A 50,879-nucleotide genomic window follows, 5' to 3' on the forward strand; every position below is an offset into this window, starting at 1 on the left:
AGCCCCGACGCCATCGCCGTCCTCACCCCTGGCACCGAGACCACGTACCGCCGGCTCACCGACGACGCCCACCGCCTCGCCCACCGCCTGCTCACCGGCCCCGCCACCGCACCCGGCGAGATCGTCGCCGTCTCCATGCGACCGGGCGCCGCCCAGTACTCCGCGCTGCTCGGCGTGCTGCACGCCGGCGCCGCCTACGTGGCCATCGACCCGGAGCTGCCCGAGGAACGGCGGCTGCGGCTGCTGGCCCGATGTTCGGTGCGCGCCGTGATCACCGAGCCGGACCTGCGCGAGTCGCTGCGCTGGCCGGCGGGCGTGACGGTGCTGACCCCGCAGGACGCGGCCACCCTGGAGTGCCCCACGGAGCGGCCCGCGCGGCGCCGGAGCCCGGACGACCTGGCGTACGTGATCTTCACCTCGGGCTCCACCGGCGAACCCAAGGGCGTGATGATCAGCCACCGCGGCGCCGCCAACACCGTGCAGGACATCAACCGCCGCTTCGGCGTCGGCCCCGACGACCGGGTACTGGCCCTCGCCCCCACCGGCTTCGACCTGTCGGTGTACGACCTCTTCGGCGTCCTCGGCGCCGGCGGCACCGTCGTCGTCCCCGACCCGGCCCGCGCGAACGACATCGCGCACTGGACCCAGTTGCTCGGCCGCTACGGCGTGACCATCTGGAACAGCGTGCCCGCCCCGATGCGCATGTGGATCGACTCGCTCGGCGACGGCGGCGCCCCGCGCGGCTGCCGCCTGCGCCTCGCCCTGCTCAGCGGCGACTGGATACCCGTCGACCTGCCCGGCCGCATCCGGGAGAAGATCCCCGCGATGCGCGTGATCAGCCTGGGCGGCGCGACCGAGGGCTCGATCTGGTCGATCCACCACCCCATCGAGACCGTGCGGGCCGAGTGGTCGAGCATCCCCTACGGCAAGCCCATCGCCAACCAGACCATGCATGTCCTCAACCAGTGGCTGGAGCCGTCGCCCGTCGGCGTCACCGGCGAGATCTACATCGGGGGCACCGGTGTGGCCCAGGGGTACCTGGGCGACCCCGAGCGCACCGCCGAACGCTTCGGCGTCCACCCTGTCACCGGGGAACGCGTCTACCGCACCGGCGACCTCGGCCGCTACCTGCCCGGCGGCGACATCGAGATCCTGGGCCGCGAGGACTTCCAGGTGAAGATCAACGGCTACCGGGTCGAGCTGGGCGAGATCGAGGCCGCCCTCCTGCGCCAGCCGGGCGTGCGCACCGCGCTGGTCACCGCGCCCGCCCACGCCCGCACCGGCCAGCGGCAGATCGCCGCGTACGTGGTGCCCGAGACCGGCGCCGACCCGGACCCGGCCGCGCTGCGCGAGGCGCTGACCGCCCTGCTGCCCGGCTACATGGTGCCCAGCCGCTTCCTCACCCTGGACACCCTGCCCCTGACCGCCAACGGCAAGATCGACCACAAGGCGCTGCCCATGCCGTGGAACGACGACGCCGAGACCGGGACCGGCCGCACCGCACCCCGCGGCCGGCGGGAGGAGCGGCTGTTCGCCCTGTGGTCGCGGCAACTCGGCCATGGCGACTTCGGCGTGGAAGAGGGCTTCTTCGACATCGGCGGCGACTCCCTGCACGCCGTCGGTCTGCTCGCGCTGCTGCGCGCCGAGTTCGGCATGGGCGCCGAGGCGGAGCAGGAGATGGTCGAAGCCCTGTTCATGAACGCCTCCATCGCCTCGTTCGCCGAACTGATCGCTTCCTACGAGGAGGTGACCGCGTGAGCGGCACCCGTGCGCATGCCGCGGAGCCTCGCGTGTGGGAGTACGTGATCGTCGGCGCGGGCTCGGCCGGCGCCGTCACCGCCGCCCGGCTCGCCGCCCGCGGCTCCGGGAGCGTGCTGCTGCTGGAGGCGGGCCCCGATCAGCCGCGCCCCCGCGACCGCGCCCATCCGCTGGCCGACGCCGGCCGGCTCGTGCTCGCCGGCTACAACTGGGACTACCGGGCCAACCTGCGCACCAGCAGCCGCCTGGAGGACCTGGTCCGCGCGCCCGGCCCGGCCGCCGGCCCCGGCACCGGCCGGGCCGGGGCCCGCGCCCTGTGGGAACGCTTCCCGTACCAGCTCGGCAAGGTCGTCGGCGGCGGCTCCGCCGTCAACGGCGCCATCGCCCTGCGCGGTCTGCCCCGCGACTTCGCCGCCTGGGCCGCGCACGGCAACCCCGACTGGTCCTGGGAGCAGGTGCTGCCGTTCTACAAGGACATCGAGGACGACGCCGACTTCCCCGGCCCGCTGCACGGCGACAGCGGCCCGCTGCCCGTCCGCCGCACCCCCCGCGAGCAGGTGCACGAACTGGACGCGGAGTTCTGGGCGGAGTGCAACCGGCGGGGCGTCGCCACCCTGCCGGACCTCAACGCGGGCGCCGAGGCCGGGGTCGGCGCGATCCCCGGCAACACCGTCGACGGCGAACGCGTGGACGCCGCCACCGCGTTCCTCTCCGGCGCCCGCAACCTGCCCGACCTGCGCCTGCGCACCGGCATCCGGGTCATCCGGGTGCTGTTCGAGAAGAACCGGGCCGTCGGCGTCGAGACGGAGAGCGACGGCCGGCGCGACATCGTCCGCGCCCGGCACGTCGTGCTCAGCGCCGGCGCCATCGGCACCCCCGTCATCCTCCAGCGCTCCGGCGTCGGCGCCGCGGCCCTGCTGCGCGCGCTCGGCATCACCCCCGTCGCCGACCTGCCCGGCGTGGGCCGCGGCCTCGTGGACCACCCCTCGGTCGTCATCTGGTCCCGGCCGGCCGACGGGGTGTGCACGCCCGGCCTGCCCTGGCGGCAGGTCGCGGCCCGGATGAGCAGCGGCTTCGACGAGGACACCGACATCCAGGTGGGGCTGCTCAACAACGTGGAGAGCCACACCATCCCCGGCTTCGTGGACCGCCTCGGCTGGCCGCTGGTCGTGGGCACCTCGGTGATGCTGCTGCGCCCGCGCTCCCGCGGCCGGGTCTTCCTCGACAGTGCCGACCCCGCGGCCGCGCCCGTCATCGAACTGGGCCTCGGCAGCGACCCGGAGGACGTGGACCGGCTCTGCCACGGCGTACGCCGGGCCTGGGACATCCTGCGCTCGCCCGGACTGTCCGGCCGGCTGGTGCAGACCCAGTTCTGGAGCGACCGGATGATCGCATCCGACGGCGTGGTGCGCAGCGGCGTGCGCCACATCATGAACCCCGGCTGGCACGCGGCCGGTTCCTGCCGGATGGGGCCCGCCACCGACCCCTGGGCCGTCGCCGATCAGGACGGCCGGGTGCACGGCACCGAACAGCTGCGCATCGCCGACGCCTCCCTCTTCCCGGCCATTCCCAGCGCGCCCACCAACCTGACCACCCTGATGCTGGCCGAGAAACTGGCCCGGAGCACGAAGGAGTGAGCGTGCTACTGCTCTACTGCTTTCCGCACGCCGGTGCGACCTCGCTCGTCTACCGCGGCTGGCAGCAGCACGCCGGCTCGCACCTGTGCGTCCGGGGCGTGGACGCTCCGGGCCGTGGCACGCGCCGCCGCGAGCGCCGCGCCGGGGGCTTCGACGCCCTGGTCCGGGCCATGGCCGAGCAGGTGGTCGCCGACCTGCTGGCCGAGCGGGCCCGCACCCCCGGCATGCGCTGGGCGACCTTCGGGCACAGCTTCGGCGCCACGACCAGCCTGGCGGTCGCCGCCGCCGTGACCCGCCAGGTGGGCACCGCACCGGAACGCGCCGTACTGTCGGGAGCGGTACCGCCCCCGCTCCAGCGGCCCGGAGAACTCCTCGCCGGGGTCCGTGACGAGGAACTGCTCGCCCGGACCGCCGCCGACGGAGGCACCCCGCCCGCGGTGCTGGCCGACCCCACGATGAGCCGCATCCTGCTGCGGATGCTGCGCGAGGACGACGTCGTACGGGCCGAGTTCGCGCGGGAGGCGGCCGGCCTGCGGGTGGACTTCCCGCTCACCCTGATCGCCGCCCGCGAGGACGTGTACGCCCCGCCGGAGAAGGTCTGGGCGTGGTCCGCGCACAGCACGGCCCCGGTCCGCCGGGAGGAGATCGACGGCGGCCACTTCGCGGCCGTACAGAACCCTAAACAGACCCTGACGACCATCGCCGAGCACACCGGCGCGGGGGAGAGGTGACCGCATGGCACGCAGGCGGTACGAGACGGAGCACGAGCAGTTCCGGGACGCGTGCCGGGAGTTCCTGACGCGGGAGGTCCTGCCCCACCACGCGCGCTGGGAGCGGGACGGCATCGTCGACCGGGAGGTGTGGCTCAAGGCGGGGAAGGCCGGTCTGCTCGGCATGGGCGTGGCGCCCGAGTACGGCGGGGGCGGCGAGCGCGACTTCCGCTACCCGGCCGTCTTCGCCCAGGAGATCATGTGGGCCCGCGCCACGGCACCGGGGTTCGTCGCACACAACGACGTCATCGCCGGATACCTGTCCGAGCGCACCACCGAGGAGCAGCGCGCCCGCTGGCTGCCCGGACTGTGCTCCGGCGAGCTGATCGCGGCGATCGCGATGAGCGAACCCGGCGCCGGCTCCAATGTCGCCGACATCCGCACCACCGCCGTACGCGACGGGGACGGCTACGTCCTGAACGGCCAGAAGACCTTCATCACCAACGGCGAGAACTCCGACCTCGTCCTGGTCGCCGCCAAGACCGCGCCCGAGCGCGGCGCGCAGGGCATCAGCCTGCTGGTCGTGGAGCGCGGCGCCCCCGGCTTCACCCGTGGCCGGCGCATGGAGAAGCTCGGCTGGCACGCCAGCGACACCTGCGAGCTGTTCTTCGACGACTGCCGGGTGCCGGCCGAGAACCTGATCGGCAAGGAGAACGCCGGGCTCGCCTATGTGATGGCCGGGCTGCCGCGGGAGCGGCTGAGCATCGCGACCGTCGCGGTGGGCGCTGCCGAGCGGATGCTCGCCGACACCCTGGAGTACGCGCGCACCAGGGAGGCGTTCGGCCAGGCCATCGGCACCTTCCAGCACAACCGGTTCCAGCTCGCCACCATCGACACCGAACTCACCGTGGCCCAGGTCTACTTGGACCACTGCATCGGCGAGCTCAACGCGGGGCGGCTGTCGGTGACGGACGCCGCGAAGGCGAAGTGGTGGACGACCGAGCTGCAGATGGACATCGCCAACCGGTGTCTGCAACTGCACGGCGGATTCGGCTATCTGAAGGAGAGTCCGATCTCCAGGGAGTGGGCCAACGCGCGGGTGCAGACGATATACGGCGGCACCACGGAGGTGATGAAGGAGCTGATCGGCCGGTCCCTCGGGCTGTGAGCCGGACTGGACCGAACGCGTGACCGGAGTCCGAAAACGGCAGCGTGCGTTGCGAGTTCGGGGACGCGCTCGGTCTAATGACACCGTGGACCAGTCCCCGACCATCGCCCAGGCCTTGGCCGAGGTCGGCCCCCGGCTCAAGCGGCTGCGCACCGTCCGCGGTGTGACGCTCGCCGCGCTGGCCGAGGCCACCGGCATCTCCAAGAGCACGCTGTCACGGCTGGAGGCGGGCCAGCGCCGCCCCAGCCTGGAAATACTGCTGCCCATCGCGCAGGCGCACCAGGTGCCGCTCGACGAACTGGTCGGCGCCCCGGAGGTGGGCGATCCGCGGGTACGGCTCAAGCCGCACCGGGTGAACGGCAACACGGTGCTGCCGCTGACCCGCCAGCCCGGCTCGATCCAGAGCTACAAGATGATCCTGCCGGCGACCCGGCGCGAACCCGAGCTGTGCACCCACGAGGGATACGAGTGGCTGTACGTCCTCGCCGGCCGGCTGCGGCTGGTCCTCGCCGAACACGACCTGGTGCTGGGCCCCGGCGAGGTGGCCGAGTTCGAGACCCGGCTGCCGCACTGGTTCGGCAGCACCGGCGAGGGCCCTGTGGAGGTGCTGAGCCTCTTCGGCCGCCAGGGCGAGCGGATGCACGTACGGGCCCGCCCGAACCACGGCTCGGGAACCTGAGACACCGCGCGGCCCGAGACCCCGCGCCGCGCCCTTCCGGCCGCCGGCCGGGCGACGCCGGGGGAACGCGTGTTCCCCCGGCGCTGAGGGGACGCCGGGCGCTCGCCGATCAGCGGACCGTGGCCGTGGCCGTGGTCGCGGTCGCGGCACGATGCGCGGCGACGGCCTGCTCGATCTCCTCGTCCACCAGGTCGTGGTTGAGCGCGAAGGCGGCGGCGGCCCCCATGCCGGCCGCGGTGACGGCCTGGGCGCGGCTGTCCACGACATTGCCGACCGCCCACAGGCCCGGCCGGCTGGTCCGCCCGGCCCGGTCGGTGACCAGCCAGCCGGCTTCGTCCCGCGCACAGCCGAGTCCGTCGAAGGCCGCGTCGTTCGGGGTCATCTTCGGGAAGACGAACACCGCGGCGCACTCCAGGGTCCGCCCGTCGGCGAGCTCCACCGCGCGCAGCCGCCCGTCCTCGGTGAGCACACAGGACACCGGCCCCTCGGCGACCCGCACCCCGCGGGCGTCCATCCGCTCCCGGTCCTCCCCGGTGAGCGGCTGGCTGTGCGGGACGTAGACGACGTCGTGCGACCACTGGCGCAGCAGCAGCGCCTGCCCGGCGGACGCCGGGTGCACGCCCAGCACCACCAGCGGCTGGTCGCGCACCTCGTAGCCGTGGCAGTAAGGGCAGAAGATCACGTCCTTGCCCCACAGCGCGCGCAGCCCCGGAACGGCGGGCAGTTCGTCGCGCAGCCCCGAGGCCAGGACGACATGCCGGGCGTCCAGCGTCGCCCCGCCGGCCAGCCGGACCACGTATCCGCCCGGCTCGCCGGCCTCCACCTGGTCGACCTGACCCTTCAGCAGGACCGCGCCGTAGCGCGCGATCTCGGCGCGGCCGGTCTCCAGCACGCTGAGCGGGGGGACCCCGTCACGGGAGAGGAAGCTGTGCATATGGGCCGAGGGAGCGTTGCGGGGCTCCCCGGAGTCGATGACGGCGACGGAGCGACGGGCCCGCGCGAGCACGAGCGCGGCGTTCAGCCCACCCGCCCCGCCGCCTATCACGATGACGTCGTACGAGGTTCGGTTGGTCGTGTCGTTGAATGCGCCGGTCATGGCGATCACCTCCGCCGCAAGAGTGCGGCGGAGGCTCGGCACGGGCAATTTTTGTTGCCGTTTCCGGAACACACCACAACCGACCCCCACCCGACTCCCGACCCCCGCCCGGCCCCCGGCTGCCCGCCGGTCTCAGATGTCCCGGAAGATCTCGATCTGCGCCCCGATCGAGTTCAGCCGTTCCGCGAGGTCCTCGTAACCCCGGTTGATGACATACACGTTGCGCAGCACCGACGTCCCCTCCGCCGCCATCATCGCCAGCAGGACGACGACCGCGGGGCGCAGGGCAGGGGGGCACATCATCTCGGCGGCGCGCCAGCGGGTGGGGCCCTCGACGAGGACGCGGTGCGGGTCGAGGAGCTGGAGCCGGCCACCGAGGCGGTTGAGGTCGGTGAGGTAGATCGCGCGGTTGTCGTAGACCCAGTCGTGGATCAGGGTCTGCCCCGAGGCGACCGCCGCGATCGCGGCGAAGAAGGGCACGTTGTCGATGTTCAGGCCCGGGAACGGCATGGGGTGGATCTTGTCGATCGGCGCCTCCAGCTTGGAGGGCCGGACCGTGAGGTCGACCAGCCGGGTACGGCCGTTGTCCGCGAAGTACTCCGGCGAGCGGTCGTGGTCCAGGCCCATCTCCTCCAGGACCGCCAGCTCGATCTCCAGGAACTCGATCGGCACCCGGCGCACGGTGAGTTCGGACTCGGTGACCACCGCGGCGGCCACCAGGCTCATCGCCTCGACCGGGTCCTCGGAGGGCGAGTAGTCCACGTCGACGTCGATGTTGGGCACACCGTGCACGGTCAGCGTGGTGGTGCCGATGCCCTCCACCTTTACGCCCAGCGCCTCCAGGAAGAAGCACAGGTCCTGGACCATGTAGTTGGAGGACGCGTTGCGGATGACGGTCACGCCGTCGTGCCGCGCCGCCGCCAGCAGCGCGTTCTCGGTCACCGTGTCGCCCCGCTCGGTCAGCACGATCGGGCGGTCGGGCCTGACCGTGCGGTCCACCTGCGCGTGGTACTGGTTCTCGGTCGCCGCGATCTGGAGCCCGAACCGGCGCAGCGCGATCATGTGCGGCTCGATGGTCCGGGTGCCGAGGTCGCAGCCGCCGGCGTACGGCAGCTTGAACTGGTCCATGCGGTGCAGCAGCGGGCCGAGGAACATGATGATGGACCGGGTGCGTACGGCCGCCTCGGCGTCGATCGCCGTCATCTCCAGCTCCGCCGGCGGGACCAGCTCCAGGTCGACCCCGTCGTTGATCCAGCGGGTGCGTACGCCGATGGAGTTGAGCACCTCCAGCAGGCGGTACACCTCCTCGATGCGCGCGACCCGGCGCAGCACGGTACGGCCCTTGTTCAGCAGGGACGCGCACAGGAGGGCCACGCAGGCGTTCTTGCTCGTCTTGACGTCGATGGCGCCGGACAGCCGACGGCCGCCGACGACCCGCAGATGCATCGGGCCCGCGTAGCCCAGCGACACGATCTCGCTGTCCAGCGCCTCACCGATACGGGCGATCATCTCAAGGCTGATGTTCTGGTTGCCGCGCTCGATGCGGTTGACCGCGCTCTGGCTGGTGCCGAGCGCCTCCGCGAGCTGCGTCTGCGTCCAGCCCCGGTGTTGTCGGGCGTCACGGATGAGCTTGCCGATGCGTACGAGGTAGTCGTCTGCCATGAGGTTGAGGTTATCTCAGATATGAGATGGTGCTCGCCAGGGGGTCCATTCGGGTGATGGCGCGTCAGTGACCTGCGGTTTCCTGGGGGATGTCCGACCGGTGGGCGATTCATTCCGTATGCCCATCCCTTACTGATTTACTCGCTTACGGGCCACCTGTGGGGCGCTTGTGAGCCACCCACCGGGCGCTTGCGAGCCGTCTGCCAGGCGTTTGCCGGGCCCTCGCGCACGGCGCGCCGGGGGAAGGGGGACGAGTAGACGACGCTGGTCGTCACGGACCCCAAACCGCCGATCCGGCCCGAAATCTCCTCCAGATGGCGCATGGAGCGTGCCGCCACCTTGATGACGAAGCAGTCGTCGCCCGTCACATGGTGCGCCTCCAGGATCTCCGGCATCGCCTCGACCAGGTCGTGGAATGGCTTGTAATTGCCGTTCGGATACCGCAGCCGTACGAACGCCATGACCGCCAGACCGACCCGCTCCGGGTCGACGACCGCCGCGTAGCCGCTGATGACCCCCGCCTCCTCCAGCCTGCGTACGCGCTCGGTGACCGCGCTGGCCGACATGGAGACGGCCCGTGCGAGGTCGGTGAAGCTGGTCCGGCCGTCCCGCTGGAGGACGTCGAGAATGCGCCAGTCGATGGCGTCCAGGGATATCGCGGTCATCGTCGAGAAATAGCACGGATTCCCCGGCCGATCGGGTGACAACGCCGTGGATCGAGCCTTCAGGGCGCCGATTCCGGTCCGTAGATTTCAAGCCCGAAGCCCGAAGCCCGAAGCCCAAAGCCCGAAGCCCGGACGGCAGTAGCCGGGCCACCCGCGCCGCCCGCCCCACCCCCGCATCAGGAAGGCCCCCCATGCGTACGACCGCCCCCGCCACCCCCGCCGAAGCCGCCGCCCACTTCCGCGCCTCCCTCCGCTTCCACACCGACGTCGCCGACGTGGCCGCCGCGCTCACCGCCCCCCGCGAACCCGGCACCCCTGGCGGCCCCGGCTTCGTCCTCCTCGACACCCGCTCCTTTGAGTCCTGGGACCAGGGCCACATCCCCGGCGCCGTCCACCTCCCCACCGCCCTCATCCCCGAACGGGCCGCCGCCCTGCTCGACAAGTCCATCCCCGTCGTCACCTACTGCTGGGGCCCCGGCTGCAACGGCGCCACCCGCGCCGCCCTCGCCCTCGCCGAACTCGGTTACCAGGTGAGGGAGATGCACGGCGGATTCGAGTACTGGGTGCGCGAAGGCTTCACCTACCAGACCCCGCAGGGGCCCGCGCGCCGCGCCGCCGACCCCCTCACCGCCCCGGTCGCGGCCGTCTGCGGCTGCTGACACCACGCCGGAAGCCGGAACGGACGTGGCTTGGCTCTACGACGCCTCGCGCGCCCACGCCCGGACGCCCAACTTGCCGGTCGTGCCGAGGTCGAGCTGGGGCGTGACCGTCACCGGAGCCGCGCCCTGCTTCGCCCGCACCCTGACGTACGGGACGCTGACGGGGGTGCCGTACCCGGTGGTGTTGCGCCACATGAGGCCCGAGACGGCGCTCTCGCCGGGCTTCAGGAGCAGCGGGCGGGCCGGGTCGTCGAATCCGCTGCCGGTGCTGATGCCGCCGCTGCCGTGGAGGATCCGGACGCCGTGGACGGGTGCCAGGTCGTCGTCGAGCAGTTCCAGTCGCGGATAGCCGTCGAGCGCGTAGCCGCGCTTGCCGCAGTTCTCCAGGTGCAGGCCGACCACGCGCAGCCCCATCGCGGCGTCGCCGGCGTCGGCGGTGAGGCGGAGCCCGGAGGGCGGGCACACGCCGGGCGCGGGCGGCGCCTCGGCGGCGGGCACCTTGGTCACCTGGGCCACCTTGATCCGGGTCACCCGCGACGAGCCGGGGGCCGGCACCCCCAGCCGTACCGTGCCGCGCCTCGTCGCGCCGGGGCCGACCGAGCGCACGGTCTCGGAACGGTTGCCCATCACCGCCCCGCTGTCCGTGGTGAAGTCGAACAGGATCGTGTACGTCAGCGCCCGGTCACCCTTGTTGGCGACTTCGTAGGCGGCCGATATCCCGGAGTCGGTCCCGGCGAGCGGGTCGGCGTGCACCAGGTGGCCGGAGGAGGCGGGGCTCGGCACGGAGGGAATCGTCACCGAGGTGATCCGCACACCGTCCACGGCCGGACCGGCAGCGAAACCCGCAACCCCACCCCCGCCCGCGGACCCAGTCGCCCCGCCCCCGCCCGCGCGCTCGGCACCGCACGCCGTGAGCAACAGGAACACGGCGAGGACCGGAAGAACCGACATGGCGTGGCGCATGACCCCATCCCATCAGCCCCGCACGCCCAGAACCATGGTGGAAGCCACACTTCCGCCCCCCGGCAAACCCCCGGACCCGCCCCCACGGCCCCCTCGACCCGCGCCGGGGCAGAACTCGGCCCAACCCGGCATGACCATCCGGCACCCATGTACTAGAGTTATCTCGACATCGAGATATCTGCCGAGGCGCACCGCAGCCGCTCACTCGGTAAGGCGAGCCTAACTTAGCCTGACCTTACCGGACCGGTCGAACCGGCGTGGCGGCAGGATTGACGGTGGTACGCGCACATCAATGAAGGAGACTGTCGTGTCGGCGAACAGCTTCGACGCCCGCAGCGAGCTGCAGGTGGGCGACGAGTCGTACGAGATCTTCCGGCTGGACAAGGTGGAGGGCTCGGCCCGCCTGCCGTACAGCCTCAAGGTCCTGCTGGAGAACCTGCTCCGCACGGAGGACGGCGCGAACATCACCGCCGACCACATCCGCGCCCTCGGCGGCTGGGACTCGCAGGCCCAGCCCAGCCAGGAGATCCAGTTCACGCCGGCCCGCGTGATCATGCAGGACTTCACCGGCGTCCCCTGCGTCGTGGACCTCGCCACCATGCGTGAGGCCGTCAAGGAGCTGGGCGGCGACCCGGCGAAGATCAACCCGCTGGCGCCGGCCGAGCTGGTCATCGACCACTCCGTCATCGCCGACAAGTTCGGCACCAACGACGCGTTCAAGCAGAACGTGGAGCTGGAGTACGGCCGCAACAAGGAGCGCTACCAGTTCCTGCGCTGGGGCCAGACCGCCTTCGACGAGTTCAAGGTCGTCCCGCCGGGCACCGGCATCGTGCACCAGGTGAACATCGAGCACCTGGCCCGCGTCGTCATGGTCCGCGACGGCAAGGCCTACCCGGACACCCTGGTCGGCACCGACTCGCACACCACCATGGTCAACGGCCTCGGCGTCCTCGGCTGGGGCGTCGGCGGCATCGAGGCCGAGGCCGCCATGCTCGGCCAGCCGGTCTCCATGCTGATCCCGCGCGTCGTCGGCTTCAAGCTCACCGGTGAGCTCCAGCCGGGCACCACCGCCACCGACCTCGTGCTGACGATCACCGAGATGCTGCGCAAGCACGGCGTCGTCGGCAAGTTCGTGGAGTTCTACGGCGAGGGCGTGGCCGCCACCTCCCTGGCCAACCGCGCCACCATCGGCAACATGTCGCCGGAGTTCGGCTCCACCGCCGCGATCTTCCCGATCGACGACGAGACCCTCAACTACCTGCGCCTGACCGGCCGTTCGGAGCAGCAGGTCGCGCTGGTCGAGGCGTACGCCAAGACCCAGGGCCTGTGGCTGGACCCGAAGGCCGAGCCGGACTTCTCCGAGAAGCTGGAGCTCGACCTCTCCACGGTCGTGCCCTCCATCGCCGGCCCGAAGCGCCCGCAGGACCGCATCGTCCTCGCCAACGCGGCCGAGCAGTTCAAGCAGGACGTCCTCAACTACGTGGACGTCGTGGACGAGGCGGGCCAGGAGTCCTTCCCGGCCTCCGACTCCCCGGCCGTCCACCCGAACGGCGGCCCGTCCAACCCGGTCCAGGTCACCGCCCCCGACGGCACGACCTACACGATCGACCACGGCGCGGTCACCGTCGCCGCGATCACCTCCTGCACCAACACGTCCAACCCGTACGTCATGATCGGCGCCGCCCTGGTCGCCAAGAAGGCGGTCGAGAAGGGCCTGTCCCGCAAGCCGTGGGTCAAGTCCACCCTCGCTCCGGGCTCGAAGGTCGTCACCGACTACTTCGAGAAGGCCGGCCTCACCCCGTACCTGGACAAGCTGGGCTTCAACCTGGTCGGTTACGGCTGCACCACCTGCATCGGCAACTCCGGCCCGCTGCCGGAGGAGGTCTCCAAGGCGGTCAACGAGCACGACCTCGCCGTCGTCTCGGTCCTGTCCGGCAACCGCAACTTCGAGGGCCGGATCAACCCCGACGTCAAGATGAACTACCTGGCGTCCCCGCCGCTGGTCGTCGCGTACTCCATCGCGGGCTCCATGAAGGTGGACATCACCCGTGACGCCCTGGGCACCGACCAGGACGGCAACCCGGTCTACCTGAAGGACATCTGGCCCTCCGAGGCCGAGGTGAACGAGGTCGTCGCCAGCGCCATCGGCGAGGACATGTTCAACAAGTCCTACCAGGACGTGTTCGCGGGCGACGCCCAGTGGCAGTCGCTCCCGGTCCCGACCGGCGACACCTTCGAGTGGGACGCCGAGTCCACCTACGTGCGCAAGCCCCCGTACTTCGAGGGCATGGGCATGGAGCCGGCCCCGGTCGAGGACATCACCGGTGCCCGCGTGCTGGCCAAGCTGGGCGACTCGGTCACCACCGACCACATCTCCCCGGCCGGTGCGATCAAGGCCGACACCCCGGCCGGCAAGTACCTCACCGAGCACGGTGTGGAGCGCCGCGACTTCAACAGCTACGGCTCGCGCCGCGGCAACCACGAGGTCATGATCCGCGGTACGTTCGCCAACATCCGCCTGCGCAACCAGATCGCGCCGGGCACCGAGGGCGGCTACACCCGCGACTTCACGCAGGACGGCGGCCCGGTCTCCTTCATCTACGACGCCTCGCAGAACTACCAGGCCGCCGGCATCCCGCTGGTCGTCCTGGCCGGCAAGGAGTACGGCTCCGGTTCGTCCCGTGACTGGGCGGCCAAGGGCACCGCGCTCCTCGGCGTCAAGGCCGTCATCGCCGAGTCGTACGAGCGCATCCACCGCTCGAACCTCATCGGCATGGGCGTCCTGCCGCTCCAGTTCCCCGAGGGCGCCTCGGCCCAGTCCCTCGGCCTGACCGGCGAGGAGACCTTCTCCTTCACCGGCGTCACCGAGCTGAACAACGGCACCACCCCGCGCACGGTCAAGGTCACCACCGACACGGGCGTCGAGTTCGACGCGGTCGTCCGCATCGACACCCCCGGCGAGGCCGACTACTACCGCAACGGCGGCATCATGCAGTACGTGCTGCGCAGCCTGATCCGCAAGTAGGCGGCAGGGCAACGTAGTCGAGGGCCGCATCCCCGGCAGCGGGGGTGCGGCCCTCGAACACGTCCAGCCCCGGCTCCCCAAGGGGCGCGGGGAACCGCGCGACAAGCCACGACGCACCACCACCCCCCGCCCCCGCAGCGGCGCAACCAACCTCACAACTCATCGAAGGAGTCCAGCGACAACTCCGGCAGCCCCGGCGGCGCCCCCCGCAGCGCCATCTCCGCCCAGATCACCTTCCCCTGCGGCGAATACCTCGTCCCCCACCGCTCCGTCATCTGCTGGACCAGGAACAGCCCCCGCCCGCCCTCGTCCGTCGTCGCCGCGTACCGCAGATGCGGCGACGTGTTGCTGCCGTCCGCCACCTCGCAGACCAGCGCCCGGTCCCGGATCAGCCGCAGCCGGATCGGCTCGGAGCCGTACCGGATCGCGTTCGTCACCAGCTCGCTGAGCACCAGCTCCATGCCGAACGCCTGCTCCTGAAGCCCCCATTCCTCCAGCCGCTCCGTCACGGCCCGCCGCAGCTCCCCGACGGCCGCCGGGTCCGCGGGCACGTCCCAGTCCGCCACCTGCTCGGACGTGAGCGCCCGTGTGCGCGCCACCAGCAGCGCGACATCGTCCGTCGGCCCCTCGGGCAGCAACTCCTCCAGCACCGCCCCGCAGCTCGCGTCCGGGGACCGGTCCGGATGCCCGGCCAGCGCCCGCCGCAGCAGCTCCATGCCCTCGTCCAGATCGCGTGTACGGTCCTCGATCAGCCCGTCGGTGTACAGCACCAGCTGCGTCCCCTCGGCCAGCTCCAGCTCCGCCGTCTGGAACGGCATGCCCCCGAGGCCGAGCGGCGGCCCGGCGGGCAGCTCCGGATAGCCGACGCTGCCGTCCGGATACACCAGCGCGGGCGCCAGATGCCCGGCACGGGCCATGGCGCACCGCCGCGTCACGGGGTCGTAGATCGCGTACAGACATGTCGCGCCGACGATCTCGCCGGCGTCCTCCGCGCCCCCCTCGTCCTGGTCGATGCGCCCGACCAGGTCGTCCAGATGGCTCAGCAGCTCGTCCGGCGGCAGGTCCAGGGTCGAGAAGTTGTGTACGGCGGTCCGCAGCCGGCCCATCGTGGCCGCGGCGTGCAGCCCGTGCCCGACGACGTCGCCGACGACCAGCGCCACCCGGCTGCCCGGCAGCGGGATCACGTCGAACCAGTCCCCGCTCACCCCCGACTGGGCGGGCAGATAGCGGTACGCGACGTCGAGGGCGCTCTGCTCGGGCAGCGCGCGCGGCAGCAGGCTGCGCTGGAGGGTGACCGCCAGGGTGTGCTCACGGGCGTAGCGGCGGGCGTTGTCGACGCTGACCGCGGCGCGCGCCACCAGCTCCTCCGCGAGTGACAGGTCCTCCTCGTCGAAGGGTTCCCGCTTGGCCCGGTAGAAGTTGGCGATGCCCAGCACCACCCCGCGGGCCCGGATCGGGGCCGAGATCAGGGACTGGATGCCGTACTCCAGGATGTTCTCGGTGCGCTGCGGGTCCTGGGCCCGCCAGTCCGTCGCGGCGGCCAGATCGGGCACCAGCTCGGCGTGGCCGGAGCCGTAGCCGCGGGCCTGCGGCGTGAACGGCTTGAAGTCGATCAGCCGGTCCCGCTCGTACAGCGGGTGGTCGCCCCGGATGCCGTGCACGGCGATGCGGCGCAGGGTGGCCGCGGTGGGGGCGGGCTCCTCACCGTGCAGGATGCCGTCGTCCAGGTCCACGGTCACGTAGTCCGCGAAGCGCGGTACGGCGATCCGCGCCAGCTCCTCCGCCGTGCGCCGCACGTCCAGGCTGGTGCCGACGCAGAGCCCGGCGTCGTAGAGGAGCTTCAGCCGCTCCCTGGCGACCTCGGCGCGCCCGGACAGTGCCTGCAGCTCGGTGGTGTCCCGCAGGGTCACCACGGTGCCGCCAGGGGCCCCGCCGTGGTCCGTGGGCCGCTGGTTGACCGCGAGCAGCCGCTCCCCGGCGAACAGCACCTCGTCGGTGGCCTCCCGCCCGGAGGCCAGCAGCTCCACCGTCTCCGGGTCGAGACCGGGCAGCTCGGACAGGTGGCGGCCCTCGGCGTCGGCCGGCAGCCGCAGCAGGCGCCGGCCCTCGTCGTTGGCGAGCAGCAGCCGGCCGTCCGCGCCGATGATGAGGACGCCCTCGCGCACCGAGTGCAGCACCGTGTCGTGGTGCTCGTACATCCGGGTCATCTCGTCGGGCGCGAGGCTGTGCGTCTGCCGCCGCAGCCGCCGCCCGACCAGCGCGGTGCCGCCGGTGGACACGGCCAGCGCGCCCGCCCCGGCGGTCAGGATGATCGGGATCTGCCGGTCCACCTCGCTGGTGACGTTCTTGACCTTGAGCCCGGCGGAGACGAGCGCGGTCACCTTGCCGTGCGTGTCCTCGATCGGCACGGTGGCCTGCATCTCGCGCCCCAGCGGGCCGTGCACGCTCTCCGTGTACGTCTGCCCGGCGAGCGAGGGTCCTATGGTGCCCACGAACCGCTTGCCGATCTTGCTCGGCATCGGGTGCGTGTAGCGGATGCCATGGGTGTCCATGACGACGATGAAGTCGACCCCCGCCGCCTTGCGCCCCGCCTCGGTGAGCGGCTGGAGCACCTTGGAGGGCTGGGGCGCCGCCAGTGCCTGGAGGACGCCGGGGGAGTGGGCGAAGGTCTCCGCCACGGCGATGGAACGACGCCTGGCCTCTGCCTGGGTGTCCCGCTCGGACTGGAGGTAGAGGGCGATCACGCCGCTGAGCACCAGCAGCACGACGAGGGCCACCTGGAGCAGGAAGACCTGCTTGGCGACGCTCCACTGCCTCCGGCCGGCCACAGAACGCCACAGCAGGCGTCTGAAGCGAGCGACGGTGTCCGACATGCCGCATTTGTAGCACCGGGGTCCGCTGTGTGGCCACGGCCCGTCCACACCGTGGACAGGTGTTCTAGGGGGTGGAATCGGCCGTCGGTGCCGACCGGCAAGTGGGGCGTCGGGGAGTGGACCCCCGGCAAGGCGGTGCGGCGCGAGTCCGCCCTGCCCCAGGGCGCGTCACAGGAAGGGCAGGGGGGTGGCCAGCAGCCAGTTGGCCGAGGCCGCTCCGCTGCCGCATGCGGTCGCCCAGCCCGCCCACGCCTTCCCGGAGAGCCGCCGCGCGGCCTGCGCGGCTTCGGAACCGAGGATCACGCCGAAAGCGAGCGCCAGCGTCAGATCGGCCCACAGGACCTCGGGCCGACCGATGACCAGCCACCCCACCACCCCCGCCCCCAGTGCGGCGGCCACATGGGACCAGGGCGCACTCACCGCGACGTCGGAGGGCGCGCGCCGGCGCTGGACGACGATCAGCGCGATCTGTATGAGGGCTGCTGCTACTGCGATCAAGAGGGAACTTCCTGCGGGGAGGTGAAAGCGAAGCCGGCAAAATGATCATAAACAATCGGCTTTGCTCACTCTTGGGGCGAGGTGCGGGCGACGCCGGGTCGGGTACGGTGGAGACGGGCGATCATGATCATTTCTGGCCGCCGGGAGGGAAACGGGGATGGGGTCCGCATGGCACGGCGGACCGACAACGACGATGAGCCACGGGGCCGCGGCCTCCTGATCGTCAGCGCCGTCATCGTCTTCGTGGTGGTTCTGCTCGGCGTCTTCGTCGTGGTCACCAGAGGCGGTGACGACGGCAAGCCGGACAGCGCGGCTCCGCACGCGTCGGGCGCCGGCGCGTCATCGGGCACCGCCGGACGGAGCAACGGCGGTGACACAACGCGGAGTTCGCCCCCCGCCGATGGGTGCAAGCCCACGGACACGGACCAGAAGGTGCCGACGACGGCGCCGGACGACGTCACGTGGAGCCTGGTCAAGTCCGCGGCGGTGCCCCGTTCCAAGAGCGCGGGGCCGATGCTGGTCAACGGGGTGATCGCCACCTGTTACGCGCACACGCCGCGCGGGGCGGTGCTGGCCACCATCAACACCTTGCTTCGGGTGGCCGTAGGCGCGCCGGACAAGGCGCCGGTGGAGAAGCTGGTGCTGCCGGGAGCGGGACGTGACGCGCTGGAAGCGCAGCTGCACACGGTGGACATCCAGCCCGGCGAGCTGGCCCAGGTGGCGGGCTTCCGCGTGGTGTCCTACACGCCGGACACGGCGGTGGTCACGCTGGTCAACGGCTCGTCGAATGCCCACACGCTCAAGGCGATCGACCTCACGATGCGATGGGCCGACGGCGACTGGAAAATGGTCGCCTCCGACGACGGCCAGCTGGGCACCCCCGCCACCCCCATCTCCAGCCTCGTTGGATACATACCGTTCCAGGGCCTGTAGCGGCTCGCGGAGCACTCGGCAGGACAGGCGGGGCGCAGGAGTGCTGAAAAGCTCCTGCTCCCCGCCCGTCCTCGTCTCACCCCAGCAGCTCCACCTCCGCCAGTGTCGCCGAACTGTCCAGCACCAGCCGGTACTTGGCGTACACTCCCGGCGCCGCGATGGTGAACGCCCGCGTCTGGCGGTTCCACGGGAAGGTCTGGCCGGAGCGGTGGTCCAGTGTCCGCCAGGTCGTGCCGTCGGTGGAGCCCTGGAGGGTCCAGCCCGTCGGCGCCTTGGTGTGGTCCGCCGGGGAGGTGAGCGTGTACTGCACCGGCTTCACGGCACGGCTCACCGGCAGGTCGACGGAGCCGACCGTCGCCTCCGTCGCCGAGGTGTCGTCGAACAGGGCGCCGGCACCGCGCAGCATGTCCGTCCGGGGCGCGGGCACCTTGTCGTCCCGCGTGATCGACACCGGCCCGGCGTCCTTCCCGGAGCCCCACGCCGAGGGCCGGGGACCCATCGAGAACGTCAGCTCCCCGCCCTTGGCGAGCAGCGACTGGGGCAGTGAAGTCGACGTCCAGGGACGGCCGTTGAAGGTGACGCTCTGCACGTACACGTTCTTCGCGCTGTTCCCCGGCGCGTTCACCACCAGATCGTGGCCGTTCTCCAGGTGCACCGTGACCTTCTTGAACAGCGGGGAGCCGATGGAGTAGTCGCCGCTGCCCATGACCAGCGGGTAGAAGCCGAGCGCGGAGAACAGGAACCACCCCGACTGCTCGCCGTTGTCCTCGTCACCGTGATAGCCCTGTCCGATCTCGCTGCCGAGGTACAGCCGGGACAGGATCTCGCGCACCGCCGCCTGCGTCTTCCACGGCTGCCCTGCCGCGTCGTACATGTACGACACATGGTGCGCGACCTGGTTGGACTGCCCGAGCATGCCCATCCGCACGTCCCGCGCCTCGGTCATCTCGTGGATGACCCCGCCGTAGGAGCCGACGAACTCGGGGGACGCCGTCTCCGGGGTCGAGAAGAACTGGTCGAGTTTGTCGGCGAGTTGCCGCCTGCCGCCGTACAGGTTGGCCAGACCCCGCGTGTCCTGCGGGGCGGTGAAGGCGTAACCCCAGCCGTTGGTCTCCGTGTAGTCGTAACCCCACACCCTCGGGTCGTAACTCGCCGGGTCCAGCCGCCAGTTGCCCTTGGCGTCCCTGCCCTGGAAGAACCCGACCCGCGGGTCGAAGAGGTTCACATAGTCGCGGGCGCGGTTGAGGAAGTACTCCGACTCCTCCTTGTAGTGCTTCTCGCCCGTCTTCTTGTAGAGCGCCGCCCCCATCCGCGCGATGCCGTAGTCGTTGACGTACCCCTCCATCGCCCAGGACAGCCCCTCGGCGGTGTCGGTGCTGGTGTGGCCGAGGAACGGCGAGGTGCTCATGCCCTTGCGGCCGACCCCCGAAGACGGCGGCACGACCGTCGCGTTCTTCAGCGCCGCCTCGTACGCCGCCTTCGCGTCGAACTTCACGCCCTTCACATAGGCGTCGGCGAACGCCACGTCCGAGGAGGTGCCGGTCATCAGGTCCGCGTAACCGGGCGAGGACCAGCGCGAGGTCCAGCCGCCATCCTTGTACTGCTGCACGAACCCGTCGATCATCGCGCCCGCCTGAGAGGGCGTCAGGAACGAGTACGCCGGCCATGTCGTCCGATACGTGTCCCAGAAACCGTTGTTGACGTACACCGTGCCCGCCACGATCTTCGCGCCGGTGTGCGTCGGCGTGTCCTGGCTCTGCATCGGCGAGAACGGAGAGGCGTACTCGTCCTTGCCGCCCACCCGCTCGAAGCCCGAGTTCGGGTACAGGTACAGCCGGTACATGCTGGAGTACAGCGTGGTCAGCTGGTCCGGGGTCGCGCCCCGCACCTCCACCTTGCCGAGCAGCTTGTCCCACGTACGCTGCGCCCGCGCCTTCACCGCGTCGAAGGAGGTGCCGTCCGGGATCTCCTGCCGCAGGTTGTCCTTCGCCTGATCGACGCTGATCAGCGAGGTCGCCAGGCGCAGGGTGACCGTGTGGCCGGCGCCCGCCGCGAACCGCAGATAGCCCTTCACCCCGCTCGCCGCCCCGTCCGTCACCGGCCTGTCGAACACGCCGTACACGAACAGCCGCGTCGCCCCCGTGGACAGGCCCGACTTGACGTCCGAGTAGCCGGTGACGATCCCGTGCTCCTCGTCCAGCGTCAGCCCCGCCTGCTCGGTGACGTTGTCGAAGACCACGCTCGCGTCGGAGCCGGGGTAGGTGAAGCGCATCACCGCCGCGTGGTCGGTCGGCGCCATCTCCGCCTTCAGCCCGTTCTCGAACCGCACGCCGTAGTAATACGGCCGCGCCGTCTCGTTCTCGTGCCGGAACGCCAGCGCCCGCGCCTGACGCCCGGTGTCCGGGGTCCCGGCAGCGGCCGACGGCATCACCTGGAAGGTCTGCCGGTCACCCATCCACGGGCTCGGCTCATGGCTCGCGCTGAACGCCTGGATCGTCGGCAGATTGGCGTCGTTGTTCGCGTGTGCGTACTCGTAGAGCCAGCTCAGCGACGACGCGTTGGTCACCGGCGTCCAGAAGTTGAAACCGTGCGGCAGCGCCGTCGCCGGGAAGTCGTTGCCGCGCGAGAAGCTGCCGCTGGAGTTGGTGCCGCGCGTGGTCAGCGCGTAGTCCGACAGGTGCGCCTTCGGCTTCTCGGGCGCGACCGGCTTCAGCGACACGTCGTCGATCCAGCCGCGGAACTTCGCCGGCCCACTGGGGGAGTCGTACCCGACCAGGATCCGGTCGACCGTCTTCCCCGCCGCCACCGAGCCGATCCGCGCGACGACGTTGTTCCACTGGTTGACGTACAGCGACTTCGCGTCGCCCTGCCCGCGCGGCGACAGCGGGAACCCGTGCTGGTCCAGCGCGCCCAGGTCGCTGAGATGGGTGCCGTCGGTGAAGGCGAGGTCCAGGGAGACGTTCGTGGCGTCGTAATCCCGGTCGCCGTCGGCCATCGAGGGGAAGATCCGGTACGACAACTGCGTGTCGCTTCCGACCTTCACGTTCACGTCGAACACCTTGTTGTACGAGTACGCGCGCCCCTTCGCCGTGTGCCGCCCGGCGTACCGCAGCGCCCGCGTCCCGGTGAACCCGGCCCGCGCCTTCGCCGTCGGCGAGGCGGTCGGGCCCCTGTCCACCAGCGTCAGCATGTCCTGCGGCACCGGGCCGCCGCCGCCACCCGTGGAGAACTGCACGTCGGCGAGCTGGAGTATGTCCGGGGCGCCGTTGTTCCGCGTCACCTCCAGCCGGAAGTGCTGGTACTCGGCCGGCTGCTGAAGGTCGTACGATTTCGTCTGGAACCGCTCGGAAAAGGTCTCGCCCGCGCGGGTGTCGAGGGTCTTCCAGTCCTTGCCGTCGGTGGAGCCGAGCAGCGTCCAGTCCCGCGGGTCCCGTTCGGCGTAGTCGTTGGCCGAGGTCAGCGCGTACGTCTTCACCGTGACCGGCCTGTCCAGGTCGAACTCCGCCCAGCCGGTGGGCTGGAAGGTCAGCCACTTGGTGCCGGACTCGCCGTCGGTCAGGTTCTCCTTCACCTCGCCCGCGCCGGCGTTCTCACCGCTCGCCCGGACCTCGGTGACATGGTCGTTCACATTGCCCGGTATGCCGGTGCTGTAGCCGCCGTCCACCCCCGAGGCGCGCGGGGAGCCGTCCGGGCCGGTGTCGACCGTGTTCAGCCAGTCGGGGGCGGGATCCCCCGCCTCGAACGAGGATGCGAACTCCCGGTCGGCCGCCGGGGCCTTGGCGGGCAGTGCGACCGCGGCGCCCTGCGCGCCCGCGGCCATGACGAAGGCGGCCGTCAGGACGGCCGCCGGACCCCATCTGTGCCGAGTTCTCCGCTGCATGTACGGAATTCCCTCCCCGCGCCGTTGGACAACGTTGTCAGAAGCGGAACACAGGAACCAAGTAGGTGGTGAAGTGACAGGCGATGTCAAGGGTGTTGAGCGTGTCATTCGGGGGTTCACGCCAGGGCCGGAGACGGATTCACGCCACGGCCGAAGCAGGGCTTGACGCCAGGTTCGTAGCCGGGGCTGATGTCGTGTCGATTTCCCAGGGGCTTCGCACAGCCGACTCCCATGTCCGGGAGGTCTCAACTCGGAAAAGACCCGTCGCGAACCCTGTATTCGATCTTGCTCCGCTGGCGGGAAGTGGACTATACCTGTCGGCGCCCGGTACAAGAGCAATCCCGGCAGTACGCGCACTACACGCAGTACGTGCACCAGATGCGCGACACGCACGACATGCACGAAGAACTTCCTGTACCACCCAGCTTGACCCGACCGCGGTGCCGGGCAGGATCCGGTTCACCGCCTGAGTCCTGGAGAAGGCGAGGACTTGAGCATGGGATCCACTGCGCACCACGACCGTGAGGGTGTCGGCCGCCGCGAACTGATCAGGCGGTCCGCCGCACTCGGCCTGGTCGCCGTTCCGGGGATGGGCCTGCTGTCCGCCTGCGCGAGCGGCGGCGGCGGCGGACAGAGCAAGGCGAAAGCCGGGAAGAAGACCGCCAAGAACCCGCTCGGCGTCAACGACACCGCCACGATGGAGTTCGTCATCTTCGACGGCGGCTTCGGCAAGGAGTACGCGCAGGACGCGGTCAAGATCTACCAGAAGGACTTCCCCAAGGCCCATGTGAAGTTCTCCGCCACCCAGAAGATCCAGTCCACGCTCCAGCCCCGCTTCAACCAGGGCAACCCGCCGGACCTCATCGACAACTCCGGCGCCGAGCAGATGGACATGGGCGTCCTGGTCGGCAAGAACCAGCTGGCCGACCTCACCCCGCTGCTCGACGCGCCGTCGTACGACGACCCGAACAAGAAGGTCCGCGACACGCTGCGCCCCGGCATCGTGGAGATGGGCCAGTTCGACGGCGACCCGGTGTGGATCATGTACTACGCCTACACGGTCTACGGCGTCTGGTACTCGCAGAAGGCCCTCGACTCGCTGGACGTCGAGTACCCGAAGACCTGGGACGAGATGCTCCAGGTGTGCGCGAAGGCCAAGAAGAAGGGCATGGCGGGCTGGACGTACGCGGGCAAGTACCCGTACTACATCCCCTTCTCGCTCTACCCGATGATCGGCAAGGTCGGCGGTGTCGAGGTCCTGAACGCCATCGACAACCTGGAGCCGAACGCCTGGAAGCACCCGGCCGTCAAGGCCTGTTTCGAGGCGTACTACGAGCTGTTCCAGAAGGGCTACACCCTCAAGGGCACGCCCGGCCTGGACCACATCCAGTCGCAGACCGCGTGGGCCAAGGGCGAGGCCCTGTTCATCCCGAACGGCTCCTGGGTGGAGAACGAGTCGGCGAACGTCATCCCCAAGGACTTCGACCTCGCGGTCTCGGCGCCCTCCGGCATCGACAGCCACGACAAGATGCCCTTCGGCACCATCTGGGCCTCCGGCGGCGAGCCGTTCATCGTGCCCTCCAAGGCGGCGAACCCCGAGGGCGGCATGGAGCAGCTGCGCATCATGCTCTCCGAGGGCTCCTCGAAGAACTTCACCGCCAAGGTCAAGTCGCTGACCGCGTACAACGGCGGCACCGAGGGCATCGAGCTGACGCCGGGCCTGAAGTCGGGCGTGGCGGCGCTGAAGCTGGCCGGCTCGAACGTGGTGAACCCGCGCCTGCAGGACTGGTACGTCCAGTTGCAGAAGGAGCAGATCGGCGTGGGCGCCCTCGGCGAGATGATGGCGGGCAGGCTCACCCCCGCCGAGGCGATAAAGAAGATCCAGGGCTTCGCCGACGCGGCGGCCAAGGACACCACCATCAAGCACTACAAGCACCAGTAACCAGCACCCCCGAGCGCACCGGAGTAACGATGCAGCACGGCAAGTACCGGTTCATCGTGGGGTTCCTGGTACTACCCCTGGGACTGTACGCGCTGTTCGTGGTGTGGCCGTTCATCCAGTCCATCTACTACTCGTTCACGGACTGGACCGGCCTGAGCCCCGAATTCAAAATGGTCGGCTTCGACAATTACAAGAGGATGTTGCACGACGACGTCTTCTGGAAGTCGTTGCAGCACAGCCTGATCTTCGCTCTGGTGCTGCCGGTCGTCACGATCAGTCTGGCGCTTTTCTTCGCCTTCATGATCAATGTGGGCGGAAGACGCAGAAGGGGCGGCCCCGCGATCACCGGCGTGCGGGGCTCCTCCTTCTACAAGATCGTTTATTTCTTTCCGCAGGTCTTGTCCATCGCGATCGTCGCGCTCCTCTTCCAGTTCGCGTACAACCCGGACAGCGGAGCGATCAATTCGTTCCTGCGCGGGATCGGACTCGGTCATGTGCAGCCGCTGTGGCTGGGTGATCCGAGCCTCGCCCTGTGGTGCGTGATGGCCGTCCTCGTATGGTCCACGACCGGCTTCTTCGTGGTCCTGTTCTCCGCGGGCATGGCCTCGATCCCGGCCGAACTGTACGAGGCCGCGCTGATCGACGGTGCGAGCCGCGCCACCACCTTCTTCCGCATCACCCTGCCCCTGCTGTGGGACACCGTGCAGTCCGGCTGGGTCTACATGGGCATCCTCGCCCTCGGCGCCGAGTCGTTCGCGGTCGTACAGATCATGACGACCGGTCCGGGCGGCCCCGACTACTCGACCACCGTGCTGGTCCTGTACGTGTACCAGAAGGCGTTCCGGGACGGTCAGGCCGCCTACGCCACCACCATCGGCGTCGCCCTGCTGGTCGTCACGCTCGCGTTCGCGGCGATCGTGATGCGGCTGGGCCGTCGCGAGCGGCTGGAGTTCTGAACCGATGAAGACGACCGAGACCCCCGCCCCGCTGCCGGCCGAGCCCGGTGCGAGCGTCTCCAAGGTGGACGCGCCGGCGCCGAAGCCGGGCCGCCGCGCGAGGGAGGGCGGCGTCCTCAACGTCTTCTCGCACGGCGTGCTGATCATCTGGGCGATCATGGTGGTCATGCCGCTGCTGTGGGCGGTGATGACGTCCTTCAAGAACGACAGCTCCATCTTCGGCTCGCCCTGGGCGCTGCCCGACCGGCTGCACTTCGAGAACTGGGCGCGGGCCTGGACCGACGCCAACATGAGCGACTACTTCCTCAACACCGTTCTGGTGGTGGGCGGTTCGCTCATCGGCACCCTGGTGCTCGGCTCGATGGCCGCCTACGTGCTGGCCCGGTTCGACTTCCCGGGCAACCGCTTCATCTACTACCTGTTCATCGGCGGCATGAGCTTCCCGATCATGCTGGCGCTGGTCCCGCTGTTCTACGTCGTGAACAACATGGGCCTGCTGAACACCATCCACGGGCTGATCCTGGTCTACATCGCGTACTCGCTGCCGTTCACCGTCTTCTTCCTCACGGCGTTCTTCCGCACCCTGCCGACCTCGGTGGCGGAGGCGGCGTTCGTGGACGGCGCTTCGCACACGCGTACGTTCTTCCAGATCATGCTGCCCATGGCCAAGCCCGGCCTGATCAGCGTGGGCATCTTCAACTTCCTCGGCCAGTGGAACCAGTACATGCTGCCCACGGTCCTCAACACCGACCCCGACAAGAAGGTGCTCACCCAGGGCCTGGTCCAGCTCGCGGTCAGCCAGGGCTACAAGGGCGACTGGTCGGGCCTCTTCGCGGGCCTGGTGATGGCCATGCTGCCGGTGCTCGGGGCGTACATCGTCTTCCAGCGGCAGGTGGTGCAGGGGCTCACCGCGGGGGCGCTGAAGTAGGCCGTTCACTCCGCTGGGGGTGACGCCCCGTGATCGTCCGCGCGCACGCCGTTCCGGTCGTCCGGGCGGCGTGCGCCGCCGTGTCGTACCCCTTATCCGGCTCAACCTCTTGACGTGAGTCACCCCGAACGGCTCAGCTTAGAGTTCACTAGTTGGACATACACGGGGCCTCGCCGAAGCGGCCCCGCGCTCAGGAGGTCGTCGTGGAGACTCCAGGGTCGCAGTCGTCACTGCACCGAGCCAACCTGGAGCGGGTGGTACGGGCCGTCCGGCTGGCCGGTTCGCTGACGCAGGCCGAGATCGCGCGGACGACCGGCCTGTCCGCCGCCACGGTCTCCAACATCGTGCGCGAACTGAAGGACGGCGGGACGGTCGAGGTCACGCCCACCTCGGCGGGCGGGCGCCGGGCCCGCAGCGTCAGCCTCAGCGGGGACGCGGGCATCGTGATCGGCGTCGACTTCGGGCACCAGCACCTGCGGGTCGCGGTCGGCAACCTCGCCCACCAGGTGCTGGCCGAGGAGGCCGAACCGCTGGACGTGGACGCCTCCGCCGCCCAGGGCTTCGACCGGGCCGAGGAACTGGTCAGCAGGCTGATCGTGGCCACCGGCGTCGACCGGTCCAAGGTCGCGGGCGTCGGCCTCGGCGTGCCCGGCCCCATCGACCTGGAGTCCGGCACCCTCGGACACAGCGCCATCCTGCCCGGCTGGGGCGGCACCAAGCCCGCCGAGGAACTGCGCGAACGCCTCGGCGTGCCGGTGCACGTGGACAACGACGCCAACCTCGGCGCCCTCGGCGAACTGGTCTGGGGCAGCGGCAAGGGCGTACGCGACCTCGCCTACATCAAGGTCGCCAGCGGCGTCGGCGCCGGCCTCGTCATCGACGGCACCATCTACCGCGGTCCGGGCGGCACCGCGGGCGAGATCGGCCACATCACCCTGGACGAGTCGGGCCCGGTCTGCCGCTGCGGCAACCGCGGCTGCCTGGAGACCTTCGCGGCCGCCCGCTACGTCCTGCCGCTGCTCCAGCCCAGCCACGGCCCCGACCTCACCATGGAGGGCGTCGTACGGCTCGCCAGGGAGGGTGACCCCGGATGCCGCCGGGTGGTCGCCGACGTCGGCCGCCACATCGGCAGCGGCGTGGCCAACCTGTGCAACCTCCTCAACCCCAGCCGGGTGGTCCTCGGCGGCGATCTCGCGGAGGCCGGCGAGCTGGTCCTCGGGCCCATCCGGGAGTCCGTCAGCCGCTACGCGATCCCCAGCGCCGCCCGCCAACTCACCGTGCTGCCAGGGGCACTTGGCGGCCGCGCCGAGGTGCTGGGCGCGCTCGCCCTCGCGCTGAGCGAGATGGGCGATTCGGCCCTTCTGGACGGATCCGCCACCACCGCTCCGGCCGTGTCCGCCCCTGCCTTCACTTAGAGAAGGAATGGCACCGTTGCCATCTCGTTAAGGATTTACTTCTTGACGTCGCACGTGTGGCCGAGTTGACTTCCAGCCACCTCGGCCGCAACGACGCGGCCTCGTCAGGGAGGTTTGAGAAGTGAACACGCGTATGCGTCGTGCGGCCTTCGCCGTTGCCGCTGGTGCCATGGCCGTCTCGCTCGCCGCCTGTGGCAGCGCCAAGGAGTCCGGCAACGGAAGCAAGCCCTCCGGCAGCGCCAAGAAGGGCGATGCCATCAAGATCGGTCTGCTCCTGCCGGAGAACCAGACGGCCCGTTACGAGAAGTTCGACCGACCCTTGATCGAGAAGAAGATCAAGGAGCTGACGAACGGCAAGGGCCAGGTCGTCTACGCCAATGCCAAGCAGGACGCCAGCACCCAGAACCAGCAGGTCGACGCGATGATCACCAACAAGGTGGACGTCCTCATCGTGGACGCCGTGGACACCGCGGCGATCAAGGGCTCGGTGCAGAAGGCCAAGGACCAGGGCATCCCCGTCGTGGCGTACGACCGGCTGGCCGAGGGCCCGATCAGCGCCTACACCTCGTTCGACAACGAGACCGTCGGCAAGACCCAGGGCGAGGCCCTGCTGAAGGCCCTGGGCTCCAAGGCCAAGTCCGGCAAGATCGTGATGATGAACGGCTCCATCACCGACCCGAACGCCGCGCAGTTCAAGAAGGGCGCCCACGAGGTGCTCGACGGCAAGGTGAACATCGGCAAGGAGTACGACACCAAGGACTGGAAGCCGGAGAACGCCAACTCCAACATGGAGGCCGCGATCTCGGCGCTCGGCAAGAAGAACATCATCGGCGTGTACTCCGCCAACGACGGCATGGCCGGCGGCATCGTCACCGCCCTCAAGGCGGCCGGCATCTCCGTCCCGGTCACCGGCCAGGACGCCGAGCTCGCGGGTGTGCAGCGCATCGTCTCCGGCGACCAGTACATGAGCGTCTACAAGCCGTACGCCCCGGAGGCCGACGCGGCTGCCGAGATGGCCGTCGCGCTCGCCCAGGGCAAGTCGCTCGACTCCATCGCCAAGGACAAGGTCGACAGCCCGACCACCAAGCAGATCCCCACCGTCATCCTCCCGGTCACCGCGCTGACCAAGGACAACATCAAGGACACCGTCGTCAAGGACGGCGTCTACACGGTCGCCGACATCTGCACCGCGCAGTACAAGGCCGCCTGCGCCAAGCTCGGCCTGAAGTAAGCCGCCGCAACACGCCTCGATTCCCGGAGAGTTCACCCCCGTGACTCTCCGGGCCGGCCCCTCCGCGGGTGAAGGCGTCCCCTGCTCCTCCGGCGTCCCGCGACCCATACAGCCCCGCAAGCTCGGCGCGGGGCGCCGGACGGAACCCCCCAACTTTCTGCACAACCTCCCGCCGGGTCAGGCGGCGAAGGAGATGGTTCACGTGTCCGCTACGCCCGTGCTGGCGTTGCGCGGGGTCTCCAAGCGGTTCGGTGCCGTCCAGGCGCTCACCGACGTAGAGCTTGAGGTCCACGCCGGTGAGGTGGTCGCCCTGGTGGGCGACAACGGCGCCGGAAAGTCCACGCTGGTCAAGACGATCGCCGGCGTGCATCCCATCGACGAGGGCGCCATCGAATGGGAAGGCCGCCCCGTCCAGGTCAACCGGCCCAACGACGCCCAGGCCCTGGGCATCGCGACGGTCTACCAGGACCTCGCGCTGTGCGACAACATCGACGTGGTCGGCAACCTCTACCTGGGCCGGGAGCTGCTCAAGCGCGGCATCCTGGACGAGGTCGAGATGGAGCGCCGCTCCCGTGACCTGCTCGACCAGCTGTCGATCCGCATCCCCAGCGTGCGCATCCCGATCGCCTCCCTCTCCGGCGGTCAGCGCCAGGTGGTGGCCATCGCCCGCTCCATGCTCGGCGAGCCCAAGCTGGTCATCCTGGACGAGCCCACCGCGGCCCTCGGCGTCGAGCAGACCGCACAGGTGCTCGACCTGGTGGAGCGGCTGCGCGAGCGCGGCCACGCCGTCATCCTCATCAGCCACAACATGGCCGACGTCAAGGCCGTCGCCGACAAGGTGGCGGTGCTGCGGCTCGGCCGCAACAACGGCGTGTTCGACGTCGCCTCGACCTCTCAGGAAGAGATCATCTCCGCCATCACCGGCGCCACCGACAACGCCGTCACCCGGCGTGCGGCGCGTAGCACCAAGGAGGTCCAGAAGTGAGCCTGGACAAGACCTCCACGCCTCCCGAGGACCACACTCCCCAGGACGCCGTCGTGGAGAACCCCGAGGCGGCGGCCGGCACCGTCACCGCCGTGGACCCCCGCCTGCTCGTGCGCGAGCAGGGCTTCGCGGGCTACGTCACCGAGTTCAAGCGGAAGATGAAGGCCGGTGACCTCGGCTCGGTTCCGGTCATCATCGGTCTCGCCGTCATCTGGATCATCTTCCAGAGCCTGAACTCCAACTTCCTCACCGCGGGCAACCTCTCCGACATCTCCGTCGCCATGGTCGGCACGGGCCTGATCGCCGTCGGCATCGTCTTCGTGCTGCTGCTCGGCGAGATCGACCTCTCGGTCGGTTCCGTCTCCGGTGTCGCGGGCGCCTCCTACGCGGTGCTGACCGTCACCCACGGCATGTCCGCCTGGCTCGCCCTGGTGCTGTCCATCCTGGTGGGCACCGTCGCGGGCGCGCTGCACGGTTTCTTCTTCGCGAAGATCGGCGTCCCGGCGTTCGCCGTCACCCTGGCCGGCCTGCTGTTCTGGAACGGCTTCATGCTCCAGATCCTCGGCGACAGCGGCACCATCAACCTGGACGACCAGGGCCTGGTCGCCAAGCTGACCAGCTACTACTTCTCCGACGTGGCCGCCGCCTACGGGCTCGCGCTCGTCGCCACCGTGCTGTTCTTCCTCACGTCCTTCCTCGGCAACCGGCGCCGCGAGGCCGCCGGGGTGCCGTCCCGGCCGCTGAGCGAAACCATTCTCCGTACGGCGCTGCTCGCGGTCGTCTCCTTCGCCGCCGCGGCCGTCTACAACCAGTACAAGGGCCTGCCGCTGGCCGTCGTGATCTTCCTCGTGATGCTCGTCATCACGGACTTCGTGCTGCGCCGCACGGCGTACGGCCGCAAGGTGTTCGCGCTCGGCGGCAGCGTCGAGGCCGCCCGCCGCGCCGGCATCAACGTCGCCCTGATCCGCATCTCGGTCTTCGCGATCTCCGGCACCTTCGCCGCGATGGGCGGCCTGATGATGGCCTCCAAGATCGCCGCGGCCAACCAGGGCGCGGGCGGCGGCGACCTGCTGATGAACGCGATCGCGGCGGCGGTCATCGGCGGCACCTCGCTGTTCGGCGGCCGCGGCCGCACCTGGAACGCGCTGCTCGGTGTGCTGGTGATCGTCTCGATCCAGTACGGTCTCGCGCTCAAGGGCATCGCGTCGCCCGTGCAGTACATGATCACCGGTGGCGTGCTGCTCGCGACCGTCGTGATCGACGCGGTCACCCGCAAGACGCAGAAGACGGCCGGACGGGCATAACACACCCCGCTTCGGTGAACTCCACGTGCCCGGCGCCGCAAAGGTGCCGGGCACGTTCATGCCGGGCGTCGCCGGAAAGTTAGACTCTGGCGAGCCCGGCAAGCTCGATCAGCTCTATTGCAAGGAGGCACGGGTGCCGCTGCTGACCCGCATCACGGGACCGCGCGATCTGGACCGGCTCAGCCTGGAGGAGCTGGACCAGCTGGCAGGGGAGATCCGGACCTTCCTGGTGGAGGCCGTCTCCAAGACCGGCGGACACCTCGGCCCCAACCTCGGCGTGGTGGAGCTCACGATCGCCCTGCACCGGGTGTTCGAGTCGCCCAGGGACAAGGTGCTGTTCGACACCGGCCACCAGTCCTATGTGCACAAGCTCCTCACCGGCCGGCAGGACTTCTCCCGGCTGAAGATGAAGGGCGGCCTCTCCGGCTACCCCGCGCAGGCCGAGTCCGCGCACGACGTCATCGAGAACAGCCACGCCTCCACGGTGCTCGGCTGGGCCGACGGCATCGCCAAGGCCAACCAGCTCATGAAGCGGGACAGCCATGTCGCCGCCGTCATCGGCGACGGCGCGCTGACCGGCGGCATGGCCTGGGAGGCGCTCAACAACATCGCCGCCGCCAAGGACCGCCCCCTCGTCATCGTCGTCAACGACAACGAGCGGTCGTACGCCCCCACCATCGGCGGCCTCGCCAACCACCTGGCCACCCTGCGCACCACCGACGGCTACGAGCGCTTCCTCGCCCGCACCCGCGAGGTGCTGGAGAAGACCCCCGTCGTCGGCCGGCAGCTCTACGAGACCCTGCACGGCGCCAAGAAGGGCCTGAAGGACTTCATCGCCCCGCAGGGCATGTTCGAGGACCTGGGCCTGAAGTACGTCGGCCCGATCGACGGCCATGACATCGAGGCGCTGGAGTCGGCGCTGTCGCGTGCCAAGCGGTTCGGCGGCCCGGTCATCGTGCACTGCCTCACCGAGAAGGGCCGCGGCTACCAGCCCGCCCTCCAGGACGAGGCCGACCGCTTCCACGCCGTCGGCAAGATCCACCCGGACACCGGCCTGCCGATCGCCGCGTCCGGCGCCGACTGGACCTCCGTGTTCGGCGAGGAGATGGTCAAGCTCGGCGAGGAGCGCGAGGACCTCGTCGCCATCACCGCGGCCATGCTCCAGCCGGTGGGCCTCGACAAGTTCGCCAAACGTTTCCCCGAACGCGTGTACGACGTCGGGATCGCGGAGCAGCACGGCGCCGTCTCCGCCGCGGGCCTCGCGCACGCCGGCGTCCACCCCGTCTTCGCCGTCTACGCCACCTTCCTCAACCGCGCCTTCGACCAGGTCCTGATGGACGTGGCCCTGCACAAGTGCGGCGTCACCTTCGTGCTCGACCGGGCCGGCGTCACCGGCACCGACGGCGCCTCCCACAACGGCATGTGGGACATGTCGATCCTCCAGGTCGTCCCCGGCCTCAGGATGGCCGCGCCGCGCGACGCCGACCAGGTGCGCGCCCAGCTGCGCGAGGCCGTCGCCGTCGAGGACGCGCCGACCGTGGTGCGCTTCTCCAAGGGCGCGGTCGGCCCCGCCGTCCCCGCCGTCGGCCGGGTCGGCGGCATGGACGTACTGCGCGAGGCGGGCACCGAACGGCCCGACGTGCTCCTCGTCTCCGTCGGCGCCCTCGCCCCGATGTGCCTGGAGATCGCCGGCCTGCTCGACAAGCAGGGCATCTCCACCACCGTGGTCGACCCGCGCTGGGTCAAGCCCGTGGACGAGGCGATGGCCCCGCTGGCCGAGCGGCACCGGGTCGTCGTCACCGTCGAGGACAACAGCCGGGTCGGTGGCGTCGGCTCCACCATCGCGCAGGCGCTGCGCGACGCGGGCGTCGACGTGCCACTGCGCGACTTCGGCATCCCGCCGCGCTTCCTCGACCACGCCTCCCGCGCCGAGGTGCTCGCCGAGATCGGGCTCACCGCGCCCGACATCGCCCGCCAGGTCACCGGGCTGGTCGCCAAGCTGGACGGCCGGTTCGACCGTACGGCGGACCCGGTGGACTCCGTGGAATCCGCGCGCGACTAGGACCAGCGCTCCCGACCGGGCCGGTTCCGCCCCTCCTTGCGGTGGCGGAACCGGCCCGCTTGCGTAAGCCTGCCTGTCACGGGGCACTCGCGTCCCGGTCCTCTCGATCAAGTCGACCAGGTCGAGGACGACAAGCGTGGGAGGCAGCAACGTGAGCAGCTCGCTCTTCCGGACGAAGAACGTCGAGCAGTCGATCCGGGACACCGAGGAACCGGAGCATGCGCTCAAGAAGTCGCTCTCCGCGCTCGATCTGACCGTTTTCGGCGTTGGTGTGATCATCGGTACCGGTATCTTCGTGCTGACCGGACAGGTCGCCAAGAACAACGCCGGTCCCGCGGTCGCCCTGGCCTTCGTCGCCGCCGGTGTGGTCTGCGCCCTCGCCGCCCTGTGCTACGCCGAGTTCGCCTCCACGGTGCCGGTGGCCGGCTCGGCGTACACCTTCAGCTACGCCTCCCTGGGCGAGCTGCCCGCCTGGATCATCGGCTGGGACCTGGTGCTGGAGTTCGCGCTCGGCACCGCGGTGGTCGCGGTCGGCTGGTCCGGCTACATCCGCTCACTGCTGGACAACGCGGGCTGGCACCTGCCGGGCTACCTCTCGGGCCGGGACGGCGCCCACGGCTTCGGCTTCGACGTCCTCGCCGCGCTCCTCGTGCTCGTCCTGACCGCGATCCTCGTCCTCGGCATGAAACTGTCGGCCCGGATCACCTCGCTGGTCGTCGCGATCAAAGTGGCTGTCGTGCTCATCGTGATCATCGCCGGTGCCTTCTTCGTCCGCACCGGCAACTACCATCCCTTCATCCCGCCGGCCCAGCCGGTCCCGGCCGGCGCCAGCCTCAGGGCGCCGCTGGTGCAGCTGATGTTCGGCTGGGCGCCCGCCAACTTCGGCGTGATGGGCATCTTCACCGCCGCCTCGGTGGTGTTCTTCGCCTTCATCGGCTTCGACATCGTGGCCACCGCCGCCGAGGAGACCCGCAACCCGCAGCGGGACGTGCCGCGCGGCATCCTCGGCTCGCTGATCATCTGCACCGTGCTCTACGTGGCCGTCTCGGTCGTCGTCACCGGCATGCAGAACTACACCCGGCTGTCCGTGGACGCCCCGCTCGCCGACGCGTTCAAGGCCATCGGGCACCCCTGGTACGCGGGCGTGATCAGCTTCGGCGCCGCGATCGGACTGACCACCGTCTGCCTGATCCTGCTGCTCGGCCAGACGCGGGTGTTCTTCGCGATGAGCCGGGACGGGCTGCTGCCGCGGTTCTTCTCGCGGGTCCACCCCAGGTTCCGGACCCCGCACCGGCCGACCATCCTGCTCGGTGTGATCATCGCGATCGTCGCCGGTTTCACCAGCCTCAGCGAGCTTGCCGAACTGGTCAACATCGGCACATTGTTCGCCTTCGTGGTCGTCGCGATCAGTGTGATCATTCTGCGCAGAACGCGACCGGACCTGCCCCGCGCCTTCCGCACCCCCTGGGTGCCGTTCATCCCGATCCTGTCCGTGTGCGCCACGCTCTGGCTGATGCTCAATCTGCCCGCCGAGACCTGGCTGCGGTTCGCCATCTGGATGGTGATCGGTTTCGTCGTCTACTTCCTCTACGGTCGTTCGCACAGCCGCCTCGCCCGCCCCGAGCAGCCCGAGCCGGAGCCCGCGCCACCGATGTCGTGACCCGCCCCGCCGTCGTCGTATCCCGCCGGGCGGCGTCACCGGCTCAGCCGAGCACCGCGCGCGGCCCGGTCACCCGCGCGCCCAGCTCCGTCACCCGGCGCCGCAGTTCACGGTCCGCGGTAACCACCAGACAGACCCGGCCCGCCGCCTCCGCCACCAGCTCCACCATCCGGTCGTCCCCGCTGCCCGGCGCCTCCTCCACCCGTACTCCGGGCACGGAGGGCACCCCGCGCGCGGCCCCCTCGACCACCAGCACCAGTTCCAGCGGGCCGGGCAGCTCCGCCGTACCCGAACCGGCGTACGCCACCAGGCGGTCGCGCAGCCGTTCGGCGGCCCCGCGCCGGTCCCGCCACCAGCCGTCGGGCACGGAACCGACGACATTGGCGCCGTCGACGATGAGCAGGGGCGGGGCCGGGTCCGGGGCGGCGGTGGTGTCCGGGGTGTTCGTCATACCCGCCATGGTGCCCCGTCCGCCGGGCGCTCAGGGCTCCGGCTTAAAGTGACCGGGTGAACGGAGACTGGCTCCTTCGCGGCCGAGACGGCCGGCTCAGTGTCTACCAGTCGTCGGGCGACGCCCTGCTGTGCCGGGCGGAGAGCGCCCCCGGCGGCCCCTGGACCGGTCCGCGCAAGGTCGGCGGCGAACAGAAACTGCATCCCGTCCAGGCCCTCGGCCAGGGCGCGGACGGCTACGCCCACCTGGTGTCCTGGCGGCCCACCGGCAACGGCGAGGCGGGCCTCGTGCACTCCACCCACTTCCGCGCCCACCTCGCCGCCCTGGACTGGAGCCCGGTCGGCCACCCCGACAAGAAGGGCGACCGCACCGGCCGGCCCGCCGTCGCCGTGGACGCCGAGGGCCGCGCCCATGTCTTCGTGCGCAACAAGGGCGGCGGCGTCAGCATGCTCGCGCAGAAGGAGAAGGGCGGCTGGGAGCCCTGGCGGGACCTCGGCGGCCAGGGCGTCCAGGACGGACTCGCCGCGGTGACGGGGGAGTCCGGCAGGGTCGAGCTGTACGCGGCGGGCCCCGAGGGCGTCCTGTACTGGCGTCAGGAGGCCCCCGGTGCCCAGCCCGTCCTCCAGGAGTCCCTGAAGGCGCCGGTGCGTCCGGGGAGCCTGTACGCCCTCGCCACGTCCGCCGGCAGTACGACGCTCTACTACACCGGCACCGACGGCGGACTGTGCGCGTGGCGGCCCGGCGGCAAGCCGGTCACCCTGCTGCCCGCCGCGGGCCACGGCCCGGTCAGCGCCGTCCGCTGCGACCTCGACGGCCACGACTGCACCCTGCTGGCCCAGCGCTCGGCCACCGGCCGTGTCGCCTTCGCCGCCTACCCGACCGAACTGGAGTCCGCGGGCGCCTGGTGGACCGAGTCGGGCCCGCCGCTCACGGTGGACGCGCGGGTGTCCCTCGCGACGGACGCGGACGGCCGGGTGGTCGCCGCGACGCTCTCCCCGTCGACCGGCCGGCTACTGCTGACCCGCCGCAAGAACGAGCCGGGCCTCGCACTGGAGGCATGGCGGACCGCCTGAGCCCGCGCCCTGGCCGCCTTGGGCGCCGGTCTGCTCAGGCCGGGTGGGTGGGGTTTGCGTCGGGGGCGTGGCGGGTCGTGTGAGTCCGCGGCGTGTCGGTGGGTCGTGGTCGCTTTGGTGCGGATCTGTCGAGGGTTGCCGGGTCGCTTTGGTGGCTGGGCCTTGCCGGGTGGGTGGGCTTCGCGCTGGAGGCGAGGCGGACCGCCTGAGCCCCTGCCCGGACCGGCGGGCCCTGGCCGTCATGGGGCCGACCCGGTCAGGGCTGCCGGGGCGCGCCTGCGGCTGGGCCCCGCCGGGTGGACGTGCGAAAGGGCCCCCGGCGGCGGAACTTGGGTTCCAGGGGTCGTTGCAACACCGCCTGGTTTAGGTGGTGAGTAGATCACGTAGACGCTCGGCTGGGGTATCCCAGCCGAGCGTCTTGCGTGGGCGGCCGTTGAGTTCCTGGGCGACGTGTTCGAGGTCTTCGGGGCTGTGGACGCTCAGATCGGTGCCCTTGGGGAAGTACTGCCGCAGCAGCCCGTTCGTGTTCTCGTTCGAGCCGCGTTGCCAGGGGGATGCCGGGTCGCAGAAGTAGACGGGCATGCCGGTGGCCATGCTGAACTGCTTGTGCCGTGCCATCTCGCTGCCCTGATCCCAGGTGAGGGAGCCGCGCAGGTGGTCGGGCAGGGTCTGGATCGTGGCGACGAGCCCGTCACGGACGGTCTCGGCGTCGTGGGCTCCGCCCGGCAGGTGGACCAGCATGGTGTAGCGGGTGCTGCGCTCGACCAGGGTGGCGATCGCAGAACGGCCGCCCGCGCCGATGATCAGGTCGCCTTCCCAGTGACCGGGCACCGCCCGGTCCTCGACGGCGGCGGGCCGGTCGCTGATCATCACCATCGGGTCGATGAACCGCGGGGTGCGCCGCTCAGGGTCCCGGCGTGGCTTGCGGCGGGTCCGGCCGGAACGGACGGCGGCCTGGACCTCCCGCTTCAGGCCGCCGCGGGCCTGGAAATACAGCGCCTGGCAGATCGTCTCCACGCTCACCCGCATGCTCCGGTCGTCGGGATACTCCTTGCCCAGAGCGTGACAGATCTGCTCCGGCGACCAGCGCCCGCGCAGTCCGTCCTGGACGAAGCACCGCAGCCGGCCCTCACGCAGCAGCTTGCGCTCCTTGGGCCGGGGCCTGCGCACGGCCGCCGCACGGTGGGCTGCGCAGGGCTGACAGCCCTCGCTGCCCGAGTTCGCGTCGATCTCGCGCTTGACCGTGCTCGCCGGCCGCCCCAGAGCCCGTCCGACCGCCCTCAGCGACTGCCCGGCCGCACAGAGATCACGGATCTTCTCCCGCTCCGCGAGCGTCAGGAACCGCGGGTGAAGCTGCTTCTCCAGGGCCTTCAGGCCCACCGGTGGCGTGGTCACACCGCCCATCGTGACGGTCCCGGTGGTGTAGTCGACACGGCGCCCGTCGGCATAAGTGCGCGTGGTGCCGCTCTTCTTGACGCCCCAGTCCCAGTCCTTGGCCGTGCGCTCGTTCACACCGACCTGCCGGGCCGCCACCCGGCGTGCGACACCGGCGGCCCGAAGCCGCTCGTACTCGTTCCGCCCGGGATGCCGCCGCGGCAGACGCACCGAGCTCCGTCCGGCCTTCCGAGCCCAGGCGAAAGCGGTGTTCCGGTTCACCCCCAGCTCATGCGCCACGACGGTCACGTTCCCCACGACATCCAGCCGGGCAAGGAAACGCTCCCGCACCCCCGCAAAATCACGTTCAACGGCCACGGTCCTCGCAACTCCCACAGATCGCGGGTGTTGCGAGGACCGTTAGAACCCAAGGGGGCGGGGGCCCTGCACGTCGGTGCTGCCGGTGTTACGCCGGGACGCTCGCCACGCCCGGAGCCAGGAACGGCTTGCCGTTCACCCGCTGCGAGACGCCCTCGCGGTCCAGGTACGGCGTGATGCCGCCCAGGTGGAAGGGCCAGCCGGCGCCCGTGATCAGGCACAGGTCGATGTCCTGGGCCTCGGCCACGACACCCTCGTCCAGCATGAGCCCGATCTCCTGCGCCACCGCGTCCAGGACGCGCTCGCGCACCTGCTCCTCGGTCAGGGCGACATCGCCCTGCTTGAGGAGCGCGGCGACCTCCGGGTCCAGCTCCGGCTTGCCGCTGTCGTAGACGTAGAAGCCACGCTTGCCGGCCTCGACCACGGCCTTGAGGTTCGGGGACACCGTGAAGCGGTCCGGGAAGGCCCGGTTCAGGGTCTCCGAGACGTGCAGGCCGATCGCCGGGCCGACCAGTTCGAGCAGGACCAGCGGGGACATCGGCAGGCCCAGCGGCTCGACCGCCTTCTCGGCGACCTCGACCGGGGTGCCCTCGTCGATGACGTTCTGGATCTCGCCCATGAAGCGGGTCAGGATGCGGTTCACGACGAACGCCGGGGCGTCCTTGACCAGCACCGCGGTCTTCTTCAGCTTCTTGGCGACCGCGAACGCGGTGGCCAGGGAGGCGTCGTCGGTCTGCTCGCCGCGGACGATCTCCAGCAGCGGCAGGATCGCGACCGGGTTGAAGAAGTGGAAGCCCACGACCCGCTCGGGGTGCTGGAGCTTGGCGGCCATCTCCGACACCGACAGCGAGGAGGTGTTCGTCGCGAGGATCGCGTGCGCCGGGGCGACCGCCTCGACCTCCGCGAACACCTTCTGCTTGACGCTCATCTCCTCGAACACGGCCTCGATGACGAAGTCCGCGTCCGCGAAGCCCTCGGCCTTGTCCAGGACACCGGTGACCAGCGCCTTGAGGCGGTTGGCCTTGTCCTGGTTGATACGGCCCTTGCCGAGCAGCTTGTCGATCTCGGCGTGGACGTAGCCCACACCCTTGTCGACGCGCTCCTGGTCGATGTCGGTCAGCACGACCGGCACCTCCAGGCGGCGCAGGAACAGCAGCGCGAGCTGGCTGGCCATCAGACCGGCGCCGACGACGCCGACCTTGGTGACCGGGCGGGCCAGGTTCTTGTCCGGGGCGCCCGCGGGACGCTTGCCGCGCTTCTGCACCAGGTTGAACGAGTAGATGCCGGCGCGCAGTTCGCCGCCCATGATCAGGTCGGCGAGCGCCTGGTCCTCGGCGTCGTAACCCTGCTGGAGGTCACCGTTCCTGGCGGCCTCGATGATGTCCAGGGCGCGGTAGGCGGCCGGGGCGGCGCCGTGCACCTTGGAGTCGGCGATGAAGCGGCCCCTGGCGACGGCCTGGTCCCACGCCTCGCCGCGGTCGATCTCCGGGCGCTCGACCGTGATGTCGCCCTTGAGGACCTTCGCCGTCCACAGCAGCGACTGCTCCAGGAAGTCGGCACCCTCGAACAGGGCGTCGGCGATGCCGAGTTCGAAGACCTGCTTGCCCTTGAGCTGCTTGTTCTGGTTCAGCGAGTTCTCGATGATGACCGAGACGGCCTTGTCGGCGCCGATCAGGTTCGGCAGCAGGGTGCAGCCGCCCCAGCCGGGGACCAGGCCGAGGAAGACCTCGGGCAGCGAGAACGCCGGGATCGCCTGCGAGACGGTCCGGTAGGTGCAGTGCAGACCGACCTCGACGCCGCCGCCCATGGCCGCGCCGTTGTAGTAGGCGAAGGTCGGCACGGCGAGGCCCGAGAGGCGCTTGAAGACCTCGTGACCGCCCTTGCCGATGGCGAGCGCGTGCTCGTGCTCCTTCAGCAGCTCGACGCCCTTGAGGTCGGCGCCGACCGCGAAGATGAACGGCTTGCCGGTGATGCCGATACCGGCGATCGCGCCCTCGGCGGCCTCCTTCTCGACCTGGTCGATCGCCGCGTTCAGGTTGGCGAGCGAGGCGGGCCCGAAGGTGGTCGGCTTGGTGTGGTCCAGGCCGTTGTCCAGCGTGATCAGCGCGAAGCGGCCGGCGCCGAAGGGGAGGTCGAAGTGGCGGACGTGCGCACTGGTGACGACCTCGTCGGGGAACAGGCTCGCGGCCTGCTCGAGAAGCTCGGTGGTGCTCACTTGTCCCCCTCGAAGTGCGGGTTCTCCCAGATGACCGTCGCGCCCATGCCGAAGCCGACGCACATGGTGGTCAGGCCGTAGCGGACGTGCGGCTGCTCCTCGAACTGGCGGGCCAGCTGCGTCATCAGGCGGACGCCGGAGGAGGCCAGCGGGTGGCCGAAGGCGATGGCGCCGCCGTACTGGTTGACGCGCGCGTCGTCGTCCGCGATGCCGTAGTGCTCGAGGAAGGCCAGGACCTGGACGGCGAAGGCCTCGTTGATCTCGAACAGGCCGATGTCGGAGATGGACAGGCCCGCCTTGGCGAGCGCCTTCTCGGTGGCCGGGATCGGGCCGTAGCCCATGACCTCGGGCTCCACGCCGGCGAAGGCGTAGGAGACCAGACGCATCCTGACCGGCAGGTCGTGCTCGCGGGCGAAGTCCTCGGACGCGATGATCGACGCGGTGGCACCGTCGTTCAGACCGGCCGCGTTGCCCGCGGTGACCCGGCCGTGCACGCGGAACGGCGTCTTGAGGCCCGCGAGGTTCTCCAGGGTGGTGCCCGGGCGCATCGGCTCGTCGGCGGTCACCAGGCCCCAGCCGGTCTCGCCGGTCTCGGGGGTGGTGCGGCGCACCGAGATCGGCACCAGGTCCTGCTGGATCTTGCCGTCGGCGTACGCCTTGGCGGCCTTCTCCTGCGAGCGCACGGCGTACTCGTCGGCGCGCTGCTTGGTGATGCTCGGGTAGCGGTCGTGCAGGTTCTCCGCGGTCATGCCCATGAACAGGGCCGACTCGTCCACCAGCTTCTCGCTGACGAACCGCGGGTTCGGGTCCACGCCCTCGCCCATCGGGTGGCGGCCCATGTGCTCGACACCGCCGGCGATGACGGCGTCATAGGCACCGAAGGCGATCGAGCCGGCGGTGGTCGTCACGGCGGTCAGCGCGCCGGCGCACATGCGGTCGATGGAGTAACCGGGCACGGACTGCGGCAGGCCCGCGAGGATGCCGGCGGTGCGGCCGAGGGTCAGGCCCTGGTCGCCGATCTGCGTGGTCGCGGCGATGGCGACCTCGTCGATCTTCTTCGGGTCCAGTCCGGGGTTGCGGCGCAGCAGCTCCCGGATCGCCTTGACGACGAGGTCGTCGGCACGAGTCTCGTGGTAGATGCCCTTCGGGCCCGCTTTGCCGAACGGGGTGCGGACGCCGTCGACGAAGACGACGTCCCTGACGGTACGAGGCACGATGGCTCTCCTCCATGGTGCGGGACGCTGAGCGCTTGCTTAAGCCCATGCTACTTGTGAGTAATGTAGCTGCCCAGTCCACCGGCGGGTAGCGGCGAAGGTCACACTGGTGGCCGCCATCTTGGCGCGATTACGACGCCCCGGACCCGCCCCCGCAGCGGCGCGGGAAACCACGCGGGCACCCCGCGACGACCCACGGCCGCCGCCGTACGTCACCGACCGCTCGGCGTTCAGACACTCCCGCCCGGCGCTCCGCGGGCGCCCCGTCCGCGCTCAGGCACCCTTCCCCGACAGCGCGGCCGCCAGGACCGGCGTCACCAGCTCCACCTGCCATGGCCGTGCCCCGTACCCCGCGAGTGCCGCCGAGACGGACCCGGCGTCGACCACGGCGGGCGGCTGCCAGCAGAGCCGGCGGACCGTGTCCGGGGAGATCAGGTTCTCCTGGGGCATGGACAGCCGCTCGGCGAGCGCCGTCACCGCGGCCCGCGCCGCGGACAGGCGCGCCGCCGCCGAGGGGTCCTTGTCGGCCCACGCCCGCGGCGGGGGCGGACCCGTCACCGGCTGCCCCGGCTGCGGCAGCTCCGACTCGGGCAGTGCCTTCGCCCGGTCCACCGCCGCCTGCCACTGCTCCAGCTGCCGGCGCCCGGTGCGGTGCCCGAATCCGTTCAGCGCGGCCAGCGCGTGCACAGTGCCCGGCAGGGCCAGCGCCGCCTCCACGATCGCCGCGTCCGGCAGCACCTTGCCCGGCGAGACGTCCCGCCGCTGCGCGATCCGGTCCCGCGTCTCCCACAGCTCCCGTACGACCGCCAGCTGCCGGCGCCGCCGTACCTTGTGCATCCCGGACGTACGGCGCCACGGTTCCTTGCGGGGCTCGGCCGGCGGGGCGCTCGCGATCGCGTCGAACTCCTGGAGGGCCCACTCCAGCTTGCCCTGGCGGTCCAGCTCCTTCTCCAGGGCGTCGCGCAGGTCCACGAGGAGTTCGACGTCCAGCGCGGCATAGCGCAGCCACGGCTCGGGCAGCGGGCGGGTGGACCAGTCGACGGCGGAGTGGCCCTTCTCCAGGACGAAGCCGAGCACGTTCTCCACCATGGCGCCGAGGCCGACGCGGGGGAACCCGGCGAGCCGCCCGGCCAGCTCGGTGTCGAACAGCCGGGTGGGGAGCATGCCTATCTCGCGCAGGCACGGCAGGTCCTGGGTGGCCGCGTGCAGCACCCACTCCACGCCGGACAGCGCCTCGCCGAGCGCGGACAGGTCGGGGCAGGCGATGGGGTCGATCAGTGCGGTGCCGGCGCCCTCGCGGCGCAGCTGCACCAGGTACGCGCGCTGGCCGTAGCGGTACCCGGAGGCGCGCTCGGCGTCCACGGCGACCGGCCCGGAGCCGGCGGCGAACGCGGCGACCACCCGGTCGAGCGCGGCGTCGTCGGCGACGACGGGCGGAACGCCCTCGCGGGGCTCCAGAAGGGGTGTCGGCGCCTCCGTCACAGAAGATCCGGCGTCGTCGGGAGGGGTGTCCCCATGGCTGCGCCGGGTGCTGTCTGCTGCGGTGTCTTGGGCGTCGGTCACCTGTCAAGGGTATCCATGCGTGGACAGCACCCGTCGCCGGAACGTTCCGTCGACGGGCACCGAGGGGTCGTAAACCAGTCAGCCCGGTGAAATCGCCGGTTCAGGGGAGTGAAACGGCCGTTTTCCGGACGTGGCCGGTGGGGAGGGGAGTGGGGCGGGGCAAGGGGAGATCAAAGGGCGGGGAGCGGGGGAAGGGTCAGTGGATGATCCCGGTGCGCAGGGCCACGGCGACCATGCCGGCCCGGTCGCCGGTGCCCAGCTTGCGGGCGATGCGGGCGAGGTGGCTTTTCACGGTGAGGGCGGACAGGCCCATGGACACGCCGATCGCCTTGTTCGACTGGCCCTCCGCGACCAGTCGCAGCACCTCGACCTCGCGTCCGGACAGTTCGCGGTAGCCGCCCGGGTGGCTCGGGGCACCCGGCGGGCGGCGGTGCATACGGGCGGCGGCGCCGAGGGGGGCGGCGCCGGGGCGGGTGGGGAGCCCGATGTTGGTGCGGGTGCCGGTGACGACGTAGCCCTTTACCCCGCCCGCCAGGGCGTTGCGGACCGCGCCGATGTCGTCGGCGGCGGAGAGCGCGAGCCCGTTGGGCCAGCCCGCGGCGCGGGTCTCGGAGAGCAGGGTCAGGCCGGAGCCGTCGGGCAGGTGGACGTCGGCGACGCAGATGTCGCGGGGGTTGCCGATGCGGGGACGAGCCTCCGCGATGGACGAGGCCTCGATCACATCGCGCACACCGAGCGCCCACAGATGACGGGTGACGGTGGAGCGCACACGCGGGTCGGCCACGACCACCATGGCGGTCGGCTTGTTCGGGCGGTAGGCGACCAGGCTTGCGGGTTGCTCAAGGAGAACGGACACCAGGCCTCCTGGGTGGGGGACGGGGCCGGCTTGTGGGGAAGAAGCCGGGACGAACCGTGCTTTCAAGGTCACAGTCGTCTTCGGCAGCAAACGTGTCCGCCTTTAGAGAGTGATCACGATCTAGTGAGTAACAATCCGTGCAATTCGGACAGCTGATCGATCACCCGAAGATCGAATCGGTTCGAGTGGATGCGATTCGAGGTCACAATGTGGCCGTATCGACAAAGAGATGGTCAATAAGCCCCCCTGGAGGGGGACGGCGGTCGTGACCCGCCGTCACATCACCGGGACTGCGGCCCCCTGCGCTGCGGCAGCGTCACCACCGAGGCGTCGCCCGGACCGGCCGGCGGCAGCCCCCCGACCTGGGCCAGCAGATCGCACCAGGAGACCAGGTGGGCGGCCGTGTCCGGCACCCCGCCGAGGCCCTCGCGCGGCGTCCAGGACGCCCGGATCTCGATCTGCGAGGCGGCCGGCCGGTCGGCGAGACCGCCGAAGTAGTGCGAACTCGCGCGCGTGACGGTGCCGCTCGGCTCGCCGTAGCCGAGGCCGCGCGCCCCCAGCGCACCGGTCAGCCAGGACCAGCACACCTCCGGCAGCAGCGGATCGGCCGCCATCTCCGGCTCCAGCTCCGCCCGCACCAGCGTCACCAGCCGGAACGTGCCCCGCCAGGCGTCGTGCCCGGCCGGGTCGTGCAGCAGCACCAGGCGCCCGTCGGCCAGCTCCTGCTCGCCGTCGACCACCACCGCCTCCAGCGCGTACGCGTACGGCGCGAGCCGCTGCGGCGCGGGGGTCGGCTCCACCTCGATCTGCGGGCGCAGCCGGCAGCCGCGCAGGGCTTCGACCGCGGCCCGGAACGCCGGCGGACCCGCGGCACCCGAGTGCCGGTCCGCCTCCTCGGTGTCCTTCACGTCGCCCAATCCGTCAGCGCCTTCCGACCTGTGTCCGTGAGCCGCAGCCATGCGGGGAAGAGTAAGGGGAACCGTGCCCCTGCGCAGGCAAGACACCCCGCGACGTGCACGTCCTCGCCGCCTGTGCACGGCCCCTCCACACCGGCATGCGAGACTTTCCCCGTGACCGCCAACGAGGCCCCGACGGGCAAGCAGCCGACCGCGACGTACGACAGCGCCTTCCTCAAGGCGTGCAGGCGTGAACCCGTGCCGCACACCCCCGTGTGGTTCATGCGCCAGGCCGGCCGCTCCCTGCCCGAGTACCTCAAGGTGCGCGAGGGCATTCCGATGCTGGAGTCGTGCAGGCGGCCCGAGCTGGTCACCGAGATCACCCTCCAGCCGGTGCGCCGGCACGGCGTGGACGCGGCGATCTACTACAGCGACATCGTGGTCCCGCTCAAGGCCATCGGCCTCGACCTGGACATCAAGCCCGGCGTCGGCCCGGTCGTCGAGCAGCCCATCCGCACCCGCGCCGACCTGGCCCGGCTGCGCGACCTGACCCCCGAGGACGTCTCGTACGTCACCGAGGCCGTCGGGATGCTCACCCGCGAGCTGGGCCCCACCCCGCTGATCGGCTTCGCCGGCGCTCCCTTCACGCTGGCCAGCTACCTGGTCGAGGGCGGCCCGTCGCGGACGTACGAGAACGCCAAGGCGATGATGTACGGCGACCCCGAGCTGTGGGCCGACCTGCTCGACCGCCTCGCCGACATCACGGCCGCCTTCCTCAAGGTCCAGATCGAGGCCGGCGCCTCCGCCGTGCAGCTGTTCGACTCCTGGGTCGGCGCGCTCGCCCCCGCCGACTACCGCCGCTCGGTGCTGCCCGCCTCGGCCAAGGTGTTCGAGGCGGTCGCCGGGTACGGCGTCCCGCGCCTCCACTTCGGCGTGGGCACCGGCGAGCTGCTGGGCCTGATGGGCGAGGCCGGCGCGGACGTCGTCGGCGTCGACTGGCGCGTCCCGCTGGACGAGGCCGCCCGCCGCGTCGGCCCCGGCAAGGCGCTCCAGGGCAACCTGGACCCGACCGTGCTGTTCGCCGGCAAGGACGTCGTCGAGACCAAGGCGCAGGAGGTGCTGGACGCCGCCGCGGGCCTGGAGGGCCATGTCTTCAACCTCGGCCACGGCGTGATGCCCAGCACCGACCCCGACGCGCTGACCCGGCTCGTGGAGTACGTGCACTCCGCGAGCGCCCGCTGATTCACCAGGTCGGGTAGGAGGACCGCGCGCGCCTGCCGAACAGCAGGCCGGGCGGCTCCGGCGGGGGCGGGGTGCCCGGCCTGAGCGGCAGGGCGATGAGCAGCCCCACCAGGAAGCCGATCACGTGCGCCACGTACGCCACCGTGCCCGCGCCGGACACCCCCTGCCCGGACGAGTACACGGCCTGGAGCACGAACCAGAAGCCCAGCACCAGCCAGGCCGGCAGCCGCAGCGGCAGGAACACCAGGAACGGCACCAGCACCCACACCCGTGCTCCGGGCCACAGCACGAGGTAGGCGCCGAGCACCCCGGCGATCGCGCCCGACGCGCCGATCAGCGGGGCGCCCGAACCGGCGTTGAGCAGCGCGAAGCCGTACCCGGCCGCGTAGCCGCAGACGACGTAGAAGACGAAGAAGCGGATGTGGCCCATCCGGTCCTCGACGTTGTTGCCGAAGATCAGCAGGAACAGCATGTTGCCCAGCAGGTGCAGCCAGCTGCCGTGCACGAACATCGCCGTGAACACCGACAGCGGCGGCGACTTGTGGAAGCCGCGCGGGGCCACCACACAGCCGGGGCCGTGCGGGCCCACGCCCACCTGGCCGGTCGGTACGAGCTGGGGAACCTGGCCGTGGATCAGCTCCCTCGGGACCGCCGCGAAGCGGTCCATGAAGGCCTCCAGATGGCACAGCTGCGCCAGGTTCTCCGCGCCGGTCAGCGAGCCGGGCATGCCGGGCGTCGACAGGAACACGAGGACGTTCGCGAGGATCAGGGCGTACGTCACCCACGGGGTGCGGCGCACCGGGTTGATGTCATGGACGGGGATGACCACGAAGAAGTAGTGCCCCGCGAGCCCGCGGTCAATCGAGTGATCGCGCCGAACGAGCCCGAGCCGGTCAGCTCCCGCGCACCCGCTGTGCCGCCTTGCGCGCGGCCACCAGCACCGGGTCCCACACCGGTGAGAACGGCGGTGCGTAGCCGAGGTCCAGGGCGGTCATCTGCTCCACCGTCAGCCGCGCGGTCAGCGCCACCGCCGCGATGTCCACCCGCTTGGCCGCGCCCTCGCGCCCCACGATCTGCACCCCGAGCAGCCGCCCGGTGCGGCGCTCGGCGAGCATCTTGACCGTCATCGGGGAGGCGCCGGGGTAGTAGCCGGCCCGGCTGGTCGACTCGATGGTGACCGCCTCGAACTCCAGGCCCACCCGGCGCGCGTCCTTCTCGCGCAGACCGGTGCGGGCGATCTCCAGGTCGCAGACCTTGCTGACCGCCGTGCCGACCACGCCGGGGAAGGTCGCATAGCCGCCGCCCGCGTTGGTGCCGATGACCTGCCCGTGCTTGTTGGCGTGGGTGCCCAGCGGGACGTACTGCTCCTGCCCGGAGACCAGGTTCAGGACCTCCACGCAGTCGCCGCCCGCCCAGATGTTCTCCTGGCCGCGCACCCGCAGGGCCAGGTCGGTGAGCAGCCCGCCGTGCGCGCCGAGCGGCAGCCCGGCGGCGCGCGCGAGGGCGGTCTCGGGGCGGACGCCGATGCCGAGGACCACCACGTCGGCCGGGTACTCGGCGTGCTGGGTGGCCACCGCGCGGACCCGGCCGTCCTCGCCGGTGAGGATCTTGGTGACCTCGGCGCCGTTCACCATGGTGATGCCGAGCCCCTCCATGGCGCGGTGCACCAGGCGGCCCATGTCCGGATCGAGGGTGGACATCGGCTCCTCGCCGCGGTTGACGACCGTCACCTCGAAGCCCCGGTCGATCAGCGCCTCGGCCATCTCCACGCCGATGTACCCGGCGCCCACGACCACCGCGCGCCGGCCCCCGGTGCCGGCCAGCGTGTCGATCAGCGCCTGCCCGTCGTCCAGGGTCTGCACGCCGTGCACCCCGGTGGCGTCCGCGCCCGGCAGCTCCGGGCGGACCGGACGGGCCCCGGTGGCGATCACCAGCTTGGCGTACGACGTCCAGGACTCGGTGCCGGAATCCACGTCCCGCGCGCGCACCCGCTGCCCCGCCACGTCGATCTCCGTGACCTCGGTGCGCAGCCGCAGGTCGATGCCCCGCGCGCGGTGCTCCTCGGGGGTGCGGGCGATCAGCTCGTCCCGCCCGGAGACGGCGCCGCCCACCCAGTAGGGGATGCCGCACGCCGAGAACGAGGTGAAGTGACCGCGCTCGAACGCCACGATCTCCAGGTCCTCCGGCCCCTTCAGGCGCCGCGCCTGCGACGCCGCCGACATGCCCGCGGCGTCCCCGCCGACGACGACCAGCCGCTCCCGCCCCTGATGCGTGCTCATGGGAACACGCTAGAGGGTCCGGGGCGCCACGGGACACGGGACCTACGGCCCCGTCCGGACTGTCAGTGGGGTCTGAGAGAGTGGGCACCATGAGCGCAACGGGTACGAGTTCGGGGCACGCCGTCGTCATCGGAGCCGGTATCGCCGGTCTGGCCGCCGCCCACCGGCTGCTGGCGCGCGGCGCGCGGGTGACGGTCCTGGAGGCGTCCGAGCGGGTCGGCGGCAAGCTGCTGCCCGGCGAGATCGCGGGCGTGCGGGTCGATCTCGGTGCCGAGTCGATGCTCGCGCGCCGCCCCGAGGCCGTCGCCCTCGCCCGCGAGGCAGGGCTCGGGGACCGGCTCCAGCCCCCGGCCGTGGCGAGCGCCGCCCTGTGGACCCGCGGCGCGCTGCGCCCCATGCCCAAGGGCCATGTGATGGGCGTGCCCGGCACCGCCGCCGCGCTCGCCGGCGTCCTGTCCGAGGACGGCCTGGCCCGCATCGAACAGGACACCGTCCTGCCCCGCACCGAAGTCGGCGACGACGTGGCGGTGGGGGAGTACGTGGCGGCCCGGCTCGGCCGCGAGGTCGTGGACCGCCTGGTCGAACCCCTGCTCGGCGGGGTGTACGCGGGCGACGCGTACCGCATCTCCATGCGCTCCGCCGTCCCCCAGCTCTTCCAGGCCGCCCGCGCGCACGCCGCGCTGACCGAGGGCGTCCGCGAGATCCAGGCCAGGGCCGCCGCGGCCCAGCAGAGCGGGCCCGTGTTCATGGGCATCGAGGGCGGCGTGGGCACCCTGCCGCTCGCGGTCGCCGAGTCCGTCCGGGCGCGCGGCGGCGAGATCCGCACCGGCACCCCCGTCACCGAGCTGCGCCGGGAGCCCGCGGGCGGCTGGCGGATCACCGCGGGCGGACAGCCGTTGCACGCCGACGCCGTGGTGGTCGCCGTACCCGCCCCGGCCGCCGCCCGGCTGCTGCGCCCCGAGTCCCCGGCCGCCGCCGCCGAGCTGGCCGCCGTCGAGTACGCCTCCATGGCCCTGATCACCCTCGCCTACCGGCGGGCCGACCTGTCCCTGCCCGAGGGCAGCGGCTTCCTGGTGCCGCCCGTCGACGGACACACCATCAAGGCCGCCACCTTCGCCTCCCAGAAGTGGGGCTGGATCGCCGAGGACGACCCGGACACGGTCGTGCTGCGCACCTCGGTCGGGCGGTACGGCGAGACGGCGGTCCTCGGCCGGGACGACGCCGACCTGGTCGAGGCCTCCCGGCACGACCTCCGCGAGGCCGCCGGCATCGAGGCCGCGCCCGTCGAGAGCCGGGTCACCCGCTGGAGGGACGGGCTGCCCCAGTACCCGGTCGGGCACCACTCGCGGGTGGCCCGCATCCGCGAGCACATCGCCAAGCTTCCGGGGCTCGCGGTCTGCGGCGCGCAGTACGACGGCGTGGGCATCCCCGCGTGCGTCGCGAGCGCCGAGGCGGCCGTCGACCAGCTGTCCGGTGATCTGCGCGGGGTCGAGGAGCTGACCGCCCACCCGGTGCAGAGCCTGCACGGCGGAGCGGGAGAATAGGAACCATGAGTGACGACGCCCCCACCACCGAGTCCGGCAGGATCCCCAACAAGGGCAAGCTGGCCAAGGACCTGAACGATGTCATCCGCTACACCCTGTGGTCGGTCTTCAAGCTGAAGGACGTGCTCCCGGCCGACCGCGCGGGCTACGCCGACGAGGTCCAGGAGCTGTTCGACCAGCTCGCCGCCAAGGACGTGACGATCCGCGGCACGTACGACCTGTCCGGTATGCGGGCCGACGCCGACCTGATGATCTGGTGGCACGCGGAGACCAGCGACCAGCTCCAGGAGGCGTACAGCCTCTTCCGCCGCACCAAGCTGGGGCGGGCGCTGGAGCCGGTGTGGTCCAACATGGCGCTGCACCGCCCGGCCGAGTTCAACCGCTCGCACATCCCCGCGTTCCTCGCCGACGAGACGCCCCGCGACTACGTGAGCGTCTACCCCTTCGTGCGCTCGTACGACTGGTACCTGCTGCCCGACGAGGACCGCCGCCGCATGCTCGCCGACCACGGCAAGATGGCCCGCGGCTTCCCGGACGTGCGCGCCAACACGGTCGCCTCGTTCTCGCTGGGCGACTACGAGTGGATCCTCGCCTTCGAGGCGAACGAGCTGTTCCGCATCGTCGACCTCATGCGCCACCTGCGCGGCTCCGAGGCGCGCAGGCACGTCCGCGAGGAGGTCCCGTTCTTCACGGGCCGCCGCAAGGACGTGGCCGAGCTGGTGGCCGGGCTGGCGTAAGGCCCGACCCGCTCATCCCGCCGCCCGCTTTCGGCCGGGGACGGGTTCGGCGCGGGGCGCGCAGGACGCGTTCCGCGCCGGGAGGCGGCCCGTCAGCAGGTAGTCGTCCAGATAGCCGTCGACGCACGTGTTGGGGCCGCCGCCGATGCCGTGGGTGCCCGCGCCCCGCTCGGTCACCAGCCGGGAGCCGGCCAGCCGCCGGTTCATGTCCAGGGCCCCCGCGTACGGCGCGGCCGCGTCCCGCTCGGCCGCCAGGACCAGCACCGGGGGCAGGGGGGGGGGGGGGGGGGGGGGGGGGGGGGGGAGGGGGGGAGGGGGGGGGAGAGGGGGGGGGGGGGGGGGGGAGAGCGCGTACGGGCCGCGGCGAA

37 protein-coding genes and 1 pseudogene (1 of these 38 only partly in view) are annotated in these 50,879 nt (G+C 71.0%); 21 read left to right on the top strand and 17 right to left on the bottom strand.

The window, feature by feature from the left end:
* From AC069R_RS07500 to AC069R_RS07520, 5 genes are all read left to right on the top strand, one after another.
* Positions 1–1,758, top strand: the 3' portion of a protein-coding gene (locus tag AC069R_RS07500; RefSeq protein ID WP_478765359.1) for a non-ribosomal peptide synthetase. The gene continues 1,515 nt to the left of window position 1, outside the view; 1,758 of the gene's 3,273 nt are visible here — the last part of the coding sequence; its start codon lies beyond the left edge, outside the window; the stop codon is at positions 1,756–1,758.
* On the top strand, positions 1,755–3,395 hold the full coding sequence (locus AC069R_RS07505; RefSeq protein ID WP_478765361.1) for a GMC family oxidoreductase: 1,641 nt from the start codon (positions 1,755–1,757) through the stop codon (positions 3,393–3,395). Before AC069R_RS07500 ends, AC069R_RS07505 begins: the two co-directional genes overlap by 4 nt.
* Before the next feature lie 2 nt (positions 3,396–3,397).
* Positions 3,398–4,126 (top strand): thioesterase II family protein, encoded by a 729-nt coding sequence (locus AC069R_RS07510; RefSeq protein ID WP_478765363.1) that lies wholly within the window; start codon positions 3,398–3,400, stop codon positions 4,124–4,126.
* 4 nt (positions 4,127–4,130) lie between these two features.
* The gene (locus AC069R_RS07515) at positions 4,131–5,273 is read left to right on the top strand and encodes an acyl-CoA dehydrogenase family protein (protein WP_478765365.1); all 1,143 of its coding nucleotides are present in this window, start codon (positions 4,131–4,133) and stop codon (positions 5,271–5,273) included.
* 85 nt (positions 5,274–5,358) lie between these two features.
* Positions 5,359–5,952, top strand: coding sequence for a helix-turn-helix domain-containing protein (locus tag AC069R_RS07520; RefSeq protein WP_478765367.1), 594 nt, complete (start codon positions 5,359–5,361; stop codon positions 5,950–5,952).
* Between the two features lie 109 nt (positions 5,953–6,061).
* On the opposite strand, the gene AC069R_RS07525 is transcribed toward AC069R_RS07520, so the two are convergent.
* From AC069R_RS07525 to AC069R_RS07535, 3 genes are all read right to left on the bottom strand, one after another.
* Positions 6,062–7,048 (bottom strand): NAD(P)/FAD-dependent oxidoreductase, encoded by a 987-nt coding sequence (locus AC069R_RS07525; protein ID WP_478765368.1) that lies wholly within the window; start codon positions 7,046–7,048, stop codon positions 6,062–6,064.
* A 132-nt stretch (positions 7,049–7,180) separates the two neighbouring features.
* Positions 7,181–8,710 carry a helix-turn-helix domain-containing protein gene (locus tag AC069R_RS07530; RefSeq protein WP_180328919.1) on the bottom strand — a complete coding sequence of 510 codons (1,530 nt, stop codon included), beginning with the start codon at positions 8,708–8,710 and terminating at the stop codon, positions 7,181–7,183.
* Positions 8,711–8,847: 137 nt separating this feature from the next.
* Positions 8,848–9,375, bottom strand: a complete 528-nt coding sequence (locus tag AC069R_RS07535; protein ID WP_478765371.1) for an Lrp/AsnC family transcriptional regulator — start codon at positions 9,373–9,375, stop codon at positions 8,848–8,850.
* A 191-nt stretch (positions 9,376–9,566) separates the two neighbouring features.
* Between AC069R_RS07535 and AC069R_RS07540 the strand changes: the two genes are divergently transcribed.
* Positions 9,567–10,034, top strand: coding sequence for a rhodanese-like domain-containing protein (locus AC069R_RS07540; protein ID WP_478765373.1), 468 nt, complete (start codon positions 9,567–9,569; stop codon positions 10,032–10,034).
* Between the two features lie 36 nt (positions 10,035–10,070).
* Here the strand turns inward: AC069R_RS07540 and AC069R_RS07545 are convergent, their stop codons facing one another.
* Positions 10,071–10,832 (bottom strand): DUF4232 domain-containing protein, encoded by a 762-nt coding sequence (locus tag AC069R_RS07545; RefSeq protein WP_478765375.1) that lies wholly within the window; start codon positions 10,830–10,832, stop codon positions 10,071–10,073.
* A gap of 472 nt (positions 10,833–11,304) precedes the next feature.
* On the opposite strand from AC069R_RS07545, the gene acnA reads away from it, so the two are divergent.
* The gene (gene acnA, locus AC069R_RS07550; RefSeq protein WP_478765377.1) at positions 11,305–14,022 is read left to right on the top strand and encodes an aconitate hydratase AcnA; all 2,718 of its coding nucleotides are present in this window, start codon (positions 11,305–11,307) and stop codon (positions 14,020–14,022) included.
* A 152-nt stretch (positions 14,023–14,174) separates the two neighbouring features.
* On the opposite strand, the gene AC069R_RS07555 is transcribed toward acnA, so the two are convergent.
* Together AC069R_RS07555 and AC069R_RS07560 are read right to left on the bottom strand one after the other, a co-directional pair.
* Positions 14,175–16,895, bottom strand: coding sequence for a SpoIIE family protein phosphatase (locus AC069R_RS07555; RefSeq protein WP_478765379.1), 2,721 nt, complete (start codon positions 16,893–16,895; stop codon positions 14,175–14,177).
* Between the two features lie 168 nt (positions 16,896–17,063).
* Entirely contained in the window at positions 17,064–17,393 is a 330-nt protein-coding gene (locus AC069R_RS07560; RefSeq protein ID WP_478765380.1) for a hypothetical protein, read from the bottom strand.
* A gap of 168 nt (positions 17,394–17,561) precedes the next feature.
* On the opposite strand from AC069R_RS07560, the gene AC069R_RS07565 reads away from it, so the two are divergent.
* Positions 17,562–18,326 carry a DUF8175 domain-containg protein gene (locus AC069R_RS07565; protein WP_478765381.1) on the top strand — a complete coding sequence of 255 codons (765 nt, stop codon included), beginning with the start codon at positions 17,562–17,564 and terminating at the stop codon, positions 18,324–18,326.
* Between the two features lie 76 nt (positions 18,327–18,402).
* On the opposite strand, the gene AC069R_RS07570 is transcribed toward AC069R_RS07565, so the two are convergent.
* Positions 18,403–22,206, bottom strand: a complete 3,804-nt coding sequence (locus AC069R_RS07570; protein WP_478765383.1) for a GH92 family glycosyl hydrolase — start codon at positions 22,204–22,206, stop codon at positions 18,403–18,405.
* A 496-nt stretch (positions 22,207–22,702) separates the two neighbouring features.
* Between AC069R_RS07570 and ngcE the strand changes: the two genes are divergently transcribed.
* The 9 genes from ngcE to AC069R_RS07615 all read left to right on the top strand — a co-directional run bounded on the left by ngcE (position 22,703) and on the right by AC069R_RS07615 (position 34,689).
* Positions 22,703–24,148, top strand: coding sequence for an N-acetylglucosamine/diacetylchitobiose ABC transporter substrate-binding protein (ngcE, locus tag AC069R_RS07575; protein WP_478765385.1), 1,446 nt, complete (start codon positions 22,703–22,705; stop codon positions 24,146–24,148).
* Between the two features lie 29 nt (positions 24,149–24,177).
* Positions 24,178–25,104 carry a carbohydrate ABC transporter permease gene (locus AC069R_RS07580; RefSeq protein WP_397983454.1) on the top strand — a complete coding sequence of 309 codons (927 nt, stop codon included), beginning with the start codon at positions 24,178–24,180 and terminating at the stop codon, positions 25,102–25,104.
* Positions 25,105–25,108: 4 nt separating this feature from the next.
* Positions 25,109–26,032, top strand: a complete 924-nt coding sequence (locus AC069R_RS07585; protein WP_478765388.1) for a carbohydrate ABC transporter permease — start codon at positions 25,109–25,111, stop codon at positions 26,030–26,032.
* A gap of 203 nt (positions 26,033–26,235) precedes the next feature.
* A complete protein-coding gene (locus tag AC069R_RS07590; RefSeq protein ID WP_397983452.1) occupies positions 26,236–27,447 on the top strand; it encodes an ROK family transcriptional regulator in 1,212 nt (403 codons plus the stop codon).
* A gap of 133 nt (positions 27,448–27,580) precedes the next feature.
* Positions 27,581–28,678: a substrate-binding domain-containing protein gene (locus tag AC069R_RS07595; protein WP_478765706.1), complete on the top strand. Its 1,098-nt coding sequence runs from the start codon at positions 27,581–27,583 to the stop codon at positions 28,676–28,678.
* 193 nt (positions 28,679–28,871) lie between these two features.
* Positions 28,872–29,663: an ATP-binding cassette domain-containing protein gene (locus AC069R_RS07600; RefSeq protein ID WP_397983451.1), complete on the top strand. Its 792-nt coding sequence runs from the start codon at positions 28,872–28,874 to the stop codon at positions 29,661–29,663.
* Positions 29,660–30,967, top strand: coding sequence for a sugar ABC transporter permease (locus AC069R_RS07605; protein WP_397983450.1), 1,308 nt, complete (start codon positions 29,660–29,662; stop codon positions 30,965–30,967). Before AC069R_RS07600 ends, AC069R_RS07605 begins: the two co-directional genes overlap by 4 nt.
* A gap of 133 nt (positions 30,968–31,100) precedes the next feature.
* Positions 31,101–33,029 carry a 1-deoxy-D-xylulose-5-phosphate synthase gene (gene dxs / locus AC069R_RS07610; protein WP_478765389.1) on the top strand — a complete coding sequence of 643 codons (1,929 nt, stop codon included), beginning with the start codon at positions 31,101–31,103 and terminating at the stop codon, positions 33,027–33,029.
* 151 nt (positions 33,030–33,180) lie between these two features.
* Entirely contained in the window at positions 33,181–34,689 is a 1,509-nt protein-coding gene (locus AC069R_RS07615; protein ID WP_478765391.1) for an amino acid permease, read from the top strand.
* Positions 34,690–34,732: 43 nt separating this feature from the next.
* On the opposite strand, the gene AC069R_RS07620 is transcribed toward AC069R_RS07615, so the two are convergent.
* A complete protein-coding gene (locus tag AC069R_RS07620) occupies positions 34,733–35,140 on the bottom strand; it encodes a PIN domain-containing protein (protein WP_478765392.1) in 408 nt (135 codons plus the stop codon).
* Between the two features lie 56 nt (positions 35,141–35,196).
* Here AC069R_RS07620 and AC069R_RS07625 point away from each other — a divergent pair, with 56 nt between their 5' ends.
* Positions 35,197–36,213 (top strand): DUF8189 domain-containing protein, encoded by a 1,017-nt coding sequence (locus AC069R_RS07625; protein WP_478765394.1) that lies wholly within the window; start codon positions 35,197–35,199, stop codon positions 36,211–36,213.
* Between the two features lie 363 nt (positions 36,214–36,576).
* On the opposite strand, the gene AC069R_RS07630 is transcribed toward AC069R_RS07625, so the two are convergent.
* The 6 genes from AC069R_RS07630 to AC069R_RS07655 all read right to left on the bottom strand — a co-directional run bounded on the left by AC069R_RS07630 (position 36,577) and on the right by AC069R_RS07655 (position 44,772).
* A complete protein-coding gene (locus AC069R_RS07630; RefSeq protein WP_478765708.1) occupies positions 36,577–37,812 on the bottom strand; it encodes an IS30 family transposase in 1,236 nt (411 codons plus the stop codon).
* A 241-nt stretch (positions 37,813–38,053) separates the two neighbouring features.
* Entirely contained in the window at positions 38,054–40,180 is a 2,127-nt protein-coding gene (locus AC069R_RS07635; RefSeq protein WP_478765395.1) for a 3-hydroxyacyl-CoA dehydrogenase NAD-binding domain-containing protein, read from the bottom strand.
* On the bottom strand, positions 40,177–41,394 hold the full coding sequence (locus AC069R_RS07640) for a thiolase family protein (protein ID WP_478765397.1): 1,218 nt from the start codon (positions 41,392–41,394) through the stop codon (positions 40,177–40,179). Before AC069R_RS07640 ends, AC069R_RS07635 begins: the two co-directional genes overlap by 4 nt.
* Positions 41,395–41,667: 273 nt before the next feature.
* Entirely contained in the window at positions 41,668–42,957 is a 1,290-nt protein-coding gene (locus AC069R_RS07645; RefSeq protein ID WP_478765399.1) for a ribonuclease D, read from the bottom strand.
* Between the two features lie 196 nt (positions 42,958–43,153).
* Complete coding sequence (locus AC069R_RS07650; RefSeq protein WP_030777669.1) at positions 43,154–43,813, bottom strand: response regulator transcription factor; 660 nt, start codon at positions 43,811–43,813, stop codon at positions 43,154–43,156.
* Between the two features lie 281 nt (positions 43,814–44,094).
* Positions 44,095–44,772 carry a DUF3000 domain-containing protein gene (locus AC069R_RS07655; RefSeq protein WP_397983443.1) on the bottom strand — a complete coding sequence of 226 codons (678 nt, stop codon included), beginning with the start codon at positions 44,770–44,772 and terminating at the stop codon, positions 44,095–44,097.
* Between the two features lie 111 nt (positions 44,773–44,883).
* Between AC069R_RS07655 and hemE the strand changes: the two genes are divergently transcribed.
* Positions 44,884–45,951 carry a uroporphyrinogen decarboxylase gene (gene hemE / locus AC069R_RS07660; protein WP_478765401.1) on the top strand — a complete coding sequence of 356 codons (1,068 nt, stop codon included), beginning with the start codon at positions 44,884–44,886 and terminating at the stop codon, positions 45,949–45,951.
* Between the two features lies 1 nt (position 45,952).
* Here the strand turns inward: hemE and AC069R_RS07665 are convergent, their stop codons facing one another.
* Both AC069R_RS07665 and AC069R_RS07670 read right to left on the bottom strand, forming a co-directional pair.
* A complete protein-coding gene (locus AC069R_RS07665) occupies positions 45,953–46,780 on the bottom strand; it encodes a rhomboid family intramembrane serine protease (protein ID WP_478765402.1) in 828 nt (275 codons plus the stop codon).
* 64 nt (positions 46,781–46,844) lie between these two features.
* Positions 46,845–48,230, bottom strand: a complete 1,386-nt coding sequence (locus AC069R_RS07670) for an FAD-dependent oxidoreductase (protein ID WP_478765404.1) — start codon at positions 48,228–48,230, stop codon at positions 46,845–46,847.
* 89 nt (positions 48,231–48,319) lie between these two features.
* On the opposite strand from AC069R_RS07670, the gene hemG reads away from it, so the two are divergent.
* Together hemG and hemQ are read left to right on the top strand one after the other, a co-directional pair.
* Positions 48,320–49,774 carry a protoporphyrinogen oxidase gene (hemG, locus tag AC069R_RS07675; protein ID WP_478765406.1) on the top strand — a complete coding sequence of 485 codons (1,455 nt, stop codon included), beginning with the start codon at positions 48,320–48,322 and terminating at the stop codon, positions 49,772–49,774.
* 5 nt (positions 49,775–49,779) lie between these two features.
* Positions 49,780–50,511 (top strand): hydrogen peroxide-dependent heme synthase, encoded by a 732-nt coding sequence (gene hemQ, locus AC069R_RS07680; RefSeq protein ID WP_478765408.1) that lies wholly within the window; start codon positions 49,780–49,782, stop codon positions 50,509–50,511.
* A 12-nt stretch (positions 50,512–50,523) separates the two neighbouring features.
* On the opposite strand, the pseudogene AC069R_RS07685 reads toward hemQ, so the two are convergent.
* Positions 50,524–50,787: pseudogene (locus tag AC069R_RS07685) on the bottom strand (alpha/beta hydrolase); the annotation flags it as partial.
* Positions 50,788–50,879 lie beyond the last annotated feature (92 nt).

It is taken from the genome of Streptomyces sp. NPDC043952 (assembly GCF_056435325.1).

Coding starts and splice junctions, on each gene's coding strand:
- AC069R_RS07535 (WP_478765371.1), bottom strand. CDS start 9,375: ATGACCGCGATATCCCTGGACGCCATCGACTGGCGCATTCTCGACGTC.
- AC069R_RS07515 (WP_478765365.1), top strand. CDS start 4,131: ATGGCACGCAGGCGGTACGAGACGGAGCACGAGCAGTTCCGGGACGCG.
- AC069R_RS07620 (WP_478765392.1), bottom strand. CDS start 35,140: ATGACGAACACCCCGGACACCACCGCCGCCCCGGACCCGGCCCCGCCC.
- AC069R_RS07570 (WP_478765383.1), bottom strand. CDS start 22,206: ATGCAGCGGAGAACTCGGCACAGATGGGGTCCGGCGGCCGTCCTGACG.
- hemQ (WP_478765408.1), top strand. CDS start 49,780: ATGAGTGACGACGCCCCCACCACCGAGTCCGGCAGGATCCCCAACAAG.
- AC069R_RS07595 (WP_478765706.1), top strand. CDS start 27,581: ATGCGTCGTGCGGCCTTCGCCGTTGCCGCTGGTGCCATGGCCGTCTCG.
- AC069R_RS07600 (WP_397983451.1), top strand. CDS start 28,872: ATGGTTCACGTGTCCGCTACGCCCGTGCTGGCGTTGCGCGGGGTCTCC.
- ngcE (WP_478765385.1), top strand. CDS start 22,703: ATGGGATCCACTGCGCACCACGACCGTGAGGGTGTCGGCCGCCGCGAA.
- AC069R_RS07670 (WP_478765404.1), bottom strand. CDS start 48,230: ATGAGCACGCATCAGGGGCGGGAGCGGCTGGTCGTCGTCGGCGGGGAC.
- AC069R_RS07580 (WP_397983454.1), top strand. CDS start 24,178: ATGCAGCACGGCAAGTACCGGTTCATCGTGGGGTTCCTGGTACTACCC.
- AC069R_RS07525 (WP_478765368.1), bottom strand. CDS start 7,048: ATGACCGGCGCATTCAACGACACGACCAACCGAACCTCGTACGACGTC.
- AC069R_RS07530 (WP_180328919.1), bottom strand. CDS start 8,710: ATGGCAGACGACTACCTCGTACGCATCGGCAAGCTCATCCGTGACGCC.
- AC069R_RS07540 (WP_478765373.1), top strand. CDS start 9,567: ATGCGTACGACCGCCCCCGCCACCCCCGCCGAAGCCGCCGCCCACTTC.
- AC069R_RS07565 (WP_478765381.1), top strand. CDS start 17,562: ATGGCACGGCGGACCGACAACGACGATGAGCCACGGGGCCGCGGCCTC.
- AC069R_RS07555 (WP_478765379.1), bottom strand. CDS start 16,895: ATGTCGGACACCGTCGCTCGCTTCAGACGCCTGCTGTGGCGTTCTGTG.
- AC069R_RS07585 (WP_478765388.1), top strand. CDS start 25,109: ATGAAGACGACCGAGACCCCCGCCCCGCTGCCGGCCGAGCCCGGTGCG.
- hemG (WP_478765406.1), top strand. CDS start 48,320: ATGAGCGCAACGGGTACGAGTTCGGGGCACGCCGTCGTCATCGGAGCC.
- AC069R_RS07655 (WP_397983443.1), bottom strand. CDS start 44,772: ATGGCTGCGGCTCACGGACACAGGTCGGAAGGCGCTGACGGATTGGGC.